Source organism: Clavibacter zhangzhiyongii (assembly GCF_014775655.1).
Lineage (GTDB): Bacteria > Actinomycetota > Actinomycetes > Actinomycetales > Microbacteriaceae > Clavibacter > Clavibacter zhangzhiyongii.
On sequence record NZ_CP061274.1, the window covers coordinates 1010808 to 1068067 of the forward strand.

Below are 57260 nucleotides of genomic sequence, written 5' to 3' on the forward strand. Positions count from 1 at the left end.
TCGGCGTCCTCGCTGCAGGAGATCGCCGACGCCGTGGGGATCAGCAAGGCCGGCGTCCTGCACTACTTCGACTCGCGCGAGGCGCTCATCGCGGCCGTGCTCGAGGAGCGCGACGCGCACTCCGCGGCCGACTACCGGCGGGCGCTGCCCGACGCGGATCCCGCCGACATGGTCGGCATGCTGCTGCGGGCGAGCGCGCACAACGCCGAGACGCCCGGCCTCGTCGCGCTCTACTCGCGCCTCGTGGTGGACGCTGCCGGCGCCGAGCACCCCGCGCACGCGTACATCGCCGGCCGCTACGCCCGCGTCGTCGGCGCGGTCGCCGACCAGGTGCGCGCGCTCGACGTGGAGCTGCCCGCGGGGCTCGATCCCGACGGCTTCGCGCGGCTCGCGGTCGCGGTGAGCGACGGCCTGCAGCTGCAGTGGAGCTACCGGCCGGAGATCGACATGCGCGACGCGCTGGAGCGGGCGCTCCGTGCCCTGAGCGGCGGGGTCCTGCCGCTGTCGACGCCGGATCCCGCGCGGCCGGCCGTCGCGCCCGCCTGACCTCGCGGGGCTTCGTCCTTCACGGGGCTCCCGCGGCGGCCGTGCGCAGGTCAGAGCCGGCCGGTGGCCTTCAGCCGGATGTACCGGTCGGCCAGCGCCGGCGGCAGGTCCGCGGGCGCGCCCGTGACGACGTCGGCGCCGAGCCGGCGCACGGCCGCCTCCACGCGGGCCACGTCGAGCAGCGCGCGCTCGGCGGCGGCGGCGCGGTAGACGGCCTGGCGCCCGGAGCGGTCGGCGGCGCGCTCGGCGAGGCCCGGATCCACCACCGCGGCCACGAGCACGTGGTGCGTCCGGGTGAGCTGCGGCAGCGCCTGCAGGAGCGCCCGCGCGCTGCCGGGGGAGTCGATGGCCGTGAGCAGCACCACGAGCGAGCGCTGCGAGACGATGCGGCGCACGAGCGCGGGCACGGCGGTCCAGTCGGTCTCGAGGAGCTCCGGATCCACGGGCGCGAGCGCGTCGACCATGCGCGCGACGACGTCGCCGCCGGATCCGGCCCGCACGCGCGCGCGGACGCGGCGGTCGTGCGCCACGAGGTCCACGCGGTCGCCCGCGCGCGTGGCCAGCGCGGCCAGCAGCAGCGACGCCTCGAACGCGGTGTCGAGGCGCGTCTCGTCGCGGATCCGGCCCGCGGCGGTGCGCCCGGTGTCGAGCACGAGCACCACGCGCCGGTCGCGCTCGGGCCGCCAGGTGCGCACGACCACGTCCTGCCGCCGGGCGGTCGCGCGCCAGTCGATGGAGCGCACGTCGTCGCCGCGCACGTAGTCGCGCAGGCTGTCGAACTCGGTGCCCTGGCCGCGGACCATCAGCGCGGTGCGCCCGTCGAGCTCGCGCAGGCGGGCGAGGCGCGAGGGCAGGTGGCGGCGGGAGCGGAACGGCGGGAGGACGCGGACGGCGCCGAGGGAGAGGAGCGTCGCCTGGCGCGCGGCGAGGCCGAGCGGGCCGCCCGAGCGGATGGTGACGCGCTCGGTGCGGCGCTCGCCGCGGCGCGTGGGCGTGAGGGTCAGGCGGATCGCGCGGCGCTCGCCCGTGGGGATCCGCACCCGGTCGCGGGTGGACGACGCGCCCGCCGACGGCTGCCAGGCGTCGCGGACCACGGCCCGCAGCGCGCGCCGCCCGCGGTTGGTGACGAGCAGGGTGCTCTCGCCGGTCTCGTCGAGGCGGATCCGCGCGGGCAGGACCCGCTCGAGGGCCACGGCCCGGGGGCTCGCGGCGAGCGCCAGGTCGAGCGCGACGAGGAGGGCGGCCAGGAGGATCCACCCCGCCAGGAGCGCGTACGCCGCGTCGGGCCCGTCGCCGAGCAGGACGACGGGCACGAGCCCCGCGAGGAGCAGCGCGACGGCGCGGCCGGTGAGGGCCATCTAGCGGCGCGCCACTAGATCGGCACCTGCACCTGCGACAGGACGCTCCGGAGGACCGCGTCGACGGAGACGCCCTCGAGCTCGGCCTCGGGCCGCAGCGCGATGCGGTGGCGGAGCACGGGCAGCACCATCTCCTGCACGTGGTCGGGGGTCACGGCGTCGAAGCCGCTCAGCCACGCCCACGCGCGGCTGGCGGCGAGCAGGCTCGTGGATCCGCGCGGCGAGACGCCGAGCTGCACCGACGGCGAGCGGCGGGTCGCCCGCGCCAGGTCGACCATGTACGCGAGCACGTCGGCGCCCACGCGCACCTCCCGGACGGCGGCCTGCGCGCGCCGGAGGCCGTCCGCGTCGAGCACCGGCTGCACGCCCGCGGCGCGGAGGTCGCGCGGGTCGAAGCCCTGCGAGTGGCGGCGGAGCACCTCGACCTCGGCGTCGCGCTCGGGCAGGTCGAGCACGAGCTTCAGCAGGAAGCGGTCGAGCTGCGCCTCGGGCAGCGTGTACGTGCCCTCGTACTCGACGGGGTTCTGAGTGGCGGCGACGAGGAAGGGGTCCGGCAGCGGGTGGCTCTCGCCGTCGACCGTGACCTGCCGCTCCTCCATCGCCTCGAGCAGCGCCGACTGCGTCTTCGGCGGCGTCCGGTTGATCTCGTCCGCCAGCAGGATGCTCGTGAACACGGGCCCCCGTCGGAACGAGAACGCGCCCTCGCGGGAGTCGTAGACGAGGGATCCGGTGATGTCGCCCGGCATGAGGTCGGGCGTGAACTGCACGCGCGCCGTGTCGAGGCGGAGGGCGTGGCTGAGCGAGCGGACGAGCAGCGTCTTCGCGACGCCGGGCACGCCCTCGAGGAGCACGTGGCCGCGGGCGAGGAGGGCGATGATCATGCCCGTCACGGCGCCGTCCTGCCCGACGACGGCCTTCCCGACCTCGGTCCGGACGGCGAGCAGGCTGGTGCGGAGGTCGTCGGTCATGGATCCATTCTCCTGGTGGGGTCGGCGGCCCGGGCGACCCGGCGCTCGAGCGCGGCGAGGCGCCCGGCGAGGTCGACGAGGTCGCGGTCGGTGCGGGGCACGTCGTCGAGGAGCAGGGCGCGGACGCCCGCGGGGTCCTCGCCGAGGGCGGCGGCGGACGCGGCGGCCACGTCGTCGACGGTCGCCAGGCGGCCGAGCGCGAGCGTCGTCGCCAGCCGGTCGACCGTGCCGACGCGCAGGGCGTCGAGCGCGTGGGAGCGGGCGTCCGCGCGCTGGTAGAGGCGGGCGCGGCCCTCGGCGGTCTCGTCGGCGCGCACCACCACGGGCAGCCGCTCCACCACGAGCGGGCCGAAGCGGCGTCCGCGCCAGACGGCGGCGGCGAGGGCGGCGGCGCCGAGGAGGAGGATCGCCGGGGTCACCCACCCGGGCGTCAGCTCGCCGAGCGTGGGTGGAGCGTCACCCGCGGCGTCGTCGGGGGAGGGCGAGTACCAGACGAGCCGCGGCCGCTCGCCGAGCACGCCGAGCGCGAGGGCGGCGGATCCCTGCTCCGCGATGCGGTCGTTCGTGAGGATCGGGTCGGCGCCCAGCACCGTCACCGTGCCGTCCGGCACGAGGGGCGCGGGCACGCGGAGGAGCGCGAAGGCGTCGCCGGTGTCGTCGGGGAAGCAGGCGAGCACGTCGGGGCCGTCGTCGCCGAGGTGGCGGAACGCGGGGGCGTCGTCGGGCACGGATCCCGCGGCGCGCGCCGCCGGCAGCGCGCACCCGGCGTCGAGCAAGCGGTCCGCGGACTCGGCGGCGCCGCCCGCCGCGACGTCGGGGGCGATCGCCTGCAGCGTCCGGAAGTCGGGCGCGAGCAGCACGAGCCGGTCGGAGAGGCGGCCGACCTCGGCCAGCCGCTCGTCGTCGAGCCGGTCCGAGGTGGCGCCGAGCACGAGGGTCGCGTCGTCGCCGTCCCCGACGGCCGCACGCGCCTCCGGGAGCGTCCGGGCCAGCGTGACCTCGACGCCCTGGGCGGCGAGGACGCGCGCGAGCGCCTGCGTGCCGCCGGGGGCGGGGCTGTCGGGGGCGAGCGGTTCCCCCTGGCGCGCGGCCCCGCCGACCCCGAGCGTGACGAGGGCGATGACGACGGCGAGCGCGGCCAGGGCGATCCACGTGCCCGCGCGGCGGAGCGCCTGCCCCGGCGTCCTCGTCTCGGACGGCGCCGCGGCGGTCGCGGACGTCGCGGCGCGCGCGTCGGCGGGGGCGGGGGCGCTCACGCGGATCCCGCGCCCACGGGCTCGCGCAGCACGGGCACGGCCGTCCGCAGGTCGCGGTCGAGCGCGGCGAGCCGGTCGAGCATGTCCTCGGTGCCGGCGCGGCCGAGGTAGCGCACCGCGTCGAAGTCGTCCGCGGCGCCGGCGAGGCGCGCGGCGTGGGCCGGGTGGGCGGATCCCGCGCGCCGGGCGAACCCGCGGGCGGTGGTGCCGGGGTCCACGGCCACGATCGTGCGCTCGGCCTGCTCGCGTGCGACGGCGCGGAAGAGGTCGGAGACCGCCGCATCGAGGTCGCCCGCCCGGCGGGCCGCCTCGGCCTGACGGCGCAGCTCCTCCGCGGAGCGCCGGTCGTCGGATCCGAACAGCCCGTCGCCGCGCTCGGCGGCGCGCCGCCGGTCGCGCCGCGGGGCGCCGAAGACGAGGAACGCCACGACGACGACCGCGAGGGCGAGCGCGCCGATCACCACGGGCGCGATGGACGCGAGCCCGCCGCCGGCCCCGCCGAGGAGCTCGGCCAGCCAGTCGCCCACGGCCTGCGCGGCGAGGTCCAGCGCGTTCGGCCGCGCGGCCTCGTACTCGGGCCTCCCGAGCTCGTCGAGGAGGAGGCGGCGCGCGTCGTCGGCGTCCGGATCCAGCGGCGCCGCGGCGACGCGCCCGAGGGCCGCCGCTGTCGTGCCGAGGACGGCGACGCCCACGGTCACGGGCGGTCCGGGCCGGCGGCGCCGGGTCCGGGCATGCCGCCGGGCGTCCCGGCGACCGGGGACGCGTACGGGTCGCGCGCGTCGGGTCCGGTCGCGGAGGCGGCGCCGGCCGCGCGCTCCTCGGCGAAGCGCGCGAGCTCGAGGTCGAGGCCCTCGCGCCGCATCCGGAGGTCGATGTAGAGGATGGCCGCGTTCGCGGACGTGACGACGCCGCCGACGCTCGCCACGACAACGCTGACCACGATGGTGAGCAGCTGCGAGCCGAGGTAGAACGCCGTCGAGGCGTCGAAGGACTGGAAGTCGGCCTCGCCGTTGGGGAAGAGCAGCGTCTGCAGGATGGTCGTCAGCAGCGTCAGCGGCACCGTGATGACGTTGGTGGCGGCGGACACGATGACCGACGTGAGCAGCAGGATCCCGAGCACCCGCCAGAACGAGCCGATCGTCAGCGACCAGGAGCGCCGGGCCGCCGCGAACGGCCGCAGCCGCTCGATGACGATGCCGCTCGGCACGAGCGCGAGCCGGGTGGAGACCCACGCGGCCACCACCACGAGGCCGAGGACGCCGAGCACGCCGACGATGATCCCGACCGCGATGCCCGCGCCGCCCGCGAGCACCAGGAGCGCGACGATCCCGGCGAGGACGGCGAGCACGAGCGTCCACGCGGCCGTCAGCGCGAGGCTCCACAGCACCAGCGGCCGGAGGCGGGGGAGCGCGACGCGCCAGAGCGCGCGCATCCGCAGCCGCTCGCCGAGCGTGCCGCGCGCGACCTCGCTCGCGACCACGCCCTGCAGGAACGCGGACGCGACGATGGAGAGCACGAGCGTCACGAGCGCGGCCACGACGACGGCCGCGACGCCGCCCGCGATGATCGGCCCCTGGTCGGCCTCCCGCGCCGACAGGATCCGGCTGACGACGAAGCCCGAGACGCCGCCGACGATGGCGAGCGTGAGGACGCTCACGAGCCCCTGGACGAGGAGGGCGCTGCCGACCGTGGCGCCGGGGTTCCGGCGGAGCGTCTGGAACGAGCCGGCGAGGATGGCGCCGAGCCCGAGCGGGCGCAGCGGCAGCAGGCCGGGCTTGGGCGGCGGGGTCCAGCCGGGGGCGGCGCCCCAGCCGAGCGGCGGCGGGTAGCCGGGGCCGGGGGCGTGTCCGTGCGCGGCCGGCGCGTACGCCGGTGCGGGCGGGCCGACCGGCCCGGGAGCGGCGGGCGGCGGGACGCCGGGACCGGCCGCGGGCTCCCGTCGATCCGGATCCGGGGATCCGCCCTGCCCGGACGGGGTGCCGCCCGGGGCCTGCCAGCTCTGGTCATCGGTCACAGTCGCCCAGCCTCCCACAGGCGCCCGGCGAAGTCACCGCGCCCACGGGTCCCCGCGTGGCCGGGCGATCCCGCGGATCCACCGGCTACCCTGGGGTTTCCGAGGACAGGGAACCCCGCTTCATGACAGCACGGATACTGGTGGTCGACGACGACACCGCGCTCGCCGAGATGATCGGCATCGTCCTGCGCACCGAGGGCTTCGAGCCCTCCTTCTGCGGCGACGGCGGTCAGGCGCTCGCCGCCTTCCACGAGGGCAAGCCCGACCTCGTCCTCCTCGACCTCATGCTGCCCGGGCTCGACGGCATCCAGGTGTGCGACCTCATCCGCGCCGAGTCGGGCGTCCCCATCATCATGCTCACGGCCAAGTCCGACACGGCCGACGTCGTCAAGGGCCTCGAGTCCGGCGCGGACGACTACATCGTCAAGCCCTTCAACCCGAAGGAGCTCGTCGCCCGCATCCGCACGCGCCTGCGCCCCGCGGCCGCCGCGTCGCCCGGCCTCCTCCAGGTCGGCGACCTCGTGGTCGACGTCGAGGGCCACGAGGTCCGGCGCGGCGACGTGCGCATCAACCTCACGCCCCTCGAGTTCGACCTGCTGCACGCGCTCGCCAGCCGGCCGCAGCAGGTGTTCACGCGCGAGATGCTGCTCGAGCAGGTCTGGGGCTACCAGTACAAGGCCGACACGCGCCTCGTCAACGTCCACGTGCAGCGCCTGCGCGCGAAGGTCGAGGACGACCCGGACAACCCGCGCATCGTCATGACCGTGCGCGGCGTCGGCTACCGCGCGGGGGCCGCGGCCTAGCCCCATGCGCCCCCTGCCCGCGTGGCTCGTCGACTGGAGGTCGTGGCCCCGCCGCCTCGTCCGGATCTGGGCGGTCTCCCTCCAGTTCCGCACCGTCCTCATCACGGTCGCGCTCTCGGGCGGCACGGTCCTCCTCATCGGCGTGCTCATGACGCAGAGCATCTCGAGCGACCTCTTCCGCCAGCGGCTCGACACCGTGCTCCAGCAGTCGAACAGCGCCACCGGCCGGATGCAGGAGCAGTTCACCTCCTCCGACGCGTCCGACCAGACGGAGCTCGAGCAGCTGCGCACGCAGGTCTTCGACGAGCTCCGCGGCAGCGCCATCAACCTCTCCGACTTCGCGTTCCGCCGCACCCCCGGCACGGAGGCGCGCAACGTGCTGCAGAACGCGTCCACCGCCGACTACGTCGACAGCCTCCTGAGCGCCGACCTCCGCCGCGCGGTCGGCGCGGGCTCGGGCACGCAGCAATGGCAGTCCGTGGCGATCCCGGTGGGCGAGCAGGGGGCGACGAGCCCCGGCATCGTCGTCGGCTCGAGCATCGACATCCCCTCGGCTGGCCGCTACGAGCTCTACCTCGTCTACGACCTCGGCGACATCCAGCAGACCCTCGACTTCGTGGCCGGCACGATCCTCCTCGCGTTCCTCCTCCTGGTCGTCCTCATCGGCGCGATCGCGTGGCTCGTCGTCCGCCTCGTCGTCGCGCCCATCCGCGTCGCGGCCGACACCAGCCAGAAGCTCGCGGCCGGGCAGCTGGAGGAGCGCCTGCCGGTCAAGGGCGAGGACGTCATCGCGACGCTCGCGCGCTCCTTCAACGGCATGGCCGACTCGCTGCAGTCGCAGATCACGCAGCTCGCCGACCTCTCGCAGCTGCAGCAGCGCTTCGTCTCGGACGTCTCGCACGAGCTGCGGACGCCGCTCACCACCATCCGGCTCGCGGGCGGCGTGCTCTACGACCTCCGCGAGGACTTCAGCCCGCCGGCCGCCCGCAGCGCCGAGCTGCTGCACACGCAGGTGGAGCGGTTCGAGACGCTGCTCGCCGACCTGCTGGAGATCAGCCGCTTCGACGCGGGCGCGGTCGACCTCGTCACCGAGCCGACGAACCTGGTGCGGCTCGTGGAGGACTCCATCGAGGAGTTCGAGGGGCTCGCCGCGCAGAAGGGCTCGGAGCTGCGGCTCGTCGCCCCCGGCGGCTACTTCGACGCCGAGATGGACGCGCGCCGGGTGCGCCGCATCGTCACGAACCTCGTCGGCAACGCCGTCGACCACGGCGAGGGCCGGCCCATCGTCATCACGGTCGACAGCGACCGCGACGCCGTCGCCCTGGCCGTCCGCGACTACGGCGTCGGCATGACGCACGAGGAGATGGGGCACGTCTTCGACCGCTTCTGGCGGGCGGATCCGTCGCGCCAGCGCACCACGGGAGGCACGGGCCTCGGCCTCGCCATCTCGCTGGAGGACGCGAACCTGCACCACGGCTGGCTGCAGCTGTGGTCGCGGCCGGGCGAGGGATCCTGCTTCCGCCTGACCCTGCCCCGACGGCCCGACGTGACCCTCGACGGCTCGCCCGTCGCCCTGCCGCCTGACGACCCCGCGGACGACCGCGCCGACGAGGAGGACGCCCGTGTCACCCGCACCTGATCCCCGCGAGCCCGCCGCCCCCGGGCCCCGCTCCCGCACGCGCACCCGACGCCGCATCCGCCGCCGCCCGTCGCGCGTCGCCGCCGTCGCGCTCGTCGCGGCCGCGGCCGTCCTCCTGGCCGGCTGCGTCTCCATCCCCTCGGGCGGCCCCGTCTCCGAGGGCGACCCCGCCACCGTCACCGACGAGTCCGGCGTCAGCTACCAGCCGGACGGCCCTCAGGCGGGCGACGGCCCGGACGCCGTCATCGCGGGCTTCGTCGACGCGGCGACGAGCTCCGCCGACCAGTACGGCGTCGCGCGCCAGTTCCTGTCCTCCGACTTCGCCTCGCGCTGGGACCCGTTCGCCAGCGTCGTCGTGTGGGAGGGCCAGGCCGAGACCTCGGAGGAGGTGGACGGCACCTACAGCTACTCCGTGACCACCATCGCCACGGTCGACGGGCAGGGCCACTACCGCGAGGTCGGCAGCGACCAGGAGACGCGCCTGTCCTTCCAGCTCGTGGAGGAGCGCGGGGAGTGGCGCATCACGAAGGCGCCCGACGGGATCGCGCTCCGCTCCACGTACTTCCGCGAGATCTTCAGCGCGCACGCCCTGTACTTCTTCGACCCCACCTTCACCTTCCTCGTGCCGGACCTCCGCTTCTTCGTCACGCGGGCGTCGCAGAGCGTCAGCACGCGCGTCGTGAAGGCGCTCCTCCAGGGGCCGTCGCCGTGGCTGTCCCAGCCCGCGGTCGTCACGGCCTTCCCGGAGGGCACGCGCCTCGCGTCGTCCGCCGTCACGGCCGCGGGCGGCACGCCGCAGGTCGACCTCACCACGGAGGCCCGCGCGGCCGACACCGTCACCCAGCAGCGGATGCAGCTGCAGCTGCGGCAGAGCCTGTCGGGCATCCCGTCCGTCCTCGACGTGCAGGTGCTCGTCGACGGCACGCCGCTCACGGTCCCGGATCCCGGCGGCCGCGGACCCGTCAAGGACCCGCAGGCGGAGTCCCGGCCCCTCGTGCTCGCCGAGGGCGCGTTCGGCTACCTCGGCGGGGGCGAGGTCGCCCCGCTCGGCACGCTCGGCACGCGGGTCGCCGCGCTCGCCGCCGACGCCGCCACCCTCAGCGCCGACGGGCAGCAGGCCGCGGTGCGCAACGCAGCCGGCGTGTGGACGGTGGGCGACGGCGACCGCGACTCGGTCCTCCTCGACACCCGACCCGGCCTCGTGGCCCCCTCGCTCGACGCGCAGGGCTACGTCTGGTCGACGCCCGCGTCGGATCCCCGCGGCCTCGTCGCCTGGGGCCCCGACGGCGTGGCCCACCCCGTCGCGGTGAGCTGGACCGCCACGGGCCGCGTCGTCTCCCTCGACGTCGCGCGCGACGGCGCCCGCGTGCTCGTGCAGCTCGAGACGGGGGCGGGGCCGCAGCTGCTCGTCGCGTCCATCGTGCGCGACGGCGGCGTCCCCGTCTCGCTCACCGCCACCCCGCTCGAGCTGGTCGCGACGCCCGGCACGCCCCTCGACGCCACCTGGGTCGACGAGCTCGACGTCGCCACCCTCACCCTCATGCCCGACGGGGAGCGCCAGGTGGACCTGCACCAGGTGGGCGGTCCGTCGAAGGACCTGGGATCCGCCGCCGACGGCGTCTCCATCACGGGAGCCAACGACGAGAGCGGCCTCCGGGTCCTCACGAGCGCGGGCGCCCTGCTCACGCCGCGGGGGAGCACGTGGCAGCAGACCGCCACCGGCGTCTCCTTCGTCGCGACCAAGCGCTGACGCCCTTCACGGATCCGCCCACGCGCGCCGCCCCGTGCGGCGCGCGTGCGACCCTCCGCGCATGGCACCCTCCTCCGTCCGGCTCGCGCCCCTCCACCCGGTCGTGCGCACCGCCCTGCTCGACGCCCTCGCGGTCGTCGCCCCCGTGTCCTGCGCCGGATGCGGCGCGCCCGACCGCGCCGTGTGCGCGGCGTGCGTCGCCGCGATCCGCACGCACCCGCGCGTCCGCACCCTGGCCCTCGCCGCCGTGGACGCGGGGCGGGGGCGGCGTCCGGCCGCCGTCGTCCCGGTCGGCTGCGGCAGCGCCTACGCGCCGCCATGGCCGGCGCTGCTCTCCGCGCTCAAGGAGGACGGGCGCACGGATGCGGCGCGCGCCATGTCCGGCGCCCTCCGCCGCGCCGTCCGGGCCGCCGCCGACGCGTCCGCCGACGCCCGCGGCCCGGTCGAGGTCCTCGCGGTCCCGTCGCCGGCCGCGTCCCTGCGCCGCCGTGGCTACGCACCCGTCGAGGTCCTGCTCGCCCGTGCCGGCCTCCGCTCCCTCCGCGCGCCGGGCCCGCCCGGCCTCCGCCGCCACCCGCTGCGCTTCACGCGCCGACCGGCCGACCAGGCCGGACTCGGCGTCGCCGCCCGCGCCGCCAACGTCGACGGCTGCCTCGTCGCGCGCATGGACCTCGCCGACCGCCGGATCCTCGTGGTCGACGACGTGCTCACCACCGGCGCCACCCTGCGCGAGACCTGCCGGGCCGTGCGCGCGGCGGGCGGCGTGGTGGTCGCGTGCGCCGTCGTCACGGCCGTCCCGGAGCGCGGGCGCCGTCGCCCGCCCCGGACGACATGACCCGTCCGTCGCTCCCTGTGCATGTCCGATGCCCCCTCGGTCCACCCGCCGGATGCCTCGCGCGGGGACGCGCCCGAGGTCTAGGCTCGCCCGAAAGGCGTGAAAGTGATCGCCCTCTTCCAGCGGGCGACGCGTCATGATCTGGAGGTACGTCATGGACATCAACATCACCGGCCGCAACGCGGAGATCACGGACCGGTTCCGCGTGTACGCCACCGAGAAGGCCGACAAGATCGCCCAGCTCGCCGAGAAGTCCATCTCGCTCGACATCAAGGTCTCGCGGCACAGCGAGAAGTCCGGCGGGTCCGCCGGAGACGACCGCGTGGAGATCACGCTCGTCGGTCCCGGCCCCGTCATCCGTGCGGAGAGCAGCGCCGCCGACAAGTTCGCGGCCTTCGACCTCGCCCTCGGGCGCATGCTCGAGCGCCTGCGCCGCGCGAAGGACAAGAAGAAGATCCACCGCGGCAACCACCGCCCCGTCTCCCTGCAGGAGGCGGCCACGGGCGGCTTCTCCCAGATCGACCTCGACCCGGCCGACGCCGAGCTCATCGAGCGCGTCAACGGGAAGAGCGTCGCTCCCGTCGACCAGCCCGTCGAGGAGGACGACTACTGCCCGGTGGTCATCCGCACCAAGGTCTTCCCCTCGCAGTCGATGACCGTCGACCAGGCGCTCGAGCACATGGAGCTGGTCGGCCACGACTTCTTCCTCTTCATCGACGCGGAGACCGACCGCCCGAGCGTCGTCTACCGCCGCAAGGGCTGGGACTACGGCGTCATCGGCCTCGCCGACGGCGAGCAGGAGCTCGCGGGAGCCGGCGCCGGCTCCCGGTCGCTCCGCCGCTGATCCGTCCCATCGGTCCCCGAGGCCCCGTGCGCTCCGGCGCGCGGGGCCTCGCGCGTCGCGCCGGGTCCACCGGTCAGGGCGCTCCCGGGAAGAGGGCCGGACGAGTCGGTACTATGGCGATGCTCGTCGGCGGCGACATCCGCGCGCCGTCACGGCGGTCGTCGTCACCCGGCGCCCGCCCATGAACGCAGGGAGACACCGATGGCCTCAGTACTCGAGAAGGTCCTTCGCGTCGGCGAGGGGCGCACGCTCCGCAAGCTGCAGAACTACGCGAAGGCGGTGAACCAGCTCGAGGAGGACTTCACGCACCTCACCGACGAGGAGCTCAAGAACGAGACCGTCGAGCTGCGCGAGCGCCACGCCAACGGCGAGTCCCTCGACGACCTGCTCCCCGAGGCCTTCGCGGCCGTCCGCGAGGCGTCCCGCCGCACCCTGGGCCTCCGCCACTTCGACGTGCAGATCATGGGCGGCGCGGCCCTCCACCTCGGCAACATCGCCGAGATGAAGACGGGCGAGGGCAAGACCCTCGTCGCCACGCTCCCCGCGTACCTCAACGCCATCGCCTCCCGCGGCGTGCACGTCATCACGGTCAACGACTACCTCGCCAGCTACCAGAGCGAGCTCATGGGCCGCGTGTTCCGCGCCCTCGGCATGACCACCGGCGTGATCCTCGCGGGCCAGACCCCGCAGCAGCGCCGCGAGCAGTACGCCGCCGACATCACCTACGGCACGAACAACGAGTTCGGGTTCGACTACCTGCGCGACAACATGGCGTGGCAGGCGGCCGACATGGTGCAGCGCGGCCACTTCTTCGCCGTGGTCGACGAGGTCGACTCCATCCTCATCGACGAGGCCCGCACGCCGCTCATCATCTCGGGGCCCTCCGCGGGCGACGCGAACCGCTGGTTCAGCGAGTTCGCCACCGTCGCGAAGCGCCTCATCCCCGAGGTCGACTACGAGGTCGACGAGAAGAAGCGCACCGTGGGCGTGCTCGAGGCGGGCATCGAGAAGGTGGAGGACCACCTCGGCATCGACAACCTGTACGAGTCCGCGAACACGCCGCTCATCTCGTTCCTCAACAACTCGATCAAGGCCAAGGCCCTGTTCAAGAAGGACAAGGACTACGTGGTCATGAACGGCGAGGTGCTCATCGTCGACGAGCACACGGGCCGCATCCTCATGGGCCGCCGTTACAACGAGGGCATCCACCAGGCCATCGAGGCCAAGGAGGGCGTCGCGGTCAAGGCCGAGAACCAGACCCTCGCCACCGTCACGCTGCAGAACTACTTCCGCCTCTACAAGAAGCTGTCGGGCATGACGGGAACGGCCGAGACCGAGGCCGCCGAGTTCATGAGCACCTACAAGCTCGGCGTGGTCCCGATCCCGACCAACCGGCCCATGCAGCGCAAGGACCAGTCCGACCTCATCTACAAGAATGAGAAGGCCAAGTTCGAGCAGGTCGTGGAGGACATCGCCGAGCGCAACGCCTCCGGCCAGCCCGTCCTCGTCGGCACCACGAGCGTCGAGAAGAGCGAGTACCTCTCGAAGCTGCTCGCCAAGAAGGGCGTCCGCCACGAGGTCCTCAACGCGAAGAACCACGCGCGCGAGGCTGCCATCGTCGCGCAGGCCGGTCGCCTCGGCTCGGTCACGGTGGCGACGAACATGGCCGGCCGCGGCACCGACATCATGCTCGGCGGCAACGCGGAGTTCCTCGCGGTCGCGGCCATGAACGCGCGCGGCCTCAGCCCCGTCGAGACGCCGGAGCAGTACGAGACCGAGTGGGACGACGTGTTCGCCCAGGTCAAGGCCGAGGTGGATGAGGAGGCCGCGAAGGTCATCGAGGCCGGCGGCCTGTACGTCCTCGGCACCGAGCGCCACGAGTCGCGCCGCATCGACAACCAGCTGCGCGGTCGCTCCGGACGCCAGGGCGACCCCGGCGAGAGCCGCTTCTACCTGTCGCTCACCGACGACCTCATGCGCCTGTTCAACAACGGCGCCGCCGCGAGCTTGATGGGACGCGACAGCGTGCCGGACGACGTGGCCATCGAGTCGAAGGTCGTCAGCCGGGCCATCCGCAGCGCGCAAGGCCAGGTGGAGGCGCGCAACGCCGAGATCCGCAAGAACGTCCTCAAGTACGACGACGTCCTCAACCGCCAGCGCGAGGCCATCTACGGCGACCGGCGCCACATCCTCGAGGGCGACGACCTGCAGGAGCGCTCGCAGCGCTTCCTCGAGGCCGTCATCGACGACGTGCTCGACTCCCACATCGGCGAGGGCAACGGCGACGACTGGGACTTCGACGCCCTCTGGACCGAGCTCAGGACGCTCTACCCGATCTCCATCACCATCGACGAGGTCATCACGGAGGCCGGCAGCAAGGGCCGGGTCAACCGCGACTTCGTCCGACGCGAGATCCTCTCCGACGCGAAGCTCGCCTACTCCAAGCGCGAGGAGCAGCTCGGCGAGGCCGCCATGCGGGAGCTCGAGCGCCGCGTGGTCCTCTCGGTCATCGACCGCCGCTGGCGTGAGCACCTCTACGAGATGGACTACCTCAAGGACGGCATCGGCCTCCGGGCCATGGCGCAGCGCGACCCCCTCGTCGAGTACCAGCGGGAGGGCTTCGCGCTCTTCCAGCAGATGATGGGCGCCATCCGCGAGGAGACCGTCGGCTTCCTCTTCAACCTGGAGGTTGAGGTGCAGGCTCCGGCCGACGCCGAGTCGGTCGGTCCCCGCATCCAGGCGAAGGGCCTCGCCGCCAACCAGGCGACCGCGGACAAGCTGCGGTACACGGCGCCGACGGACGACGGTGGTGTCGAGGTCCGCAACCAGCGCGGGCAGATCGAGAAGGCCGCCACCGCGAAGGCTCAGAAGGAGCAGCAGGCGGAGGATGCCGTGCTTATCGGCGAGGAGGAGCCCGAGGCGCCGCAGGGGCCGCCGGCCCGAGGCGCCTTCGGTCAGCGCACGGGCGATGCGCCCTCCGCTCCGACAAACCGCGAGGAGCGTCGCAAGGCAGACCGCCGCAAGTAGGGAGCGGGGCGGGACCTCCGGGTCCCGCCCTCGCCCCGACGCACGAGAAGGGCGCACCTCCCGCGGGAGGTGCGCCCTTCTCGTCCGTCCGGGTCTACAGGACGTTGATGGCCGTCGCGCGCCAGCGGCGGTCGAGGCCCTCGAGCCGGATGGCCACGGCACGGGCGCGAGCCCGTCCGTGGACGACGATGACCGCCTCGATGACGCCGTCCCGCGGCGAGAACGAGGTGACCGTGCCGATGGAGAAGACAGGTCGCGTGACCGACTGGCCCTTGGTGCGACGCGCACGGGCGCTGAGCACCACGCGCTTGAGGAGGTGGCGGTAGACGTCGTCGCTCACCCAGCGGGCGATCTGGTCGAGCTCGCGAGCGCCGGCGAGGATCTCGATGACGCAGCGCGTGAGGTTCTCCAGCAGCGGACCGGACGGGGGGAGGTCCTGGCTGCTGCAGGGCTGGCGCCCGAAGAAGTCGTCGACGTCGAAGCGCTTGCGGACGGTGCCTCGCACGGTGGCGGTGGCGGCGGGGGAGGCCGGGGTCGAGGCCCGGCTCGACGCCGCGCTTCCCGGGGCGGCTGCGGAGGCCGGCTGTCGGGCGCCGTTCCGTCGCGAGGACGCGCCGTCGGCGCTCCCGGTGGTGGCGCTCCGGCGGTCAGGGAGCTCCTCCCGTGGCACTGCTTCACTCATGCGTCACTCCCATCCCGGTGCGCCCCCCGATCGGGGGACCACGATGACTGGTCAACTGTGACAGTGCGAGAGGCGCGGCGCATCCTCAGGACACAAGATGTGGAGAACTGAGAGCGGATCTCAAGGAAGCGACCCAAGGTGACGGGGATGTCCGAGCCGTCCCCGCCGCCGCCCCGACCCCTCCGCACGTCGCGGACCCGCCTCCGATGAGGTGGGAGAACCTCTTCGACGACCTCGAGGGGCAGTGGGAGACGGCTCGGCTCGCGGAGGAGAGGGACCAGCGCGTCGAGGAGGAGCGCATGCGCCTCGCCCGCACCGTGGTGCGGGACCGCCTCCGGGCGCTCACGGCGTCCGATCCCGCAGGCTCCCTCCGGCTCTCCCTCTCCGACGGGACGTGGATCGACCTGCGCGCCAAGGTGCTGGGGCGCGACTGGCTCTCCGGCGACCTGCTGCTGCACGGGGAGGCCGCGCGGCCCGGCCAGGAGAGGGCGTGCATCCTGCCGCTGGCGTCGATCCACGCGCTCGCCCTCGACCGCGACCAGGTCCGGGCGAGCCTCGCGCCGGTCGCGGAGCTCCCGCCCGAGCGCGGCATCGTGGACCGCATCGGCCTGCCCTTCGTCCTCCGCGACCTCTGCCGTCGCCGAGCGCGGGTCGAGCTGCGGCTCCGGGACACGGTCGTCGCCGGCACCCTGGACCGCGTCGCGCGGGACCACGTCGACGTCGCGGTGCACGAGCTCGGGACGCCGCGCCGTGAGTCGGCCGTGTCGGGCTACCGCCTGGTCCCGCTCGCGGGGATCGTGCTCGTCCGGGTCTGAGGCCGGGATGTGGACAACGTGCGACGTCGCCCGGCTCCGTCCCCGACATTGACCCGCATGCCTCCCACCCCTCGTCCCGCGCGTCCTGCGCGCCGTCCCGTCTGGCTGGATCCCCGGTTCCTCGTGGGGCTCGTCCTCGTCCTCGTCTCGACGGGCGGCGTCGTGGCGCTGCTCCGCTCGGAGGACTCGTCCGTGGTGGTCATGGCCGCCGGCTCCTCCCTCGACGCCGGTCGCACCGTCCACGCCTCGGATCTGGTGCCCGTGCGGGTCCGCATGGACGCCGCTGACCTCTACGTCGCCCCGGACGCGGTGGACGGGCTCGTCGTGACGCGCTTCGTCGGGGCGGGCGAGCTGATCCCCCGGTCGTCCCTCGCCTCCGCGGACGCCCGGACCACCGCCGCCGTCGTGATCCTGACGGCGGCGGGCGCGGACCACCTGGTGGCGCCGGGGACCGTCGTGGACGTCTGGGCGGCCGCGCCGAAGGGCTCCGGCACGAACTCGTACGACGCGCCTCGCGTGATCGTCTCCGGCGCGACCGTGGCCCAGGTCATCCAGCCTCAGGGGTTCGTCGCCGACCAGGACCACACGCAGGTGCAGCTGACGGTCCCGCGCGAGGACGTCGCGGCCGTGATCGCGTCCACGGACGAGCGGGACCAGATCACGCTCGTGCCCGTGGGCGACGCGGGGGCCTGAGCGTGGCGTCGCTCGTGCTGGCGCTCCCGCCCCGAGCGGAGGACGCGCTCCTCCGCGAGATCGTCGAGGCGGGCCACACCGTCCTCGCGCGCGTGACGGGGGCGCGAGAGGTGATCGCCGCGGTGCGGGCGGCCGCGGCGGATCCCCTGCATCTCGTGATCTCGGCTGCCCCGTCCACCCTCGACCGCGAGGTGCTCGCGGTGCTCGACGAACGCGGGGCGCGGGCGGTCGCCATGGCCTCGAGCGAGGTCGACCGGCGCAACGCGCAGGCTCTCGGCCACCACGAGGTCGTGGACGAGGGGGCGACGTGGTCGGAGGTGGAGGCGCTGCTGCTCACCGTCCGTCCGCGCGGAGCGGGGGAGGGCGCTCCGACCGGGGTCCGGCGCGAGGACGCGGTGGCGGGGCATCTGGAGGACGCGGCCGTCGGCCATGGCGTCGACGGAGCCGGCCGGGACCGGGCCCGGCTCCCGGAGGCACGTCCGCGGCTCCGCACGCCGTCCCGCGGGGGCCGGGCGGACCGGGGCGCCCGCGGCGACGATCGCGCGGCCGCCGCCGTCGGACGCACGGCGCCTGCCGGTCCGGCCGCCCGGTCGGAGGCCGCCTGGCGCGGCCACGGCCGATCCCTGCGAGGGCGCCTCGGCCTGGCCCGCCGACCCCGCGTGCCCGATCCCGTCGTGCGCGGACGTGACGACCCCGCGGCGGAGCCCGGCGCCCCGACATGCGGGCGCATCATCGTCGTATGGGGACCGCAGGGCGCGCCCGGACGCACGACGACAGCTCTGGCCGTCGCCGGCGAGATCGCGGCCGCCGGGCACTCCACGGTGCTGGTCGACGCCGACGTGCACGGGGGCACCGTCGCCGCGACCCTCGGCCTGCTCGACGAGGCACCCGGGTTCGCCGCGGCGTGCCGGCTCGCGGCCGCGGACAGCCTCACCGTGGAGGAGCTGGACCGGGTCGCGCAGCACCACCCCTCCACGCGGGCGCCGGGCTTCTCCGTGCTCACGGGCATCTCCCGACCGGACAGGTGGCCGGAGCTCGCGGAGGGCCGGGTGTCGGCGGTGCTGCAGGCCTGTCGCGGCTGGCGCGAGTACACGGTGGTGGACGCGTCCTTCAACCTCGAGGACGACGAGGAGATCTCGAGCGACATGTTCGCGCCACGCCGCAACGCGGCGACGCTCGCGGCCCTGCGGGGTGCGGATCACGTCGTGGCGGTCGTGTCGGCGGACACGGTCGGCCTGTCGCGGTTCTTCCGCGCCTACGTCCAGCTCCTCGAGATCGTGGACCCGTCCCGGGTCTCCGTGCTCGTCAACAGGGTCCGTCCGAGCGCGGGCGGCTGGGACGCGGCCGGTCAGGTGCGCCGCACGCTCTTCCGCTTCGGGAGCGTGGAGGCGTCGGGCTTCGTCCCCGAGGACCGCGATGCGCTCGACGCGGCCGTGCTCGCCGGGGCCACGTTGCGGGACATCGCACCACGGTCGCCCGCGCTCGTGGAGTGGTCGCGATTCACGCGCACCACCCTCCTGCCGCCGGAGGACGCGCCTCGTCGGCTGCGCCGCGGCGGGCGGTCGGCGCCCCCGCTCCGCCGCGGCGCCGACGACACGGGGGAGGAGCGCGCGCAGCCCGCATAGGCTGTAGCCGTGTCCACGCTCAGCGATCTCGTGCATGCCCAGGGTCTGTCCTCCGACGCGGATGTCGAGTGGCTGCACCTCCTCGTCGGCGACTGGCAGCTCCTCGCCGACCTCGCCTTCGCGGACATCGTGCTGTGGGTCCCGACCGTCAGCGGCAGCTTCGTCGCCGTGGCGCACGCCCGGCCGTCGAGCTCGGCGACCCTCTTCTACCGCGACTTCGTGGGGCAGCCCATCAAGGCGGAGTGGCGCAAGCAGGTGACGGACGCGCACGAGAGCGCCCGCATCATCGACTCGTCCGCGCCGGACTGGTACGAGGAGACCCCGACGCGGGTGCGTGCGGTGCCCGTCCTCCGACGCCTCGCGCAAGGGAGCCCCGAGGTGACGGACACGCCCATCGCGGTCATCACCCGGCACACGAACCTCAGCGAGACGCGCACGCCGAGCCGGCAGGAGCTCACCTTCAACGAATGCGCCAACGACCTGTTCGCGATGATTGCGGACGGCGACTTCCCCGACCTGGGCTCGCCGACCGGCCCGCGCCGCGGCGCGCCCCGGGCATCCGACGGCCTCCTGCGTCTGGACGTCGACGGGATCACGACGTTCGCGAGCCCCAACGCGCTGAGCGCGTTCAACCGGATGGGCTTCTCGGAGGAGCTGGAGGGCGAGTCCCTCGCCGACGCCACGTCGAGCCTCCTGACGGGCAAGCGGCTGACCGTCGACGAGTCCCTGCCGCTCATCGTGGCGGGCCGTGCCCCGTGGCGCACCGACATCGAGTCCCGCGGCGTCACGGTGTCGCTCCGCGCGATCCCGATCCGCAGCCACGGCGAGCGGATCGGCGCCGTCGTGCTCTGCCGCGACGTGACGGAGCTGCGTCACCAGGAGCGCGAGCTCATCACCAAGGACGCGACGATCCGCGAGATCCACCACCGCGTGAAGAACAACCTCCAGACGGTCGCGAGCCTGCTGCGGATCCAGGCCAGACGGTCCCACACGGAGGAGGCGCGCGAGGCCCTCGGCCACGCGCAGCGACGGGTCGGCGCGATCGCGGTCGTCCACGACACGCTGAGCGAGGGGCTCAACCAGAACGTCGACTTCGACGCCGTGTTCGATCGCGTGCTGCTGCTCATCGCCGAGGTGGCGTCAGCGCACAACACCCGCGTGCACCCGAAGATCCTGGGCAAGTTCGGCGTGCTGCCGAGCGCCTACGCGACGCCGCTCGCCCTCGCGCTGACGGAGCTCGTGACGAACGCGGTGGAGCACGGGCTCGCGGGCCGCTCGGGCGAGGTGGCGATCGAGGCGGCCCGCACGGAGGAGACGCTCACGGTCAGCGTGCGCGACGACGGCGTGGGGCTCCCCGAGGGCAAGGTCGGCACGGGGCTCGGCACGCAGATCGTGCGGACGCTCATCCAGGGGGAGCTGGGCGGCACCATCGACTGGCACACGCTCATGGGCAGCGGCACCGAGGTGACCATCGAGGTCCCGCTGCGGTGGCTCGCCCCCGTCACCGCCTGAGCGGGCGCGTCCAGCGGAGCATGACGAGAGCCGGGCAGCCCCAGGGCTGCCCGGCTCTCGTCGGTGGTGCGTGTGCGGCCGGCGTCAGCTGGCGCGGCGGGCGCGAGCGGCGCGGCGCTTGAGCGCGCGGCGCTCATCCTCGCTCAGGCCGCCCCAGACGCCCGAGTCCTGACCGGTCTCGAGGGCGTACTGCAGGCACATCTCGGTGACGGAGCAGCGACCGCAGACGGCCTTGGCCTTGTCGATCTGGTCGACGGCCGGGCCGGTGTTCCCCACGGGGAAGAACAGCTCGGGATCCACAGTCAGGCAGGCTGCCTTGTCACGCCAGTCCATAGGGGTGCTCCTCAGGTCGTTACTCGTTGCTCGGCTGATCAGCCGCGGGATGGGGGATGGGGCGAGGCGTCCGGGAACGGCATCGGGACGGGGCGCGTGCCCCTCCTCGTGAGATGCTCAGCTTCAGGAATGCGTTCCTTGTAAGCTCGGTTCCGGATCTGCTCACCACCCTGTGAACGAACTCGACCTGGAATATCGTCGCATAGAGCCAACGATCAATCAATAGCTTTGTATGGGAACGTGCTGTGACCGGAACCGGTGATGCCCTCGATCCGCGTGACGTCCCCGCGGCCTCCAGTCGATCGCCCGCGGTCGTGCTCCTCACGGTCCTCGTCGGCCTCGAGGCCCTGGGCATGGCCGGGGTCACCGTCCTCCTGGTCGTCGACCTGCTGACGTCCACCGCGGCGTCGTTCGCCAGCGCCGTCGCGCTCATCGCCCTGTCCGCGCTCGCGACCGTCTTCCTCGGCGCCGTCGTGCGCGGGATCCTCCGAGGCCGCAGCTGGGTGCGGCCGGGCGCCGTCACCTGGCAGTTCCTGCAGATCGCCGTCGGCGTCGGCAGCCTCCAGGGCGCCGACGCCCGTCAGGACCTCGGGTGGGGGCTCATCGTCCCGTCGCTGGGCGTGCTCGTGCTGCTGTTCACCCGGTCCGTGCTGCTCGCGACCGCGCGCCGCGACTGAGCGCGGCGCGGCTCGGCGCGACGGCGGTCAGGCGTCGACGCCGAGCTTCCTGCGCAGCGACGCGACGTGACCGGTCGCCTTCACGTTGTAGAGCGGCAGGGTCACCGTGCCCTCCCCGTCCACGACGACGGTCGAGCGGATCACGCCCGTGACCTTCTTGCCGTAGAGCGACTTCTCGCCGTAGGCGGCGTACGCGCGGTGCACCTCGAGGTCCGGGTCCGACAGGAGCGTGAAGCTGAGGCTCTGCTCCTCGCGGAACCGGGCGAGGTCCTCCTGGGGGTCCTTCGAGATGCCGAGGACGCGGTACCCCGCTGCCTGGAGGGAGTCCATGCTGTCGCGGAAGTCGCACGCCTGCGTGGTGCAGCCGGGGGTGCCCGCGGCGGGGTAGAAGTACACGATCACGTCCTGGCCCCGGAGGTCGGACAGGGAGACGGGCGTGCCGTCCTGGTCGGGGAGGGTGAAGTCGGGGGCGGGCTGCCCCTTCTCGAGGCGGGCGGTCTCGGACATGGCGGAGCCTCTCGTTCGGGGGATCGATGTCCATGCTACGGCCGCCTCGCGAGGTCCGATCACGTCGTCCACGGCCTCGATTGGCGTCGGGCCGCGACGTGGTGCTAGTGTCATCTCTCGGTCCGGTACCCCGTTCGACAGGGTCCTCACCTGCACCTCTAGCTCAATTGGCAGAGCAACTGACTCTTAATCAGTGGGTTCTCGGTTCAAGTCCGAGGGGGTGCACCACACGCTCCGCATCAGGCGGAGCAGCCCGTCCGCGGTCGAGCCGCCTCCCATCGCCCCTCCCGCGGCTGCGTCGATGGGCGGGGGAGAACCGTGACAGAATACCGGACGGACCATCACCGCGGACGCGCCTAGCGGAGCGACGCGGCGGCCGGTGATCTCGGTGCACCGGCCACGCACCACGACGACGCCTCCTCGGCGGGCGTCGCGGCGCGGGACGTCGGCGCCCACGCGGCTGTGCATGCGCGTGCGCGACATCTCCGGCACACATCTCGAGGGATCGAAGGACAGCACTACATGATTTTCGAAGTAGGGGAGACCGTCGTGTACCCCCACCACGGCGCAGCCACGATCACCGCGGTCAAGACCCGCACCATCAAGGGGGTCGACAAGAAGTACATCACCCTCCAGATCCACCAGAGCGAGCTCGTCATCGACGTGCCCGTCGACAACGCCGAGCTCGTGGGGCTGCGTGACGTGATCGACAGCTCCGGCGTGGAAGCCGTGTTCGACGTGCTCCGCGGTGACGTCGAGGAGGAGGCCGGCAACTGGTCGCGCCGCTTCAAGGCCAACACCGAGAAGATGGGCTCCGGCGACGTCCGCCGCGTCAGCGAGGTCGTCCGCGACCTCTGGCGCCGCGACCAGGACTCGGGCGTCTCGGCCGGCGAGAAGCGGATGCTCGCCAAGGCCCGTCAGATCCTCGTCTCGGAGCTCGCGCTCGCGCAGAAGTCCACCGACGAGGAGGCGTCCGTCGTCCTCGACGGCGTCCTCGCGCAGAGCATCTCCGCCTGACCCTCGCGCGTTCGCGTGACGCGCTCCGCCGACGGGCGGTCCTCCGCATCGGGGGACCGCCCGTCGGCGCATCCGGCGCGCCCGCCGTCCGTCCCGCGACGAGGGACGCGAGCCCGTCGACCGGGCGAGCGACCGGCGTAGGGTGCGAGGCATGCGCGATCACCCGGAACGACCCGACCATGACGGCCCCCTCGAGCAGAACCCGCTGCAGCCCGCGCGCCGCGGCCTGCGCGTCTGGATCTACGTCATCGCGGCGGTCATCGTGATCGCCGTCGTCGCGTTCGCGCTCGTGCGCCTCGCGACGGCCGGGCAGAACACGCCGGGCCCGTCGTCCCTCGGGGTCGTCGCGCACGTGATCGCCGCGGCGCGCATCCTCCTCTGACCGGTCGCGCGCCTCGCGGCCGCTGACGCGGTGGGCGCCTCGACCGGGAGGGCTCCTCGGCCTCACGCGCTCGATGGTGCCTCCTCCCCAGGCGACCGCCCGGCCCTGGCTCGCACGCATCTGCTCGGCGCGAGATCCGCGGCGCGTCGACGACGCCATGGTGCACCTCGGGACGGGGGTGCGATGGGCGGCAGTGATCGAGGGCCAGCACGGCTGGGCAGACGACCGAGGCTCGAGGCGGTGCTGCGCCGGTGCCGCCGCGACCGGATCCGTCTCCTGCTGACGGGGGCGGCGACCGTCATCGTGCTCGTCGCGGTGATCGTCGGAGCGCGGGAAGCGGCACTCGGGCCCGACGGCGACGTCGGGCCGCTCTCCGCCGCGGTCGGCGGCGGCCCGGTCGTCTCCGCGCTGGAGCGCGCGGGTCTCGTGCACGGCGGGCGGATCGACGTCGCGGCCGCGCGGGAGCTGACGGATCGGCTGGCCCCGGACGGGCGCGAGCGGCGGCCGCGCTACGACCGGGACGCCTTCGGTCCGGCCTGGGCGGACACGGACGGCGACGGGTGCGACCAGCGCGACGACGTGCTCGCGCGCGACCTCGTCGACGTGGTCCTCTCCTCCTCCGGGGACGCGTGCACGGTCGTCGCCGGCCACCTGCAGGACGCGTACACGGGTCGCGGCATCGACTTCACGCGCGGCGCCCGCACGAGCGCGGCCGTGCAGATCGACCACCTCGTGCCCCTGTCCTGGGCGTGGCGGCACGGCGCCTGGGCATGGTCGGACGAGCGGCGCGAGCGCCTGGCCACCGACGTCGACGAGTTGCAGGCCGTGGACGGGCCCACCAACCAGGACAAGTCGGATCAGGGGCCGGCCACCTGGCTGCCGCCGGATCCCGCGTACCGCTGCCTCTACGTCACGCGGTACGCGTTCATCGTGAGCCGGTACCGGCTCGGGATCGACGACGCCGACCGGGCGGCCGTCGACCGCGTCCTCGGCACGTGCTCGTGATGCGCGGACGGCCGCGCTCTGGCGGACAGGCCGGCGTCGGTGCGCGCGCGTACGCTCGGACCGACGCGGCCGGGCGTCGCCGCGGGCACGGAGCTCGCGGCGGACGATCCCGAGGAGGACCGCATGTGGAGCAAGCAGAGCGGTGACGCGGCCGGGGCGATCAGCCCGGCGCCCGAGCATCCGCATGCGCGGCCCGTGCGCGGCGCGTGGCTCGTGCGCGTGGGCGAGGGCCCGGCGCTCGGCTGGGTCATGCGCCACCGGGCGGACCTCGCGGAGCCCTTCGCCTACGAGGTGTACGCCTGCGGCCTGGGCGCGGACGGGCGCCGGGTGTGGATCGCCCGGCGGGAGTCGCTCAACGCCGCGGTGGCGTGGATGGTGCAGCACGACCGGGAGCTGCTGGCATTCGCGCGGGGCCTGCGGCCGGATCCGGCGCAGCCGGGCGCCCCCGCCCCCGCGTCCGGAGACGAGGACGCCGCCGCCCCCGCAGCGGGGACGACGGCGTCGGGGCGGCCGGCGGACGGCGGGCCGGTCAGCGCTTCCGCTGGTCGGACGCATCCCGTCCCGTGACGGGGAACGGACCGGTGACGCCCTCGCGCACGCGGGCGATCTCGAGGATCCGGTCGCGCTGCAGGTACCAGCCCACGACGAGCAGGGGGATGATCACGACGAGCGACGCGACCGTCAGGGTGCCGATGGGCCAGTCGATCGCCATGAGGACGAGCACGCTGACGAGGAACGCGAGCGTCAGCCACGAGGTGACGGGGGCGCCGGGGAGGCGGAACGTGGGCTCCTTGGCCTTGCCCTGCTTCGCCCAGGTGCGCAGGCGCATCTGGCACAGGATGATGGTCGCCCAGCCGGCCACGATGCCGAGCGCCGCCACGTTGAGGACGATCTCGAAGGCCTGGTCGGGCACGACCGCGTTGAGGCCCACGCCGAGGAGCGTGATGGAGCCGGTGAGCAGGATCCCGCCGAACGGCACGCCGCCCTTCGACATGACGGTCGTGAACCGGGGCGCCGAGCCGTTCATGCCCATGGAGTGGAGCACGCGGCCGGTGCTGTAGAGGCCCGCGTTGAGGCTCGACATGGCGGCCGTGAGGACGACGAAGTTCATGACGGAACCGGCGATCGCGCCGACCTCGGGCGAGCCGAGGCTGGAGAAGAACGTGACGAACGGGCTCTGGTCCGCGCTGTACGCGGTGTAGGGGAGCAGCAGCGAGAGCAGCACGATGGAGCCGACGTAGAAGATCGCGATGCGGAAGACGACGGAGTTGATGGCGCGCGGGATGACCTTCTCCACGTCCTGGGTCTCGCCGCTCGCGGTGCCGACGAGCTCGATCGCGGCGTAGGCGAACACCACGCCCTGCACGACGAGCACGACGGGCACGAGGCCCTGCGGGAAGACGCCGCCGTTCTCCTGCAGCACCGTCCAGCCGGTCTGCACCTCGGCACCGCCGACCGTCACGGGGAAGCTCCATGCCAGCCACACGATGCCCACGATGAGGAAGACCACGAGGGCGGCCACCTTGACGAGCGCGAACCAGAACTCCATCTCGCCGAAGACCTTGACGGCCACGAGGTTGAGCGCGAGCACGATGGCGAGGGCGATGAGGGCGAGCAGCCACTGCGGGGCGGCGGTGAACGCCGACCAGTAGTGCATGTAGAGCGCGACGGCCGTCACGTCGACGATGGCGGTGGTCGCCCAGTTGAGGAAGTACATCCAGCCGGCGGCGTAGGCGAACTTCTCGCCGTAGAACTCGCGGGCGTAGGAGATGAAGGAGCCGGAGCTCGGGCGGTGCAGCACCAGCTCGCCGAGCGCGCGGAGGATGAAGAACGCGAAGACGCCGCAGACGAGGAACACGATCGCGAGCGCGGGGCCGGCCGAGGCGAGGCGACCGCCCGCGCCGAGGAAGAGCCCGGTGCCGATGGCGCCGCCGATCGCGATCATCTGCAGCTGCCGCGGCTTGAGCCCGTGCTGGTAGCCCTCCTGCTCGTGGCTGAAGTCCTGGGCCACGAAATCCGGGTCGGGCGGGACGGTGCTGCGGTCGCTCTCGCTTCGTGTCATCCGAATACGGTAGTGGCACGGGGCATTCGCCCCGACACCCGCGTCGACCGACTTCCGCGGGCAGGACCGCATGTGATAGGCGCCGAGGAGGCCCATGGCCCGCACGCACACGACGGCACCCCGGATCCGGTCGTGGGCGCCCGTCGCCGTCGCCGTCGCGGGGGCGCTCGTCCTCGCCGGGTGCACGTCGGATCCGGGGCAGCCCGATCCCGAGGTGACGACCCCCGCCGCCAGCGCGCCCGCCGACGCGGGCGGCACGGACGGCACGGCCGCTCCGGCCCCCGCGGTCACCCGCGCGCCCGGCCCGCCCACCCGGGACGAGCTCGCCACCTGCTCGACGCTCGCGCAGGTGCTGCCCGACTCCACCAAGCTCGTGCAGGCGCTCGGCGACGGCACCGGCGTGGATCCGGCGCTCCTCGACCGCGTGAAGCAGGGCGACGCGGCGCTCGCCGAGATGGCGCCGGCGAACATGGCGCCGCTCGTCGCGTCGTTCTCCGCCATCGTCGACGAGCTGGACGCGCTGCGCTCGGGCACCGACACGGACGGCGCGTCGCTCGACACCGGGCAGTACCTCCGGGCGACGAGCGCCTTCCTCGACTACTGCCTCGACGACGTGGGCTACGTGCCCCCGAGCACCGCCCCGACGCCCGCGCCCTGAGGGCGCGGCGGCCGAGCCGCCGCGCTCCGACGACGGCGCCCCGGGCGTCGGCGCCCCGGGCGTCGGCGCGCGTCAGGTGCGGCGGGCCACGGCCTCGTCGGCCTCGATGTCCTCGCGCGCGTCGTCCCGGCGGTCGCGGCCGTCCCCGTCGTGCGTGACGAGGAGGTGCGGCGTGCGGTGGATCCGGTACGAGATGCGCAGGTGCCGGTGCAGCACGAGCCAGGCGACGGCGATGAGCGCCGAGACGATGCCGCTCGCCGCGCCCACCATCACGGCGGCGCGCGGTCCCCAGGTGTTCGCGACCCAGCCGACGACGGGTGCGCCGAGCGGGGTCCCGCCCACGAAGATCGCCATGTAGACGGCCATGACCCGGCCGCGCATGCGGGGCTCGACGGTGAGCTGCACGGTGCTGTTGGCGCTCGTCATCAGCGTCTGCGAGACGACGCCCACGAGCACGAGGGCGCCCGCGAAGAGCAGGTAGCTGGGCGCGATCGCGGCGAGGGCCGTGGCGAGCCCGAAGAGCGCGGCGCCCACGAAGACGAGGCGGATGCGGGGGCGCTCCCGCCGGGCGGACAGGAGCGCGCCCGCCACGGATCCGACGGCGAGGCTCGACGACAGGAGGCCGAACTCGGTCGCGCCCTTGCCGAACTCGACGCTCGCCATGGTGGAGGTGAAGATCGGGAAGTTGTAGCCGAAGGCGCCGACGAGGAAGACGATGACGAGGATCACCATGATGTCCGGCCGCCCGCCGATGTAGCGGAACCCCTCGCGCAGCTGGCCCCGCGAGCGGGCGACGCGCTCCGGCCGGCGGAGCTCGCCCACGCGGAGCCGGGTGAGCGCCACGAGCACCGCGATGAAGCTCACCGCGTTGATGAGGAAGACCCAGCCCGTGCCGACGCCCGCGATCAGCACGCCGGCGACGGCCGGGCCGATCATGCGCGCGGCGCTGAAGGACGCCGAGTTGAGCGCGACCGCGTTGGAGAGGTCGTCGTCGGAGACGAGCTCGGAGACGAAGGACTGCCGGGCGGGCGCGTCCAGCGCCGAGGCGACGCCGAGCAGGAGCGCGAACGCGTAGACGTGCAACAGCTCGGCGCGGCCGGAGAGCACGACGAGGCCGAGGCCCAGCCCGAGGACCGCCATCGCGCCCTGCGTGACCATCAGCACGCGGCGCTTGTCGTACCGGTCGGCGATGAGGCCGGCGTAGGGGGAGAGCACGAGCATGGGGCCGAACTGGAGGGCCATGACGATGCCGACGGCGGTCGCGTCGTAGCGGGTGAGCTCGGTGAGGACGATCCAGTCCTGGGCCGTGCGCTGCATCCACGTGCCGACGTTGGAGACGAGGGCCCCGGCGAACCAGATGCGGTAGTTGGGGGCGCGGAGGCTGCGGAAGACGGCGCTCACGCGGAGGCCATCCGGCCGAGGAGGACGGCGGCCTCGGCGAGGGTGGTGCGCTCGGCGTCGGTGAGCTCGGCGAGGCGGAGGGAGAGCCAGGCGCTCCGCTGGCGGCGGGTCTCCTGCACGACCCGACGGCCGGACGCCGTGATCGTGACGGTGACGCGGCGGCCGTCGTCGGGCGCGGGGGATCGCTCGGCGTAGCCCGCGCCGACCAGGCAGTTGACCGTGCGGTTCATGCTCGGGGCGGTGACGCGCTCGGCCGCGGCGAGCGCGCCGGGGCTCGACGGCCCGTCGCGCAGGAGGAGGGCGAGCACGACGAACTGGCTGTCGCTCAGCTCGTGGTCGGCCTTCTCGGCGCGGAGGCGGCGCGCGAGGCGCATGACGCCGGCGCGCAGGCTCTGGCTGGGATCGGGGGAGTCGGGCACGTCATGAGGCTAGCTCATTAGACAGGCTAACGATCGGGCGGGCGGTGACGGGATCCTCCGAGACGGCCGGAACGGCCCTCGCCGTCGGAGGTCGCGGACAGGGGCGGCGGGCAGGATGGAGGGACACCGACGGCCGCGGTGCGCCCGCGACGACGCGGGCGCGCGGGCCGCGCGATCCAGGAGGCACGGACATGACGCACCACGACGGCACGGACCACGCGCACGACGACGAGGCGCTCGGCGGCGACGGCACGATCCCCGCGGGCGCCAGCGGCGTCGCGGCCGGCCACGACGGCGGGAGCGACCACTTCGAGCCCGAGGAGGACACCCCGCACCGCACGGACGAGGACGGCGCGGGCGAGGACGGCGCGGGCGACCCGGCCTAGCCCGACGCGGCCCGCGGCGGCGCGACGACCCGGCCGCGCGGGCCGGGTCGTCCGCGGCGGCGCGACGACCCGGCCGCGCGGGCCGGCCCCGCGGCGCGCGTAGCCTGGGTCCCCGTGGACACCGCGACCAACCCCCTCGACGGCACGCCCATCGCCTACCGTGCCTTCGGATGGCCGCCGGCCGACGCCGATACGCGCGACCCGGCCCGCGCCCCCGTGGTCCTCGTGCACGGCACGGCGCTGTCGCAGGCGATCTGGCGCGGCTTCGGCTGGGTGCGCGGCCTCGCGCCCGCGCGTCCCGTGATCACGCTCGACCTCCGCGGACACGGGCGCAGCGGCTCGCCGCACGAGCCCGCCGCCTACGCCATGGACCTCCTCGTCGCCGACGTCGTGGCCGTGCTCGACGCGGTCGGCGCGGAGGCGGTGCACCACGTGGGCTACAGCCTCGGCGCCCGCGTCGGCTTCTCGCTCGCGGCCGCGCACCCGGAGCGCCTGCTCTCGACCGCGAGCCTCGGCGGATCCCCCCGGAGCGGCGTGGGCGTCTTCGACCGCGTGTTCTTCCCGGGCTGCATCGCCGCCCTCGAGGCGGGCGGGATGCCCGGCTTCCTCGACGCGTGGGAGCGGCACAGCGGGCATCCGGTCGACGCGGCCACCCGCGGCGCCTTCCTCGCCGACGACGCCCGGGCGCTCGCCGCCTACATGCGCGAGTCGGAACGGGATCCGGGCGTGCCGGACGAGGTCGTCGCCGCGTCCGCGGTGCCGCTGCTCCTCGTGGCGGGCACGCAGGATCCGGAGCGGCTCCGGGCCGCGCACCACGTGGGGCGGCTCCGCCCGGACGCGTCCCTGGTCGAGCTCGACGGCGCCACGCATGCGGGCACGCCCCGGCACCCCGACGCGCTGCCGGCGGTGGAGCGCTTCCTGGCGTCCCTCTGACGGGCGTGCCCTGATCCCGCGCGCGGGTCAGACGACGGGGGAGCCGGCCGACGCGCGCGCGGCCGCCGCGTGCGCGAGCGCCGCGTTGCCCGGCTGGTGCGCGCGGTCGAGCTCGTCCGGGTGGACGGCGGCCGCGGCCTGGAGCGCGTCGGCCGCGCGCACGAGCGCGAGGTGGGAGAGCGCCTGCGGCACGTTGCCCGCCTGCCGCCGGCCGACCGGGTCGTACTCCTCCGAGAGGAGCCCCACGTCGTTGGCGAGGGCGACCAGCCGGTCCATCAACTCGCGGCCGTCCGCCTCGCGGCCGGATCGCGCGTACTGCTCGACGAGCCAGAACGAGCAGGCGAGGAACGGGTACTCGCCCGCGGGCAGGCCGTCGACGCCGGCGCTCGTGTCGTAGCGCAGCAGGAAGCCCTCGTGCATGAGGGTGCGCTCCATGACCTCGACGGTCACGAGCATGCGCGGGTCGTCGTAGGCGCAGAAGCCGGCCTGGGCGAGGATCAGCAGCGACGCGTCCACGTCGGTCGTGCCGTAGTGCTGGCGGAAGGCGCCGGTGGCGGGGTCGACGCCCTGGTCGAGGATCTCGTCGCGCACGCGGTCGCGCAGGTCCTTCCACTGCTCCACCGGCCCGTCGAGCCCGTGCCGCTCGACGCCCTGGACGGCCGCGTCGAGCGCCGCCCAGATCATCGCCCGCGAGTGCGTGAAGTGCTGCTCGGCCCCGCGGATCTCCCAGATGCCGCTGTCCTGCCGCTCCCAGTTCTCCTCGACGAAGCCGATGAGGGCGCGCTGCAGCGGCCAGGAGAACTCGGTCTCCCCGACGCCCGCGTCGCGCGCGGCCTGGAGCGCGAGCATCACCTCGCCGATGACGTCGGCCTGGTACTGCTCGAACGCGCCGTTGCCGACGCGCACCGGGCCCGACCCCTGGTAGCCGGGCAGGCTGTCGAGGTCGCGCTCCGGGAGGTGGCGCTCGCCGCTCAGCCCGTACATGATCTGCACGTCGCCCGGGTCGCCCGCGATCGCCCGCAGGAGCCAGGTGCGCCACTCGTCGGCCTCGTCGTCGAAGCCGTGCGCGAGGAGCACCTCGAGGGTGAGCGACGCGTCGCGGAGCCACACGTATCGGTAGTCCCAGTTGCGGGATCCGCCGAACTGCTCGGGCAGGCTCGTGGTCGCGGCGGCGACGATGCCGCCCGTGTCCTCGTGCGTGAGCGCGCGGAGCACGAGCAGCGACCGGCGGACGGCGGCCTGGTGCGGGCCGGAGTGCTCGATGGAGCTCGCCCAGCTCTCCCACCACTCGGTCGTGTGCTCGAGCGCCGCGTCCACGTCGAAGGCCGGCGGCTCGCTGCGGTGGGAGGGGTACCAGGTGAGGGCCGAGTCGACGGTCTCGCCCGCGGACACGTCGAACGCAACGCCGTGGTGGTGGTCCGTGGCGGTGAGCTCGGGGCCGCGGACCACGACGGCGTCGGGGCCGGCCACGGCGACGAGGCGCGGGTCGTCGCCGTCGAGCTTGCGGATCCAGGGCAGCGCGGTCGCGTAGCCGAAGCGCAGGCGGAGGTCGCCCTGCATCCGGACGGTGCCGCTGATCCCGCGCACGCGCCGCACGACGTCGGCCCGCCGGTCGCCCATGGACATGAAGTCGGTGACCTCGACGGCGCCCTCCGGCGTCTCCCACCGGGTCCAGAGGACGAACGTGTTGCCGAGGTAGGTGCGCATCGAGACGGTCGCCTCGGGAGAGGCGGGCGCGAGCTTCCACGCGCCGTGCTCCTCGGTGCCGAGGAGCGCGCCGAACATGGAGGCGGAGTCGAAGCGCGGCAGGCACAGCCAGTCGATGGAGCCGTCCCGCCCGACCAGCGCTCCCGTGTGGCAGTCCCCGATGAGTGCGTAGTCCTCGATGCGCATGGCCATGCGCCATGGTCCCACGGCCCGCCTGTCGATCCCCGCCACCGCGCGTAGCCTGGCCGCATGCCCGCCTCCTCCACGCTCCTGATCCTCGGCGCCAGCGGCGACCTCTCCGCGCGCCTCCTGCTCCCCGGCCTCGGCGGGCTCCTCGCCCACCGCCCCGACCTCGACCTCCAGCTGGTGGGCGCGGGGACGGAGGAGTGGGACGACGAGCGGTGGCGCGAGGTGGTCCGCACCTCGTTCGCCTCGCTCGGCGCGGAGGGCCCCGCGGTCGACCGCGTCATCGCGGGCACCACCTACCTCCCGGCCGACGTCACGGCCGAGACCGACCTCGAGCGCCTGCTCGCCGCGTGCGAGGCCGCGCCCGCCGTGTACTTCGCGCTGCCGCCCGCGGTGACGGAGCGGGCGTGCGAGGCGATGACCCGGATCACGCTGCCCGAGGGCACCTCGCTCTCGCTCGAGAAGCCGTTCGGCACCGACCTCGCGAGCGCCCGCTCGCTCAACCGCCTGCTCGCCACGCTCGTCCCCGAGGAGCGCACCCACCGGGTCGACCACTTCCTCGGCCGCTCCACCGTGCGGAACCTCCTCGGCCTCCGCTTCGCGAACCGGATGCTCGAGCCGGTCTGGAACGCCCAGCACATCGCGAGCGTCGAGGTCGTCTACGACGAGCAGCTCGCGCTGGAGGGCCGCGCCCGCTACTACGACAGGGCGGGGGCGCTCGCCGACATGATCCAGAGCCACCTGCTGCAGGTGATGGCGGTGTTCGCGATGGAGCCGCCCGCCACGACCGATGCGCGCGACATCCGCGACCAGAAGGCCCTCGTGCTGCGCGCGACCCGGCCATGGGGCGGCGACCCGGTCGCGTCCTCGCGCCGCGCCCGCTACACCGCGGGCGACGTCGAGGGACGCGAGCTGCCGGCCTACGCCGACGAGGAGGGCGTGGATGCCGCGCGCGGCACGGAGACCCTCGCCGAGATGACGGTGGAGATCGCCAACTGGCGCTGGGCGGGCGTGCCCTTCCGGCTGCGCTCGGGCAAGGCCATGGCGGACCACCGGCGCGAGATCGTCGTCACCTTCCAGCCGGCGCCGCACGTGCCCACCGGGCTGTCGAGGGCGCAGGAGCCGGACCGGATCCGCATCCTCATCGCGCCCGACGAGCTGCACCTGGAGCTGAACGTCAACGGGCCGGCCGACCCCGACGTCATCGACCGCACGGAGCTCGTCACGACGTTCGACGCGGGCGACCTGCCGCCGTACGGGCAGGTCATCGACGGGATCATCTCGGAGGACGAGAGCCTCTCCGTCCGCGGCGACACGGCCGAGGAGTGCTGGCGCATCGTCGAGCCGGTCATCGCCGCGTGGCGCGCGGGCGACGTGCCGCTCGAGGAGTACCCGGCCGGATCCGCGGGGCCCTGGGACGGGCCGCAGGTCGCGCCGAAGGGCTGACCCGGAGCGGGCCGGGCGGGCCAGGGCGGGCTAGGCGCTGCGCACGGCGCGGAGCACCGCGGGCGCCCGGCGGGGGTCGCCGGCGAGCTCCGCGATGGAGCCGTCGAGCGGATCCGCGTCGAACACGGCGAGCTCGCGCGCGACCGCATCGCGACGCGCGGCCACGTCGTCGTCGGCGCGCCCCGACGCGCGGGCGTCCTCCAGCGGGAGGCCGGCCGTGGCGGGGGAGGCGCCGAGCGCGAGGGCGACGTCGCGCGCGATGTGCGCCGTCATCATCTCGTCGAAGAAGCCCGCGGTCGTGTCGGGCGTGCGGCGCACGAGCGCCCATGCGCCCTCGGGGCCGAAGTGGTGCGCGAGCGCGGCCTGGACGACGAGGGCGAGCGGCCGCAGGTCGGGCTCGGGAGCGGTGACCGCGCCCGCCTCGTCGTCACGGGACGGGGGAGCGCCGGCGTCCGTCGGCTCGAGCTTGTGCGCGGCGACGTGCGCCGGACGGACGGGACCGCCGTGCAGGCGGGCGGCGATGGCGGCGAGCTCACCGGTGGCGAGCGAGACGGCGGGGGCGGGCGCGTGGGCCGCGTCGGGCGGGACCGCCCGCCGGTCGGCGGGATCCGACACGGACGCGGCGGGCGCGGCCTCGGTCGGGACGGACTTGCCTCTGCGCCACCGGAACATGATCCACGGCCTCCCCGATCGCACCGCCGCGATCGGGTCCATGATCGTGCGCGACACGCCCGGGCGAGACGGCGACACGCCGGGGACGGCGGGCATCGGTCAGCTGAGGGACGCCGAGACGGCGTGACGGACGCGCGCGCCCGGCGGGCGCGCGCGTCACGTGGGGGAGCGGCTAGTTGCCGAGCTGCCCGTCGCGCGAGTCCTCGACGACGGTGCCGATCGCGATCGCCATGGTGATGCCCCAGCTCAGCCACATGAGGCCGAGCTTCCAGTCGCGCGGGCCCCGGCGGGTGGTCTGCAGGGTGCTCCAGCCGCCGATGAGGGCGCTGAGGACGCTGCCGTTCAGGATGTACTTGCGCATGACACCTCCCAGTGTGCTTCCACGGTACCGGGAACCGGCCGCCGTGACCGCCGGGCGGCGGGCCGACCGGCCGCGGCCCGGCGCCCCGTCCCGTTTCCGCAGGCGGCGCGGGCTCCCGGCGGCCCATGAGTACAGTGATCGCGGATCAGACAGGAGGCGCCCGTGCGCACAGCCCTCATCGGGGTGGTGCTCCTCGTCGTCGGCGCCGTCGCCGTGGCCACCGGAGCCCTCCCGCTCGACGCCCTCGGCGTCCTCGCCGAGCGGGTCTGGCCGATCCTCCTCTTCGTCGTGGCCATCACGGTGGTCACGGAGCTCGCGAGCGAGGCGGGCCTCTTCACCTGGATCGCCGAGCGCGCGGCCGGCCTCGGCCGCGGCCGCACCTGGGCGCTGTGGCTCGCGACCGTCGTGCTCGCGTGCCTCTGCACGATCTTCCTGTCGCTCGACACGACCGCGGTGCTCCTCACGCCCGTGGTGGTCGTGCTCGCGCGGCACTGCGGGCTGCCGCCGCTGCCGTTCGCGCTGACCACCGTCTGGCTCGCGAACACGGCGTCGCTGCTCCTCCCCGTCTCGAACCTCACCAACCTGCTCGCGGAGCACGAGCTCGGCGGGCTCGGACCGGCGGGCTTCGCGGCGCTCACGGTCGCGCCGGCGCTCGTCGCCATCGCCGTGCCCGTGCTGGCGATCCTCGTGATCCACCGGAAGGACCTCCTCACGCGCTACGAGGTCGGGCAGCCGACCGCGCGGACCGACCGGGTCCTGCTCGTGGGCAGCGCCGTGGTGGTGGGTCTGCTGGTGCCGGCGCTCGTCTCGGGGGTCGAGGTGTGGATCCCCGCGCTCGCCGCGGCCGTCGTCCTCGCGGTCCTCACGGCCGTGCGCCGCCCGAGCGCGCTCCGACCGGGCCTCCTGCCGTGGCAGCTCGTGGTGTTCGCGTCGGGGCTCTTCGTCGTGATGGAGGCGGCGCAGTCCCTCGGGCTCACCGCGGTGATGGCCGCGGTCTCCGGGCAGGGCCAGGACGCCGCCTCGCTGTTCCGCCTGGCCGGCGTCGCGACGCTGAGCGCCAACGCGGTCGACAACCTGCCCGCGTACCTGGCGCTCGAGCCGGTGGCCGGTTCGCCGGAGCGGCTCGTCGCGATCCTCGTGGGCGTCAACGCCGGCCCGCTCATCACGCCGTGGGCCTCGCTCGCGACGCTGCTCTGGCACGAGCGGCTGGTGAGCATGGGCGTGCACATCCGGTGGTCGCGCTACGTGCTGCTCGGCCTCGTGGTGGCCCCGCTCACCGTCGGGCTCGCCATGCTCGCCTTCGTGCTCACGCGGTGACCGCTGGCGCCCTGCCTGTCAACCGCCCGAGGATCTGACCGATCAGTCAGGTACTGACCGCTCGGTCAGCGTAGGCTCCACGGGTGACCAGGACCCCCCGCGCCTCCGCCGGCGACGAGCTGCGACCCATCGCGGCGGCCCGCTTCGCCCGCGACGGATTCCAGGCGACCTCGCTCCAGCAGATCGCGGACGAGGCCGGGTACTCGAAGTCGAGCGTGCTGTACCACTTCGCCTCCAAGGAGGCGCTGCTCGACGCCCTGCTCGAGCCGACGATCGATGCGCTCGCCGAGGTCATCGACCGCGCCGACTCCATCCGCGGCGACGCGGACGCCCGGCGCCTGTTCGTCGAGCGCTTCATCGACTTCCTCCTGCTGCACCGGCACGAGGTGGCGCTGTTCATCACGCAGGGGCGCTCGCTCGGGCACCTCGCCGTGATCGAGCGCGCGAACGACCTCGTGCGCACGCTCGGCGAGACCGCCGGCGCGCTCGACAGCACCCTCGACCAGCTGCGCTTCGGTGTGGCGCTCGGCGGCGCGGCGTACATCCTCGCCGCGAGCGACGACTGGTCGACGAACGAACCGCTTCCCGACGACGAGATCAGGGCCGCTCTCGTCGTGGTCGTGGGGGAGCTCCTCGCCCCCCTCGGCTCCCGCACCGCCTGATCCCCGCACCCGCGATCCCCCACGCAAGGAGAGCCACCCGCCCATGGCCACGCTTCTGTACCGGCTCGGCCGGACCTCGTTCCTGCACCCGTGGCGCGTCGTCGCCGCGTGGATCCTCGTCCTCGGCATCCTGCTCGGCGGCGGGCTCGCGCTCGGCGGCGCGACCGAGGAGTCGTTCGCGATCCCGGGCACGGAGTCGCAGGAGGCCATCGACCGCCTCGCCGCCGTGTTCCCGCAGGCCGCGGGCGCCAGCGCGCAGATCGTGACCGAGGCGCCCGAGGGCGCGAAGGTCACCGACGACGCCGACAAGGCCGCCATCGAGGCGACCGCGACGGCCGCGGCGGATGTCCCGGGCGTCGAGACGGCGCTCTCGCCGTTCTCCGAGTACGCCACCGACGCGGTCTCCGAGGACGGCACCGTGGCGATCACGACCGTGCAGTTCTCCGGGCAGAGCGACCAGGTGACCGAGGCGACGCTCGACGCGCTGAAGGAGTCCGCGCAGGCCGCCTCCGACGCGGGGCTCCGGGTCTCGTTCGGCGGGCAGGTGTTCCAGGACGTCCACTACGGCGTGACGGTGACCGAGGCGTTCGGCGTGCTCTTCGCCGGTCTCGTGCTCGTGATCACCTTCGGGTCGATGCTCGCGGCGGGGCTGCCGCTCATCGGCGCCCTGGTCGGCGTGGCCGCCTCCTCCGGCGCGCTGCTGGCCGCCGCGCGGTTCGTCACCGTGTCGAGCGCGTCGCCGCTGCTCGCCGTGATGATCGGGCTGGCCGTGGGCATCGACTACGCCCTCTTCATCCTCATGCGGCACCGCACGCAGCTCGCGAACGGCATGCCCGTCGAGCGCTCGGCGGCCACCGCGGTCGCCACCGCCGGCAGCGCCGTGATCTTCGCGGGCGTGACGGTGATCATCGCGCTGCTGGGCCTCCTCGTGGTGCAGATCCCGTTCCTCACGGTCATGGGCCTCGGCGCCGCGTTCGCGGTGCTGCTCGCGATGGGCGTCGCGACGACGCTGCTGCCGGCGATGCTCGGCTTCGCGGGCGAGCGGCTCCGGCCGAAGGAGGGCTCGCGGGCCGCGCGTCGCGCGACCGCGCAGGCCGCGGGGACGCAGCGCACGCTCGGCGCCCGGTGGGTGGCGATCGTCACGAAGGTGCCGATCATCCCCGTGGTCATCGTCATCGGCATCGCGGGCCTCCTCGCCGTGCCCGCCTCGCAGCTGCAGCTCGGGCTGCCGAGCGGCGCCACCGAGCCCGCCGGATCCACCAGCCGCGTCGCGTACGACACCGTCTCCGACGCCTTCGGCCCCGGCCACAACGGGCCGCTCGTCGTGCTCGTCGACATCACGCAGACCACCGACCCGATCGGGGTGCTGGGCGAGATCGGCGACGAGATCCGCGGCCTCGACGACGTGGCGTTCGTCGGCACCGGCACGCCGAACCCGTCGGTCGACACCGCGATCATCCAGGTCGTGCCCGACAGCGCGCCCGAGTCGGCGGAGACGACGGCGCTCATGCAGTCGATCCGCGACCTCGCGCCCGGGCTCCAGGACCGTTACGACACACGCGTCTCGGTCACCGGCACGACCGCCGTGCAGAACGACATCTCGCAGCGGCTCGACCAGGCGCTCGTGCCGTTCGGCGTCGTCGTGGTGGGCCTCTCGATCGTCCTGCTGATGATCGTGTTCCGCTCGATCTTCGTGCCGGTCAAGGCCGCCGTCGGGTTCCTGCTGAGCGTCGTCGTGTCGTTCGGGACGGTCGTCGCGATCTTCCAGAACGGCCTGTTCGCCGACGCCCTCGGGGTGACGCCGGGTCCGATCCTCAGCTTCATGCCGATCCTGCTGATGGCCATCCTGTTCGGGCTCGCCATGGACTACGAGGTGTTCCTCGTCTCCGGCATGCGCGAGGACTTCGTGCACCACGGCGACGCGAGGCGGGCCATCGTCACGGGCTTCTCGGGTGCCGCCCGGGTCGTCACGGCCGCCGCCCTCATCATGTTCTTCGTCTTCGCGGCCTTCGTGCCGGAGGGCGCGGGCGTCATCAAGACCATCGCGCTCGGCCTCGCGGTCGGCATCTTCTTCGACGCCTTCCTCGTGCGCATGACGCTCGTGCCCGCCGCCATGGCGCTCCTCGGGAAGCACGCGTGGTGGATCCCGCGCTGGCTCGACCGGATCCTCCCCGACGTCGACATCGAGGGCGAGGGGCTCCGCGAGCACCAGGACGACGTGGACTGGGCGCGCGCGTCCGGCGCCGCCGTCGCGGCCGAGCGCCTCGTGGTCGGCGTGCCCGGCCGCCGGCTCGCGCCGGTCGACTTCAGCGCGCCGGCCGGATCCCTCGTGCTCGTCGAGGGCGACGTCGCCGACCGCCGGCTCCTCGGCGCCACGCTCGGGGCCCGGCTGGCGCCGGTCTCCGGCCGCGCGCAGGTCGCGGGCCACCCGCTCGCGTCCGAGTCCGGCCGCGTGCTCACGAGCGCCGCCATGGCGGACCTCGGCCGGGTCGACCGCGTCGACTCGGGGGTCACCGTCGGCGACCTCCTCGCCGAGCGCATCGCCCTGTCCGAGCCGATGGGCCGCCGACGCGGCGCCCGCGCCCGGCAGGCCGAGTGGCTCGCGCGCATCGACCAGGCGGCGGACGCGGCGGGCGCCCGGCGCATCGGCGCCGACGACCCCGTCGGGTCCCTGCTCCCGCTCGAGCGCGCCATCGCCCTCACCGCCGTCGCGGCCTCGGGTCGCGCGCCCGTCCTCGTGCTCGACGTGGTGGATCCCTTCCCGGACGCCGCCGCCGAGCGCGCGTTCCTCGCCGCGCTGCCCGCGCTCGTGCACGAGAGCACGACCGTGCTGCTCGGCGCGCCGTGGTTCCCCGACGACCACGGCATCCCCGGGCGGCCCACCGTCCGCCTCCGGCTCGGCGCGGACGACGGCACCGTCGCCCCCGCCTCCGACCAGCCCGTCACGACCGTCGAGGAGACCCGCCGATGACCACCCGCTCCGCACGCCGACGCCTCGCCGTCGCCCTCGTCGCGATCGTGCCCCTCGCGGTCGCCGGCCTCTTCATCGGCTCGCTCTCCGACGTCACGCAGGGCGTCGAGCGCGTGCCCGCCGCGATCGTCAACCAGGACGAGATGGTGCAGCAGACGGCGCCCGACGGCACCGAGTCGCCGGTGCTCGCCGGCCGCCTGCTCGTCACGCAGCTCACCTCGGACGACAACCAGGCCTTCGACTGGACCATCACCAACGCCGACGAGGCCGAGCGGATGCTCGACGACGGCGAGGTCTACGCGGTGCTCACGGTGCCCGAGGACTTCTCGAGGTCGATCGTGTCGCTCTCCTCGGAGGCGCCGCAGCGGGCGCAGATCAGCGTGCGGACCGACGACGCGCACGGCTACCTGACCGGCGCGGCCACGCAGGCGGTCGGCGTCGGCATGACGAGCGTGTTCGGCAACGCCATCACCTCGCAGTTCGTCTCCGGGATCTACACGACCTTCGACGGCCTCAAGGGCTCGCTCACCGAGGCCGGCTCGGGCGCCGACCAGCTCGCGGACGGCGCCACGCAGCTCTCCTCGGGCGCGACGACGCTCGGCGACGGGATCACGCAGCTCGGCGACGGCATCGGGCAGTCCGAGCGCGGCGCGTCCCAGCTCGCGGACGGCCTCGGCACGTACACGGGCGGCGTCTCGCAGCTCTCCTCGGGGCTCGACCAGCTCCAGTCGGGGGCCGCGGGCCTCTCGCAGGTGTCCGACGGCGTCGGGCAGTACGCGGGCGGCGCCGGGCAGATCGCGCAGCAGGTCGCGGGCATCCGGCAGCAGCTGGAGGCCAGCCCGCAGACGGCGCCGCTCGCCGCGCAGCTCCAGCCGCTCGAGCAGGGCCTCGACCAGTACGCGGCGCAGGGGCGCACGCTGGCGACGCAGGCGGCCGCCGGGATCCAGGGCGTGCAGCAGGGCATCGGCCAGAGCGCGTCCGGCGCGTCGCGGCTCGCGGCGAACGGCGGCGCGCTCGTCTCCGGGGCGCGTCAGCTGAGCGACGGCCTCGGCCAGCTCCGCGCGGGCACGACCTCCGCGGCCACGGGCGCGGGCGACCTCGCGACCGGCGCCACCTCGCTCTCGTCGGGCGCCACCGAGCTCGGCCAGGGGCTCACGCAGGGCGCCGAGCAGATCCCGTCGCTCGACGCCGACCAGGCGTCCTCCGCCTCGGGCGTCGTCGCGGATCCGGTGGGCCTCACCGTCGAGCGCGAGAACGAGATCGGCAGCCCGGGCGACGCGATCGCGGCGATCTTCGTGCCGATCGGCCTCTGGCTCGGCGCCTTCGCGACCTTCCTCGTGCTGCGGCCGGCCGCGCGCCGCGTGCTCGCGTCGTCGGCCGCGACCGGCCGCGTGATGGGGCGCGTGCTCGCCCGCGCCGCGCTCATCGCCCTGGCGCAGGTCGTGCTGCTCGTGGCGCTCGTGCACGCGGCGCTCGGCCTGTCGCTCGCGCTGCTGCCCGCGACCCTCGGGTTCGCGGCGGTCACGGCGGCGGCCTTCACGGCGATCCACTACCTCCTCCGCCAGGCGCTCGGCCGCACCGGCATGGTCGTCTCGCTCATCCTGCTGGCCGTGCAGGCGGCGGCGATGGGCGGTGTCATCCCGCTGCAGCTCGTCGCGGAGCCGTTCCAGGCGATCAGCCCCTTCCTGCCGCTGACCTACGCGGCGTCGGGCATGCAGGCGATCATCGCCGGGGGAGCGCCCGCGGTGGCGTGGGGATCCGCGGGCACGCTGGCGGTGTTCCTGCTGCTGAGCCTCGCCGTCTCCTACCTCGTGACGCGCCGGTCGCGCCGGGCCCGGAGCCTCGGCCTCCTGCCGGGGAGCGCCCCGGCGTCGGCGGCCGTCGCCGTCTGACGCCGGCCGCACGATCCGATGCCGGGCGCCCCACGGGGCGCCCGGCATCCGTCGTCGTGGACCCTCGCGAGCGCGCGTCCGCCGGATCGCCTATCTTGTGAGAACCATTCTCGACAAGGAAGGCGCCCATGCGCACCCCCTCCCTCCTCGGCGTCGGCCTCGTGGTCGTCGGCCTGCTCGCCGGCGGCGTCGGATCCGTCGCCGCCCCGCCCGCCTCCGCGTCCGCCGCCGGCCGCGCCTCCTGGCTGCTCGTCGCCGATCCGGCCGCGCACGCCGTCTCGATCGTCGACTCGGCGACCGGCCGCGCCACCGGCTCCCTGCCCGGCGCGACGCTGGGCGCGCACGCCGGCGTCGTGCAGCTCGGCCACGGCCGCATCGCCTTCGTCGACGAGGGCGGCCCCCGGCTCGACGTGGTCGACGTGTCCTCCTCAGGCATCCCGCGCCTCGCGTCGGCCACGCCGATCCCGTCGACCGCCGGCACGTGGACCCGTGCGGGCTGGATCTCGGACGACGCCGGCCACCGCTACGTGGCGGTCGGGTCGGACCTGGACGGATCCACCACGCAGCAGGTCACGCTCGTCGACACCCGCACGGGCCGCGCGAGCACCGCATCCATCCGCACGAGCGAGGTCACCCTCGCGACCACGGGCGAGCGCGGCACCGAGGAGATGGAGACGTTCCTCGTGGGATCCCCGCTGCGCCTCGTCGTGAGCGCGGGCGGGCACCTCGACGCCTACGACGCCGCCGCCATCCTCCGGGGAGACGCGCACCCGGCACCGGTCGCCTCGACGCCGCTCGGCGCGTACCCGCACGGGCCGATCGCCGACGCCCGCGGCACGGTCGTCGGCTCGACCCTGCACGACGGCGTCGAGACGGTGCCGCTGACCCGTGACGGCTTCGGCCCGGCGACCACGCGCCCCTACCCGGAGCGCGCGCAGCAGAGCTACCGACCGCGCATGGCACCCGACGGCGCGACCGCCGTGGGCGCGCAGGCGGGCGCCACGGCGGGCGACCCGGCCGTGCTGACCTCGTCGTCGATGCGCGGCGCGGGCATCGCGAGCGTCGCCCTCGGCGCGGGGACGCCGACGCGGGCGGTCGTCGCGCCGTCCTACGCCGCCGCGGTGGTGACCGCGGATGGCGTCGACACGCTCGACCTCGTCGCCCGCGGTGCCGACGGCCTCTACGACGGGGCCGTGACGCGCGTGCGGCTCCCGGGGCTCGGGCAGGCGACGGGCACGGGATCCGCGGCGCGCTTCCTCGCGGCGTCCGCGGACGGGTCGGAGCTGTTCCTCTCGCGGGCGGGCACGGGATCCGTGCTGGAGATCGACGTGCGCGGCACGACGGTGGCGGTCCGCGGCACGATCGCCGTGCCGTCGGCCCTGGCGGACGGCGGCTACCTCGCCACCGTGGACCAGCACCAGCGGCCGTACGACCTCAGCGGGCGCTGACGCGGATCACGCGGCACGCCCGCGGCACGACGACGGCCGCCCGGTGATCCGGGCGGCCGTCGTCGTGATCGCGGCGCGGGCTAGAGCGCCAGCGCGATGCGCCCGCTGAACACGCGGGTCACGGGCGGGGCGGCGAGCACCTCGCCGAGGCGCGCGGCGCCCTCGGGGGTGGCGCGCCAGGCGACGTAGGCGTCGTGGTCGGCGGTCGAGGCCCACTGCTCGACCACGATCATGCGGGCGGGGTCGGCGTCGTCGACGAGGACCTCGAGGCCCTCGTTGCCGGCGAAGGCGCGCGTGGCCTGCAGGGTCTCGGCGAGGACGTCGGCGACGTCGCCGAGGCGCGTCTCGTCGACCTGGATCTCGAGGTGCACGGTGGTGCTCATGGTGTCTCCGGTCCTGACGCCGGGCCGGCGGGAGGCCGCGCGACGTCGCTCATGTGCGGGGGCGTTCCCCTGCCCCATCCAACCGAGCGCACCTGGACGGGCTTCCCGGGCGGTCGGCTCGGGCGCGTCGGTCGCGCCCCGCGGCATCGGGACCGGTGGCGGGGGAGCGGCGCGCGGGCCGGATCAGCGGTCGCGGCGGAGCGCGGTGCGGAGCCGCTGGTACCCGGACAGCGTGGGCGGTGCGACGGGCGTGGTCTCGGGCGCCGTGTCGAGGCGCAGCTGCCGCTGCGCGAACTCGCGCGTCTCGACGAGCATGGCGAGCCGCTGCTCCTCGTCCTTGGCCTTGCGGGTGTTGACCTCGGCGACGACGCCGCCCTGCCAGCCCTGCTCGGCGAGCCAGCGCAGCGTCTCCGCGACGGGCTGCGTGCCGCGGCCGGGGAGGAGGTGCTCGTCGAAGATGCGGCCGTCGTCCTGCGAGCCGGATCCGTCGCACAGGTGCACGTGGCGCAGGCGCGGGCCGAGGGCCTTGGCCATCTCGAGCGCGTCCTGCCCGGAGAGCGACGCGTGCGAGAAGTCGAGTGTGGTGGCGTCGCAGTCCATGACGGTGGGATCCCAGCCGGGCGCGTACGCCTTCATGCTGCGGCCGGCGACCTGCCACGGGAACATGTTCTCGACGGCGATCTCGACGCCGGTGCGCTCCTGCGTGGCGCGCACGATGTCGAGGAAGGACTCGGCGTAGCCGGCCTGCCAGCGGAACGGCGGGTGCACCACGACGGCCGGGGCGCCGACCGCGCGGGCGAGCTCCGCGGACCTCTCCAGCTTCACCTTCGGGTCCCGGCCCCACACGAAGTGCGTGAGCAGGAGGACGGGCGCGTGGATGGAGAGGATCGGCAGCGCGTGCTTCTCCGACAGCGCACGGAGGGCCGCGGCGTCCTGGGTGACCTCGTCGTTCGTCACCATGATCTCCACCCCGTCGAAGCCCGCGCGCTTCGCCATGACGAAGGCGTTCTCGACGGGCTGGGGGTACACGCAGGTCGTGCTCATTCCGACACGGATCACGTCGGCGACCATACCCGGCGACGCTGTGCGCCCGGGGTACGCGGGGGGTCCGGCGCGTGTCGGGTGCGCGACGGGGACAGGCGGGGCGGGCAGGCTGGACGGGAGATCCGGGCGGACAGCGCGCCGCCCGCAACGGGAGGGACGGCATGGCGGCGGCGACGGACGGGCACGACGGGCAGGACGGCGGGACGTACCGCAAGGAGCGGGCCGACGCGCCGGCCGGGTTCTTCGAGGCGGAGGCGGCCGGGCTCCGGTGGCTCGCCGAGGCGGAGGCCGACGGGGGAGCGCGCGTCGTGCGCGTGCGCGACGTGCGGTCCGGCCGGATCGACCTCGAGCGGCTCCGTCCGGCGCGGCCGACCCGGGCGGCGGCGCGCGCGTTCGGGTCGGCGCTCGCGATCACCCACGGCGCCGGGGCGCCCGGGTTCGGTGCGCCGCCACCCGGCCACGACGGGCCCGCCTTCATCGGGCGGCAGGGGCTGTCCGTGCGTCGCGACGGGGCGGGCGGCGGCGGATGGGGCGCGTGGTACGCCCGTGAGCGCGTGCTCCCGTACCTCCGCCGGGCCGTCGACGCGGGCCACGTCACGGCGACGCAGGCGGCCGACGTCGAGCGGGCGTGCGCCGCCGCCGCCGACGGCCGGTTCGACGACGGGCGGCCGGCGGCCAGGATCCACGGCGACCTCTGGTCCGGCAACGTGCAGTGGACCGCGGAGGGCACCGTCCTCATCGACCCGGCGGCGCACGGCGGCCACCGCGAGACCGACCTCGCCATGCTCGCCCTGTTCGGCTGCCCCGGGCTCGACGACGTCCTCGGCGCCTACGCGGACGGCGGATCCCTCGTCGCGGGCTGGCGCGTGCGCGTCCCGCTGCACCAGCTCCACCCGCTCGCCGTGCACGCCGCGTCGCACGGCCCCTCCTACGGCGACGCCCTGCACGACGCCGCGCGGGCGGTGCTCCGGATGTAGGGGAGGGCGCCCTGCTGCCGCCGTCACGGGCGGACCCGACCCGGTCGCCGGGCGGGCGCACTGGTAGCCTCGGACCCACCGAGCAGGCACGACAGACCTCTGCGCGAACGAGACGGGAACCGTGACTCCGCCACCCTCATCCACGCCCTCCGCGACCGAGCCGACGCCGACGGGCGGGCCCGCGGCCGACGCCGACCAGGCCGACGCCCCCGAGGTCGAGCCCGGCGCGTACGACCTCGTGGTCGTCTCCAACCGCCTCCCCGTCGACCGCGTCGTCGCCGCCGACGGGACGACCTCCTGGCGGCACTCGCCCGGCGGCCTCGTCACGGCCCTCGAGCCCGTCATGCGCGCCAACGAGGGCGCGTGGGTCGGCTGGCCGGGCATCGCCGACCACGACGTGGAGCCGTTCGTCGACGCGGGCATCTCGATCATCCCCGTCACGCTCTCCGAGCAGGACCTCGCCGAGTACTACGAGGGCTTCTCCAACGACACCCTCTGGCCGCTCTACCACGACGTCATCGCCCAGCCGAGCTACCACCGCGAGTGGTGGGACACGTACGTGAAGGTCAACCAGCGCTTCGCCGACGCCGCGGCGAGGGCCGCCGCGCCGGGCGCCACCGTGTGGGTGCAGGACTACCAGCTGCAGCTCGTGCCGAAGATGCTCCGCGAGCAGCGGCCCGACCTCACCATCGGATTCTTCAACCACATCCCGTTCCCGCCCTACGGCATCTACTCGCAGCTGCCGTGGCGCACGCAGATCATCGAGGGGCTCCTCGGCGCCGACGTCATCGGCTTCCAGCGCGTCGCCGACGCGGGCAACTTCACGCGCGCGGTCCGGCGGCTGTTCGGGTACACGACCCGGGGATCCACCGTGGACGTGCCCGTACGCGGCGGCATCCCGCTCACCGTCCCCGGCACCAAGCCGTCGAAGCCCGTCCGCGAGCTCCGCACGCGCCAGGTCGTGGCGAAGCACTACCCGATCTCCATCGACGCGCGCAGCTACGAGGAGATGGCCAAGGACCCGGCCATCCAGGAGCGCGCCCGTCAGATCCGCGCCGACCTGGGCGACCCGAGGACGATCCTCCTGGGCGTCGACCGGCTCGACTACACGAAGGGCATCGGCCACCGCCTGAAGGCCTTCGGCGAGCTGCTCGCCGAGGGGCGCGTGACGGTGGAGGACGCCACGCTCGTCCAGGTCGCGAGCCCCAGCCGCGAGCGCGTGGAGACGTACCGGCAGCTGCGCGACGAGATCGAGCTCACGGTCGGCCGCATCAACGGCGACTACGGCTCTATCAGCCACACCGCCATCAGCTACCTGCACCACGGCTACCCGCGCGAGGAGATGGTGGCGCTCTGCCTCGCCGCCGACGTGATGCTCGTCACCGCCCTCCGCGACGGGATGAACCTCGTCGCCAAGGAGTACGTGGCGACCAAGCACTCCAACGAGGGCGTGCTCGTGCTGAGCGAGTTCGCAGGCGCCGCGGACGAGCTGAAGGCCGCGCTCCTCGTGAACCCGCACGACATCGAGGGCCTCAAGGAGGCGATCCTCCGCGCCATCGAGATGCCCAAGGCCGAGCAGCGCAAGCGCATGCGTTCGCTCCGCAAGCGCGTCTTCGAGAACGACGTCGCCGCGTGGTCGAGCTCCTTCCTCGCCGACCTCGGGCGCACGCACGCCGCCGCGATCCACGAGGGGCCCGACGAAGAGGTCGTCGAGCCGCTCATGGACGAGGGCTGGTAGACCGCGTGGCCGAGCTGACCACCGACATCCAGGCGAAGGGCGGCCGCGGCTTCCCGGGCCGGCTCTTCGAGGCGCTCACCGAGCTCGCGCGCACGCGGCGCCTGCTCGTCGCGCTCGACTTCGACGGCACGCTCGCCCCCGAGGTCGACGACCCCGAGAAGGCGCGCGCGGTGCCCGAGGCCCGCGCGGCCGTGCTCGCGCTGCTGGCGCTGCCGGACACGCGCGTCGCGCTCGTCTCGGGACGCGCGCTGCGCAGCCTCGAGGCTGTGGCCGACCTGCCGGACGAGGTGCTCCTCGTCGGGTCCCACGGCGTGGAGATCCGCCTCGACAGCGACGACATCGAGCTCGTGCTCGACGAGGGCGAGCTGGAGCAGCGCGGCGTGCTCTCCGACGTGCTCGGCCAGGTCGCCGACTCGCTCGACGAGGTGTGGATCGAGGAGAAGCCCGCGGGCTTCGCCCTGCACACGCGCCTCGCCACCGAGAAGCACAGCCGCATCGCGCACCTCGTCGCCACCCAGGAGGCGCAGGCCGAGGTCGACGGCCTCAAGGTGCGCTCCGGCAAGGACGTGCTCGAGTTCAGCATCCGCCAGGCCACGAAGGGGGAGGCCGTCGAGCACCTCCGCCGCTACGCCGACGCCGACGCCGTGCTCTACGCGGGCGACGACGTCACCGACGAGGACGCGTTCGCCGCCCTCCGCGCCGGCGACCTGGGTCTGAAGAGCGGCTCCGGCGCGACCGCCGCCGACTTCCGCGTCGACGGCCCGCACGACGTGGCGCGCGTGCTGCAGGTGCTCGCGGACCTGCGCGGGGAGCCGGCCGTCCGCCCCGACTGACCGCTCGGGTCGATCCGCCCCGGTCTCCCAGGCAGGGCCCAGGTAGACTGGGGAAATAGCCGACTCGCGAGAGGAGACCGCAGTTGCTCGTCCTCCTCTCGGCGTTCCTGATCGCGTCGATCCTCGTCCCGCTGCTGGGCCGGATCGCCGGCGTGCGCGCCTTCCTCGTCGCCGCCCTCGTGCCCGCGGCCGCGTTCGCCTTCACGGTCGCGCAGGCGCCCGCCGTGCTGCCGGACGGCGAGGTCGTCGAGCGGCTCGAGTGGATCCCGTCGCTCGGCATCGTGCTCGACATGCGGATGGACGCGCTGTCCTGGCTCCTGTCGCTCGTGGTCACGGGGGTGGGATCGCTCGTCCTCCTCTACTGCGCGCGCTACTTCCGCTCGGACGAGGAGGGCCTCGGCCGCTTCGCGGGCCTGCTGCTCGCCTTCGCCGGGGTGATGTACGGCCTCGTCCTCGCCGACGACGTGTTCGTGCTCTTCACGTTCTGGGAGGCGACGAGCGTCCTCTCGTACCTCCTCATCGGCCACTACACGGGCAAGAAGGCGAGCCGCGGCGCCGCGCTGCAGGCGCTCCTCGTGACGACGGCGGGCGGGCTCGCGATGCTCGTCGGCCTCGTGATCCTCTCGGTCGCGGGCGGCACCACGAGCCTCGCGCAGCTCGTGGCCGACCCGCCCGGCGGCCCGCTCATCCCGGTGGCCGTCGTCCTCATCCTCCTCGGCGCCCTCTCCAAGTCGGCGCTCGTGCCGTTCCACTTCTGGCTGCCCGCCGCGATGGCCGCGCCCACCCCGGTGAGCGCCTACCTGCACGCGGCCGCCATGGTGAAGGCGGGCATCTACCTCGTCGCCCGGCTCGCCCCCGGCTACGCGGACGTGCCCGGCTGGCGCGTGCTGCTCGTCTCCCTGGGCGTCGCGACGATGCTCGTCGGCGGCTGGCGGGCCCTCAAGCAGATGGACCTCAAGCTCGTCCTCGCCTACGGCACCGTGAGCCAGCTCGGCTTCCTCACCGTGGTGGTCGGCTACGGCACGCGCGACGCGGCCCTCGCGGGAGTCGCCCTCCTCCTCGCGCACGCGCTCTTCAAGGCGACGCTCTTCCTCGTCGTGGGCGTGGTGGACCACCGGGCCGGCACGCGCGACCTCCGCAAGATCAGCGGGCTCGGCCGCAAGGCGCCGGTGCTCGCCGTGATCACCGCGCTCGCCCTCGCCTCGATGGCGGGCCTGCCGCCGTTCCTCGGCTTCGTCGCCAAGGAGGCCGTGCTCTCCGCGCTGCTGCTCGACGCGGAGCTCGGCGGCGGCCTCGGCTGGGTCGCGCTCGTCGGCGTCTCGGTCGGCTCCTGCCTCACGGTCGCGTACAGCGCCCGCTTCCTCTGGGGCGCGTTCGCCCGGAAGCGCGGGGTGGACGAGGTCCAGCCGGTGCACGAGCACCTCGACTTCCTCGTGCCGCCCGCCGTTCTCGCGGTCGCGGGCCTCGTGCTCGGCTTCCTCGCATCGTCCGTGGACGGCTGGATCGCCGGCTACGCCGACACGCTGCCGGCGGTGAGCGCGGGCGCGTCCGGCGAGCCCGACCACACGTACCACCTGGCGCTCTGGCACGGCATCGAGCCGGCGCTCCTCATCTCCGCGGGCACGCTCGTCGTGGGCCTCGCCATGTTCCGCCTCCGCGACGGCGTCTTCGCGCTGCAGTCGCGGGTGCCGGCGTGGATCGACGCGGCCCGCATGTACTGGGCCTCGATGCGCCTCATCGACCGGGTCGCCGCGCGCACCACGGCCACCACGCAGCGCGGCTCGCTGCCCTTCTACCTCGGCGTGATCCTGCTCGTGCTCATCGGCTCCGTGGGATCCGCGCTCGCGCTCAACCGCTCCTGGCCCTCCACCGCGGTGCCGTTCGACCACCCGGCCCAGCCCGTCATCGGCGTCGTGATGATCGTGGCCGCCGTCGCCGCCGCCCGCGCCGGGAAGCGCTTCCAGGCCGTCGTGCTCGTGGGCGTCACGGGCTACGGCATGGCCGCGCTCTTCGCGCTGCACGGCGCCCCGGACCTCGCGCTCACGCAGGTGCTCATCGAGACGATCACGCTCGTCGCCTTCGTGCTGGTGCTCCGCCGCCTGCCCGTGCGCCTGGGGGAGCGCAACCGGTCGGTGCACCCGATCTGGCGCGCCTCCATCGGCATCGCCGTCGCGGCCCTCATGTCGACGGTCGCCGTCGTCGCGCTCGGCGCGCGGGTCGCGACGCCCATCTCGCGGGAGTTCCCGAAGCTGGCCTACGAGCAGGGTCACGGCAGCAACGTCGTCAACGTCACGCTCGTGGACCTCCGCGGCTGGGACACGATGGGCGAGATCTCGGTGCTCATCGTGGCCGCCACCGGCGTCGCGAGCCTCATCTTCCTCAACCGCCGCACCGACACCCTCCCGCGCCTCACCGCGCCCTCGCGCCGCGGCCTCATCGCGCGCCTCACCGGCCGGCACGACCCGGCGTCCGACGCGCCCCTCGAGGTCCAGCACGGCGCCGACGGCCCGCGGATGGAGGCCACGAAGGCCATCAAGGACCAGCGCCGCACCGAGCGGAGCCCCTGGCTCCTCGCCGGCCGCACGCTCGCCCCGCAGAACCGGTCGATCCTCCTCGAGGTCGTCGTGCGGCTCCTGTTCCACAGCCTCATCGTCGTGTCGGTCTACCTGCTGTTCGCCGGCCACAACCTGCCGGGCGGCGGGTTCGCGGGCGGGCTCCTCGCCGGCATGGCCCTCGTGGCGCGCTACCTCGCGGGCGGCCGCTACGAGCTCGGCGCCGCCGCGCCCGTCGACGCCGGACGCGTGCTCGGCACCGGCCTCGTCTTCGCGGTCGGCACCGCCGCGCTCCCGCTGGTCTTCGGCGCCGACGCCCTCACCTCCACCTGGATCGACACCGAGGTGCCGTTCGTCGGCCACGTCGAGTTCGTCACCAGCACCTTCTTCGACGTCGGCGTCTACCTCGTCGTCGTCGGCCTCACGCTCGACGTGCTCCGCAGCCTCGGCGCGGAGGTCGACCGCCAGGAGGAGAGCGACCGGACGGTCGAGCAGGGAGCGGACGGCATGGAGACCGAGCAGGGGGTGAGCGTGTGAGCGTCTCCGTCACCCTCATCGTGATCATGGCCTCGCTGTACGCGACCGGCATCTACCTCATGCTCGAGCGCAGCATGACGCGCGTGCTCCTCGGGTTCCTGCTCGTGGGCAACGCGACCAACATCCTCATCCTCATCATGTCGGGCCGGGTCGGCCTCGCCCCCATCTACGATCCCGACGTGGATCCGTCGGAGTACGCCGACCCGCTGCCGCAGGCGCTCATCCTCACGGCCATCGTCATCACCTTCGGCGTCTCGGCCTTCCTCATGGCGCTCATCTACCGCTCCTGGCGCCTGGCGAACGCCGACGTCGTGACGGACGACGAGGACGACCTCGCGATGCGCGGCCCCCGCACGGGCCTCGGCGAGGAGCCCACCGTGCCCGACGACGACGACACCGAGTTCGGCACCAACGCCGAGGCCGCCATCGCCTCCGCCCGGAAGCTCCGCGGCAACCGATCGGACCTGGAGGAGGCCATCGACGACTCCGCCGACGACGACGACGACCGCGACTTCCGCACGAGGCGCGCCGAGAAGAAGGGGGAGGAGGGACGATGACGATCTTCCAGACCCTCATCCCGCTCGTCGTGCTCGTGCCGCTCCTCGGCGCGGCCGCGGCCCTCGTGGCCGCGCGCCAGCGCCGGCTGCAGGTCGCCGTCTCGGTGCTCGCGCTCGTCGTCGTGGTCGCGATCAGCGGCGCGCTGCTCGTGCTGGTGGACCAGCAGGGCGGCCAGTCCGTCGAGGTCGGCGGGTGGGCGGCGCCGTTCGGCATCGTGCTCGTGGTCGACCGGCTGTCGGCGCTCATGCTGCTGATCTCGTCGATCGTGCTGCTCGCGGTCCTCATGTTCTCGATCGGCCAGGGCCTCGAGGACGGCGACGGCGAGACGCCCGTGTCGATCTTCAACCCGACCTACCTGATCCTCGCGGCCGGCGTCTTCAACGCCTTCGTCGCGGGCGACCTCTTCAACCTCTACGTCGGCTTCGAGATCCTGCTCGTGGCGAGCTACGTGCTGCTCACCCTCGGCGGCACCGAGGCGCGCATCCGGGCGGGCGTCACGTACATCGTCGTGAGCCTCGTCTCGTCGATGCTGTTCCTCGCCTCCATCGCCATGATCTACGGCGCCCTCGGCACGGTGAACATCGCGCAGATCTCGGTTCGGCTCGACGAGATCCCGCCGGACGTGCAGCTGATCCTGCACATCATGCTGCTGGTGGCCTTCGGCATCAAGGCGGCGGTCTTCCCGCTGTCGTTCTGGCTGCCGGACTCCTACCCCACGGCACCGGCTCCCGTCACGGCGGTCTTCGCCGGGCTCCTCACCAAGGTCGGCGTCTACGCGATCCTCCGCACCGAGACGGTCATGTTCCCGACCGACCAGCTCTCCACGGCGCTCATGGTGGTCGCGGCGCTGACCATGGTGATCGGCATCCTCGGCGCGGTCGCGCAGGCCGACATCAAGCGGCTGCTCTCATTCACGCTCGTCAGCCACATCGGCTACATGATCTTCGGCATCGCGCTCAACACCGTGGCCGGCATGACGGCGACCATCTACTACGTGATCCACCACATCGTCGTGCAGACGACGCTGTTCCTCGCCTCCGGGCTCATCGAGCGCACGGGCGGCAGCACGTCGATCAACCGGCTCGGCGGCCTGCTCAAGGCGGCGCCGGTCATGGCGATCCTGTTCTTCATCCCCGCGCTCAACCTCGGCGGCATACCGCCGTTCTCGGGCTTCATCGGCAAGGTGGCGCTCTTCGACTCCGGCGCCGAGGTGGGCGGCTGGCTCACCTACGCGGTCATCGCCGCCGGCGCCGCCACGAGCCTCCTCACCCTGTACGCCCTCGCCCGCGTCTGGAACATGGCGTTCTGGCGCGGCGCCGAGGAGGTCGAGGACTACGAGTCGCCCCTGCTCGACCAGCTCTCCGAGCGCCCGGGCGGCGAGGCCACGACCACCGTGCGGAAGACGCCCGTGCTCATGACGGGCGCGACGGCCGGCATGGTCGTCGTCAGCGTCGCGCTGACGGTGTTCGCGGGTCCCGTCTACGCCCTCTCGGAGCGCGCGGGCGAGAGCCTCACGGGCCCCGGGTCCGGCGTCGGCTCCGGCGAGCAGGGCTACGTCGAGACCGTGTTCCCGGGAGGCGTCCGATGAGCCCGCGCCGCGCCCGCGCCCGCGCCGAGCGGCTCACCCTCCTGGTGCAGCTGCCGCTCCTCGTCTGGCTCGTGATCCTCTGGCTCCTCCTCTGGGGTCACGTCACCGTCATCTCCGTGGTCACGGGCGTCGTCCTGGCGCTCCTCGTGACGCGCGTCTTCTACCTCCCGCCCGTGGAGCTGTCCGGCCGCTTCGACGTGCGCTGGGCGGCGATCCTGCTCGGGCACTTCGCGGTGGACCTCGTGCGCGCGTCGTTCCAGGTCGCGGCGCAGGCCTTCGACTGGCGGAGCGTGCCCGTGAACTCGGTCATCGCCGTGCACCTGCACACCCGCAGCGACTTCGTCATGACGCTCACGGCCGAGGTCGTCTCCCTCGTCCCCGGCTCGATCGTGGTGGAGGCCGATCGCGAGCGCTCGATCCTCTACCTGCACGCGCTCGGCACGCCGACCCCCGAGGACGTGGAGCGCGTGCGGCGCACGACGCTCGACGTCGAGAGCCGCATCGTCTTCACCCTCGGCACGGCCGACGACATCTGGCGCGTCAACCGCGAGCGCCGCGAGTCGGGCCGCGAGCCGCTGCTGCAGACGAGGAGGCAGCGCGCGCACGAGCTGGTGCGCGACCGGGACCTCGAGGCGGGGCTCATCACGACCACGGGGGAGGAGCTCTCATGAGCGTCGTCATGCAGGTCGGCTACGTCGTCGTCGGCGCGCTGTTCTTCTCGGCCGCCGCGATGGCGCTCGTGCGCATCGTCCGCGGGCCCAGCATCCTCGACCGGATCATCGCGTCCGACGTCCTGCTCACGACGCTCATCTGCGTGCTGGGCGCCGAGATGATCCACAACGGCCACACCCGCACGGTCCCGGTGATGCTCGTGCTCGCGATGACGGCGTTCCTCGCCACGGTCGCGGTGGCGCGCTACGTCTCGAAGCAGGACCCGTCGTGAGCGGCATCCTCGAGTCCGGCCCGCTCGCCGACGCCCTCGACCTCGTGAGCCTCGCGCTCCTGATCCTCGGCGGCGTGCTGTCGGTCGCCGCCGGCGTCGGCCTCCTGCGCTTCCCGGATCCGCTCGCGCGCATGCACGCGGCGACCAAGCCGCAGATCCTCGGCGTGATCCTCGTGCTGCTGGCGCTCGCCCTCCAGTCGCAGAGCCTCAGCGCGGTCGTGATGCTCGTGCCCGTCCTCCTCTTCCAGATGCTCACGGCGCCGATCTCCGCGCACATGGTCGGCCGCGCGGGCTACCGGCTCCGCCACTTCCTGCGCGAGGACCTCCTCGTCGACGAGCTGGAGGAGGCGATCGACCGCGCCCACGAGGAGCTCCGCGCGGCCGACGAGGTGGACGCGTCGACGCTGCCGGTCGGATCCGCCGAGAACATCGCCGCGGAGGAGGCCGGCCACGTCGCCGGGGGAGCGGGCAACCGCGACGGCGAGCAGCTCGTCGCCGATCCGCCGCCGGGCGGGGTCGAGCCCGACGCCGACGACGACGCTCCCGCCCCGCGCGCCGGCTGACGCGGGCGCATCCCCGCTGCCGCGGGCCGCGCGCCCCTCCCCACGCGCCGGGACTGCTCCGCCCGAGGACCTAAACTCGATCCATGCCAGAGATCGACATGAAGCCCCGGAGCCGCGACGTCACCGACGGGATCGAGGCCACCGCGGCCCGCGGCATGCTCCGCGCCGTCGGGATGGGCGACGAGGACTGGGTAAAGCCCCAGATCGGCGTTGCCAGCTCCTGGAGCGAGATCACCCCCTGCAACCTCAGCCTCGACCGCCTCGCGCAGGCCTCGAAGGAGGGCGTGCACGCGGGCGGCGGCTACCCGCTCCAGTTCGGCACCATCTCCGTCAGCGACGGCATCTCCATGGGCCACGAGGGCATGCACTTCTCGCTCGTCTCCCGCGAGGTCATCGCCGACAGCGTCGAGACGGTCATGATGGCCGAGCGCCTCGACGGCTCGGTCCTCCTGGCCGGCTGCGACAAGTCGCTCCCCGGCATGCTCATGGCCGCGGCCCGCCTCGACCTCTCCTCCGTCTTCCTCTACGCGGGGTCCATCGCCCCCGGCTGGGTGAAGCTCTCCGACGGCACCGAGAAGGACGTCACGATCATCGACGCCTTCGAGGCCGTCGGCGCGTGCAAGGCCGGCACGATGAGCCAGGAGGACCTGACGCGCATCGAGAAGGCCATCTGCCCGGGCGAGGGCGCCTGCGGCGGCATGTACACGGCGAACACCATGGCGAGCGTCGCCGAGGCCCTCGGCATGAGCCTCCCGGGATCCGCGGCCCCGCCGAGCGCCGACCGTCGCCGCGACTACTTCGCCCACCGCTCCGGCGAGGCCGTCGTCAACCTCATCGCGAAGGGCATCACCGCCCGCGACATCATGACCAAGGAGGCGTTCGAGAACGCCATCTCCGTGGTCATGGCGTTCGGCGGATCCACGAACGCGGTCCTCCACCTCCTCGCCATCGCGCGCGAGGCCGAGGTCGACCTCCAGCTCTCCGACTTCAACCGCATCGCCGACCGCGTGCCGCACCTCGGCGACCTCAAGCCGTTCGGCCGCTTCGTCATGAACGACGTCGACCGCGTCGGCGGCGTCCCCGTGGTCATGAAGGCCCTGCTCGACGCGGGCCTCCTCCACGGCGACGTCATGACGGTCACCGGCCGCACCATGCGCGAGAACCTCGAGTCGATGGACCTCGCGGAGCTCGACGGCACGGTCATCCGGAAGATCGACGACCCCATCCACGCGACCGGCGGCATCAGCGTCCTGCACGGCTCGCTCGCCCCCGAGGGCGCGGTCGTCAAGACCGCCGGCTTCGACCTCGAGGTGTTCGAGGGCCCGGCCCGCGTCTTCGAGCGAGAGCGCGCCGCGATGGACGCGCTCACCGAGGGCCGCATCTCCGCGGGCGACGTGGTCGTCATCCGCTACGAGGGCCCCAAGGGCGGCCCCGGCATGCGCGAGATGCTGGCCATCACGGGCGCCATCAAGGGCGCCGGCCTCGGCAAGGATGTACTACTCTTGACGGACGGTCGATTCTCAGGCGGCACAACCGGACTGTGCATCGGCCACATGGCTCCCGAAGCGGTGGACGCAGGTCCCGTCGCCTTCGTGCGCGATGGAGACCGGATCCGCGTCGACATCGCCGCTCGCACGCTCGACCTACTGGTCGACGAGGCCGAGCTCGCCGCCCGCCGTGAGGGGTGGGCACCTCTCCCGCCGCGCTACACGCGCGGAGTCCTCGCCAAGTACGCCAAGCTCGTGCACTCGGCCGCCGAGGGCGCGATCACGGGATGACCCCCTCCTCACCTTCCGCTCCCTCTGCCAGGAATCGCGCACCCATGCCAGCTCTGCCCACCCCGCCCCCCACGCCGCAGGCGCCGACCGCCCATCAGGGCGACGAGATCCTCACGGGGGCCCAGGCCGTCGTCCGGACCCTCGAGCTCCTCGGCGTCGACGACATCTTCGGCCTGCCGGGCGGCGCCATCCTCCCGACCTACGACCCGCTCATGGACTCGACGAAGCTGCGCCACATCCTCGTCCGCCACGAGCAGGGCGCCGGCCACGCCGCCGAGGGCTACGCGTCCTCGAGCGGACGCACCGGCGTCTGCATCGCCACGTCCGGGCCGGGCGCCACCAACCTCGTGACCGCCATCGCGGACGCCTACATGGACTCGGTGCCGCTCCTCGCGATCACCGGCCAGGTGTTCTCGACGCTCATGGGCACGGACGCCTTCCAGGAGGCCGACATCGTCGGCATCACGATGCCCATCACGAAGCACTCCTTCCTGGTCACCAAGCCCGAGGACATCCCGTCGACCATCGCGGCGGCGTACCACATCGCCTCCACCGGCCGTCCCGGCCCCGTCCTCGTGGACATTACGAAGGACGCGCAGCAGCTCGAGGCGCCGTTCCACTGGCCGCCGAAGATCGACCTTCCCGGCTACCGCCCCGTCGTCAAGGCGCACGGCAAGCAGATCCAGGCCGCCGCGCAGCTGCTCGTCGAGGCGAAGAAGCCCGTGCTCTACGTGGGCGGCGGCGTGATCCGCGCCAAGGCGCACGAGGAGCTCCTCGCGCTGGCCGAGGCGGTCGGCGCGCCCGTCGTCACGACGCTCATGGCCCGGGGCGCGTTCCCCGACTCGCACCCGCAGCAGCTCGGCATGCCCGGGATGCACGGCACGGTCCCCGCGGTGCTCGCGCTGCAGGAGTCCGACCTGCTCGTCTCGCTCGGCGCGCGGTTCGACGACCGCGTGA

Annotated in this window: 52 protein-coding genes and 1 tRNA gene (2 of these 53 cut by a window edge); 37 read left to right on the plus strand and 16 right to left on the minus strand. The window is 74.0% G+C overall.

The window, feature by feature from the left end; translation table 11 throughout:
* Nucleotides 1–546, plus strand: partial view of a TetR/AcrR family transcriptional regulator gene (locus tag H9X71_RS04840; protein ID WP_191148575.1) — the 3' portion only. Its footprint begins 99 nt before the window's first position; the window shows 546 of its 645 coding nt (coding positions 100–645); its start codon lies off the left edge, out of view; the stop codon is at nt 544–546.
* A 50-nt stretch (nt 547–596) separates the two neighbouring features.
* Here H9X71_RS04840 and H9X71_RS04845 read toward each other — a convergent pair whose 3' ends face one another.
* From H9X71_RS04845 to H9X71_RS04865, 5 genes are read right to left on the minus strand one after another with little or no spacing between them, the layout of a single operon-like run.
* Nucleotides 597–1904 (minus strand): DUF58 domain-containing protein, encoded by a 1308-nt coding sequence (locus tag H9X71_RS04845; protein WP_191148576.1) that lies wholly within the window; start codon nt 1902–1904, stop codon nt 597–599.
* 14 nt (nt 1905–1918) lie between these two features.
* Nucleotides 1919–2872: an AAA family ATPase gene (locus H9X71_RS04850; RefSeq protein WP_191148577.1), complete on the minus strand. Its 954-nt coding sequence runs from the start codon at nt 2870–2872 to the stop codon at nt 1919–1921.
* Entirely contained in the window at nt 2869–4128 is a 1260-nt protein-coding gene (locus tag H9X71_RS04855; protein WP_191148578.1) for a DUF4350 domain-containing protein, read from the minus strand. Before H9X71_RS04855 ends, H9X71_RS04850 begins: the two co-directional genes overlap by 4 nt.
* Nucleotides 4125–4826 carry a DUF4129 domain-containing protein gene (locus H9X71_RS04860; protein WP_244961807.1) on the minus strand — a complete coding sequence of 234 codons (702 nt, stop codon included), beginning with the start codon at nt 4824–4826 and terminating at the stop codon, nt 4125–4127. Before H9X71_RS04860 ends, H9X71_RS04855 begins: the two co-directional genes overlap by 4 nt.
* The gene (locus H9X71_RS04865; RefSeq protein WP_191148579.1) at nt 4823–6142 is read right to left on the minus strand and encodes a hypothetical protein; all 1320 of its coding nucleotides are present in this window, start codon (nt 6140–6142) and stop codon (nt 4823–4825) included. The genes H9X71_RS04860 and H9X71_RS04865 overlap by 4 nt, the downstream gene beginning before the upstream one ends.
* Nucleotides 6143–6264: 122 nt before the next feature.
* Here H9X71_RS04865 and mtrA point away from each other — a divergent pair, with 122 nt between their 5' ends.
* From mtrA to secA, 6 genes are all read left to right on the plus strand, one after another.
* Nucleotides 6265–6945 carry an MtrAB system response regulator MtrA gene (gene mtrA / locus H9X71_RS04870; RefSeq protein ID WP_086527181.1) on the plus strand — a complete coding sequence of 227 codons (681 nt, stop codon included), beginning with the start codon at nt 6265–6267 and terminating at the stop codon, nt 6943–6945.
* Nucleotides 6946–6949: 4 nt separating this feature from the next.
* Nucleotides 6950–8584 (plus strand): MtrAB system histidine kinase MtrB, encoded by a 1635-nt coding sequence (gene mtrB, locus H9X71_RS04875; protein WP_191148580.1) that lies wholly within the window; start codon nt 6950–6952, stop codon nt 8582–8584.
* Nucleotides 8568–10334, plus strand: coding sequence for a lipoprotein LpqB (gene lpqB, locus H9X71_RS04880; protein WP_244961809.1), 1767 nt, complete (start codon nt 8568–8570; stop codon nt 10332–10334). Before mtrB ends, lpqB begins: the two co-directional genes overlap by 17 nt.
* 61 nt (nt 10335–10395) lie before the next feature.
* Nucleotides 10396–11169, plus strand: a complete 774-nt coding sequence (locus H9X71_RS04885; protein ID WP_191148581.1) for a ComF family protein — start codon at nt 10396–10398, stop codon at nt 11167–11169.
* Nucleotides 11170–11323: 154 nt separating this feature from the next.
* Nucleotides 11324–12013 carry a ribosome hibernation-promoting factor, HPF/YfiA family gene (hpf, locus tag H9X71_RS04890; RefSeq protein WP_191148582.1) on the plus strand — a complete coding sequence of 230 codons (690 nt, stop codon included), beginning with the start codon at nt 11324–11326 and terminating at the stop codon, nt 12011–12013.
* A gap of 201 nt (nt 12014–12214) precedes the next feature.
* Nucleotides 12215–15040 (plus strand): preprotein translocase subunit SecA, encoded by a 2826-nt coding sequence (gene secA, locus H9X71_RS04895; protein WP_191148583.1) that lies wholly within the window; start codon nt 12215–12217, stop codon nt 15038–15040.
* Nucleotides 15041–15134: 94 nt separating this feature from the next.
* Here secA and H9X71_RS04900 read toward each other — a convergent pair whose 3' ends face one another.
* Nucleotides 15135–15545 (minus strand): Rv3235 family protein, encoded by a 411-nt coding sequence (locus H9X71_RS04900; RefSeq protein ID WP_204570782.1) that lies wholly within the window; start codon nt 15543–15545, stop codon nt 15135–15137.
* Nucleotides 15546–15928: 383 nt separating this feature from the next.
* Here H9X71_RS04900 and H9X71_RS04905 point away from each other — a divergent pair, with 383 nt between their 5' ends.
* From H9X71_RS04905 to H9X71_RS04920, 4 genes are read left to right on the plus strand one after another with little or no spacing between them, the layout of a single operon-like run.
* Nucleotides 15929–16537 carry a hypothetical protein gene (locus tag H9X71_RS04905; RefSeq protein ID WP_191148585.1) on the plus strand — a complete coding sequence of 203 codons (609 nt, stop codon included), beginning with the start codon at nt 15929–15931 and terminating at the stop codon, nt 16535–16537.
* 57 nt (nt 16538–16594) lie between these two features.
* Nucleotides 16595–17230 (plus strand): hypothetical protein, encoded by a 636-nt coding sequence (locus H9X71_RS04910; protein ID WP_191148586.1) that lies wholly within the window; start codon nt 16595–16597, stop codon nt 17228–17230.
* Between the two features lie 2 nt (nt 17231–17232).
* On the plus strand, nt 17233–18855 hold the full coding sequence (locus H9X71_RS04915) for a CpaE/TadZ family protein (protein WP_191148587.1): 1623 nt from the start codon (nt 17233–17235) through the stop codon (nt 18853–18855).
* 9 nt (nt 18856–18864) lie between these two features.
* A complete protein-coding gene (locus tag H9X71_RS04920; protein WP_191148588.1) occupies nt 18865–20367 on the plus strand; it encodes a sensor histidine kinase in 1503 nt (500 codons plus the stop codon).
* A gap of 84 nt (nt 20368–20451) precedes the next feature.
* Here H9X71_RS04920 and H9X71_RS04925 read toward each other — a convergent pair whose 3' ends face one another.
* The gene (locus H9X71_RS04925; protein ID WP_012037746.1) at nt 20452–20700 is read right to left on the minus strand and encodes a WhiB family transcriptional regulator; all 249 of its coding nucleotides are present in this window, start codon (nt 20698–20700) and stop codon (nt 20452–20454) included.
* Between the two features lie 245 nt (nt 20701–20945).
* Here H9X71_RS04925 and H9X71_RS04930 point away from each other — a divergent pair, with 245 nt between their 5' ends.
* Nucleotides 20946–21377: a hypothetical protein gene (locus H9X71_RS04930; protein ID WP_191148589.1), complete on the plus strand. Its 432-nt coding sequence runs from the start codon at nt 20946–20948 to the stop codon at nt 21375–21377.
* Nucleotides 21378–21404: 27 nt separating this feature from the next.
* Here H9X71_RS04930 and bcp read toward each other — a convergent pair whose 3' ends face one another.
* Entirely contained in the window at nt 21405–21884 is a 480-nt protein-coding gene (bcp, locus tag H9X71_RS04935) for a thioredoxin-dependent thiol peroxidase (protein WP_191148590.1), read from the minus strand.
* A gap of 152 nt (nt 21885–22036) precedes the next feature.
* Here bcp and H9X71_RS04940 point away from each other — a divergent pair.
* From H9X71_RS04940 to H9X71_RS04960, 5 genes are all read left to right on the plus strand, one after another.
* Nucleotides 22037–22112, plus strand: a tRNA-Lys gene (locus H9X71_RS04940).
* A 294-nt stretch (nt 22113–22406) separates the two neighbouring features.
* Nucleotides 22407–22901: a CarD family transcriptional regulator gene (locus H9X71_RS04945; RefSeq protein WP_012298114.1), complete on the plus strand. Its 495-nt coding sequence runs from the start codon at nt 22407–22409 to the stop codon at nt 22899–22901.
* Between the two features lie 151 nt (nt 22902–23052).
* Nucleotides 23053–23283: a hypothetical protein gene (locus H9X71_RS04950; RefSeq protein ID WP_191148591.1), complete on the plus strand. Its 231-nt coding sequence runs from the start codon at nt 23053–23055 to the stop codon at nt 23281–23283.
* A 240-nt stretch (nt 23284–23523) separates the two neighbouring features.
* Complete coding sequence (locus H9X71_RS04955) at nt 23524–24288, plus strand: HNH endonuclease family protein (RefSeq protein ID WP_244961810.1); 765 nt, start codon at nt 23524–23526, stop codon at nt 24286–24288.
* A gap of 123 nt (nt 24289–24411) precedes the next feature.
* Complete coding sequence (locus H9X71_RS04960) at nt 24412–24855, plus strand: hypothetical protein (protein ID WP_236006591.1); 444 nt, start codon at nt 24412–24414, stop codon at nt 24853–24855.
* Here H9X71_RS04960 and H9X71_RS04965 read toward each other — a convergent pair.
* Nucleotides 24818–26350: an amino acid permease gene (locus H9X71_RS04965; protein ID WP_191148593.1), complete on the minus strand. Its 1533-nt coding sequence runs from the start codon at nt 26348–26350 to the stop codon at nt 24818–24820. The genes H9X71_RS04960 and H9X71_RS04965 overlap by 38 nt on opposite strands.
* A 94-nt stretch (nt 26351–26444) precedes the next feature.
* On the opposite strand from H9X71_RS04965, the gene H9X71_RS04970 reads away from it, so the two are divergent.
* Entirely contained in the window at nt 26445–27008 is a 564-nt protein-coding gene (locus tag H9X71_RS04970; RefSeq protein ID WP_191148594.1) for a hypothetical protein, read from the plus strand.
* A gap of 72 nt (nt 27009–27080) precedes the next feature.
* Here the strand turns inward: H9X71_RS04970 and H9X71_RS04975 are convergent, their stop codons facing one another.
* Nucleotides 27081–28409 (minus strand): MFS transporter, encoded by a 1329-nt coding sequence (locus H9X71_RS04975; RefSeq protein WP_191148595.1) that lies wholly within the window; start codon nt 28407–28409, stop codon nt 27081–27083.
* Nucleotides 28406–28828, minus strand: a complete 423-nt coding sequence (locus H9X71_RS04980; RefSeq protein ID WP_191148596.1) for a MarR family winged helix-turn-helix transcriptional regulator — start codon at nt 28826–28828, stop codon at nt 28406–28408. The genes H9X71_RS04975 and H9X71_RS04980 overlap by 4 nt, the downstream gene beginning before the upstream one ends.
* Nucleotides 28829–29019: 191 nt before the next feature.
* Here H9X71_RS04980 and H9X71_RS04985 point away from each other — a divergent pair, with 191 nt between their 5' ends.
* Both H9X71_RS04985 and H9X71_RS04990 read left to right on the plus strand, forming a co-directional pair.
* Nucleotides 29020–29214 (plus strand): hypothetical protein, encoded by a 195-nt coding sequence (locus H9X71_RS04985; protein ID WP_191148597.1) that lies wholly within the window; start codon nt 29020–29022, stop codon nt 29212–29214.
* Nucleotides 29215–29328: 114 nt separating this feature from the next.
* Nucleotides 29329–30147 (plus strand): alpha/beta fold hydrolase, encoded by an 819-nt coding sequence (locus H9X71_RS04990; protein ID WP_191148598.1) that lies wholly within the window; start codon nt 29329–29331, stop codon nt 30145–30147.
* A 27-nt stretch (nt 30148–30174) separates the two neighbouring features.
* On the opposite strand, the gene H9X71_RS04995 is transcribed toward H9X71_RS04990, so the two are convergent.
* Entirely contained in the window at nt 30175–32046 is a 1872-nt protein-coding gene (locus H9X71_RS04995) for a glycoside hydrolase family 15 protein (protein WP_191148599.1), read from the minus strand.
* A gap of 57 nt (nt 32047–32103) precedes the next feature.
* Between H9X71_RS04995 and H9X71_RS05000 the strand changes: the two genes are divergently transcribed.
* Nucleotides 32104–33486: a glucose-6-phosphate dehydrogenase gene (locus tag H9X71_RS05000; RefSeq protein WP_191148600.1), complete on the plus strand. Its 1383-nt coding sequence runs from the start codon at nt 32104–32106 to the stop codon at nt 33484–33486.
* 30 nt (nt 33487–33516) lie between these two features.
* Here H9X71_RS05000 and H9X71_RS05005 read toward each other — a convergent pair whose 3' ends face one another.
* Both H9X71_RS05005 and H9X71_RS05010 read right to left on the minus strand, forming a co-directional pair.
* Nucleotides 33517–34158: a hypothetical protein gene (locus H9X71_RS05005; RefSeq protein WP_244961813.1), complete on the minus strand. Its 642-nt coding sequence runs from the start codon at nt 34156–34158 to the stop codon at nt 33517–33519.
* Between the two features lie 172 nt (nt 34159–34330).
* On the minus strand, nt 34331–34519 hold the full coding sequence (locus H9X71_RS05010; RefSeq protein WP_191148601.1) for a hypothetical protein: 189 nt from the start codon (nt 34517–34519) through the stop codon (nt 34331–34333).
* 162 nt (nt 34520–34681) lie between these two features.
* Here H9X71_RS05010 and H9X71_RS05015 point away from each other — a divergent pair, with 162 nt between their 5' ends.
* The 5 genes from H9X71_RS05015 to H9X71_RS05035 all read left to right on the plus strand — a co-directional run bounded on the left by H9X71_RS05015 (nt 34682) and on the right by H9X71_RS05035 (nt 42809).
* A complete protein-coding gene (locus H9X71_RS05015; RefSeq protein WP_191148602.1) occupies nt 34682–35836 on the plus strand; it encodes an SLC13 family permease in 1155 nt (384 codons plus the stop codon).
* Nucleotides 35837–35919: 83 nt separating this feature from the next.
* Nucleotides 35920–36498 (plus strand): TetR/AcrR family transcriptional regulator, encoded by a 579-nt coding sequence (locus H9X71_RS05020; protein WP_191148603.1) that lies wholly within the window; start codon nt 35920–35922, stop codon nt 36496–36498.
* A gap of 43 nt (nt 36499–36541) precedes the next feature.
* Nucleotides 36542–39469: an MMPL family transporter gene (locus H9X71_RS05025; protein ID WP_191148604.1), complete on the plus strand. Its 2928-nt coding sequence runs from the start codon at nt 36542–36544 to the stop codon at nt 39467–39469.
* Nucleotides 39466–41361 carry a YhgE/Pip domain-containing protein gene (locus H9X71_RS05030; protein WP_191148605.1) on the plus strand — a complete coding sequence of 632 codons (1896 nt, stop codon included), beginning with the start codon at nt 39466–39468 and terminating at the stop codon, nt 41359–41361. Before H9X71_RS05025 ends, H9X71_RS05030 begins: the two co-directional genes overlap by 4 nt.
* Before the next feature lie 128 nt (nt 41362–41489).
* Nucleotides 41490–42809 (plus strand): hypothetical protein, encoded by a 1320-nt coding sequence (locus H9X71_RS05035; RefSeq protein WP_191148606.1) that lies wholly within the window; start codon nt 41490–41492, stop codon nt 42807–42809.
* An 80-nt stretch (nt 42810–42889) separates the two neighbouring features.
* On the opposite strand, the gene H9X71_RS05040 is transcribed toward H9X71_RS05035, so the two are convergent.
* Both H9X71_RS05040 and H9X71_RS05045 read right to left on the minus strand, forming a co-directional pair.
* Nucleotides 42890–43192 (minus strand): putative quinol monooxygenase, encoded by a 303-nt coding sequence (locus tag H9X71_RS05040; RefSeq protein WP_191148607.1) that lies wholly within the window; start codon nt 43190–43192, stop codon nt 42890–42892.
* 183 nt (nt 43193–43375) lie between these two features.
* Nucleotides 43376–44251, minus strand: coding sequence for a sugar phosphate isomerase/epimerase family protein (locus tag H9X71_RS05045; protein WP_191148608.1), 876 nt, complete (start codon nt 44249–44251; stop codon nt 43376–43378).
* Nucleotides 44252–44397: 146 nt separating this feature from the next.
* Here H9X71_RS05045 and H9X71_RS05050 point away from each other — a divergent pair, with 146 nt between their 5' ends.
* The 11 genes from H9X71_RS05050 to H9X71_RS05100 all read left to right on the plus strand — a co-directional run.
* Nucleotides 44398–45213: a fructosamine kinase family protein gene (locus H9X71_RS05050; RefSeq protein ID WP_191148609.1), complete on the plus strand. Its 816-nt coding sequence runs from the start codon at nt 44398–44400 to the stop codon at nt 45211–45213.
* Between the two features lie 121 nt (nt 45214–45334).
* Nucleotides 45335–46951, plus strand: coding sequence for an alpha,alpha-trehalose-phosphate synthase (UDP-forming) (otsA, locus tag H9X71_RS05055; protein WP_191148610.1), 1617 nt, complete (start codon nt 45335–45337; stop codon nt 46949–46951).
* Between the two features lie 5 nt (nt 46952–46956).
* On the plus strand, nt 46957–47784 hold the full coding sequence (gene otsB, locus H9X71_RS05060; protein ID WP_191148611.1) for a trehalose-phosphatase: 828 nt from the start codon (nt 46957–46959) through the stop codon (nt 47782–47784).
* A gap of 83 nt (nt 47785–47867) precedes the next feature.
* Nucleotides 47868–50873, plus strand: a complete 3006-nt coding sequence (locus tag H9X71_RS05065; RefSeq protein ID WP_191148612.1) for a Na+/H+ antiporter subunit A — start codon at nt 47868–47870, stop codon at nt 50871–50873.
* Nucleotides 50870–51430 carry a Na(+)/H(+) antiporter subunit C gene (locus H9X71_RS05070; protein ID WP_191148613.1) on the plus strand — a complete coding sequence of 187 codons (561 nt, stop codon included), beginning with the start codon at nt 50870–50872 and terminating at the stop codon, nt 51428–51430. Before H9X71_RS05065 ends, H9X71_RS05070 begins: the two co-directional genes overlap by 4 nt.
* Nucleotides 51427–53019, plus strand: a complete 1593-nt coding sequence (locus tag H9X71_RS05075; RefSeq protein WP_191148614.1) for a Na+/H+ antiporter subunit D — start codon at nt 51427–51429, stop codon at nt 53017–53019. The genes H9X71_RS05070 and H9X71_RS05075 overlap by 4 nt, the downstream gene beginning before the upstream one ends.
* Entirely contained in the window at nt 53016–53690 is a 675-nt protein-coding gene (locus H9X71_RS05080; RefSeq protein ID WP_191148615.1) for a Na+/H+ antiporter subunit E, read from the plus strand. Before H9X71_RS05075 ends, H9X71_RS05080 begins: the two co-directional genes overlap by 4 nt.
* Nucleotides 53687–53962: an MrpF/PhaF family protein gene (locus H9X71_RS05085; RefSeq protein ID WP_191148616.1), complete on the plus strand. Its 276-nt coding sequence runs from the start codon at nt 53687–53689 to the stop codon at nt 53960–53962. The genes H9X71_RS05080 and H9X71_RS05085 overlap by 4 nt, the downstream gene beginning before the upstream one ends.
* Nucleotides 53959–54525, plus strand: coding sequence for a monovalent cation/H(+) antiporter subunit G (mnhG, locus tag H9X71_RS05090; protein WP_244961815.1), 567 nt, complete (start codon nt 53959–53961; stop codon nt 54523–54525). The genes H9X71_RS05085 and mnhG overlap by 4 nt, the downstream gene beginning before the upstream one ends.
* Nucleotides 54526–54608: 83 nt before the next feature.
* Complete coding sequence (gene ilvD / locus H9X71_RS05095) at nt 54609–56303, plus strand: dihydroxy-acid dehydratase (RefSeq protein ID WP_191148617.1); 1695 nt, start codon at nt 54609–54611, stop codon at nt 56301–56303.
* A 44-nt stretch (nt 56304–56347) separates the two neighbouring features.
* Nucleotides 56348–57260, plus strand: partial view of an acetolactate synthase large subunit gene (locus H9X71_RS05100; RefSeq protein WP_191148618.1) — the 5' portion only. It continues 923 nt past the right edge of the window; the window shows 913 of its 1836 coding nt (coding positions 1–913); its start codon is at nt 56348–56350; its stop codon lies beyond the right edge, outside the window.

Bases quoted from the DNA above. Each gene is read 5' to 3' on its own strand.
- H9X71_RS04845 (WP_191148576.1), bottom strand. From the start codon at position 1,904: ATGGCCCTCACCGGCCGCGCCGTCGCGCTGCTCCTCGCGGGGCTCGTG.
- H9X71_RS04850 (WP_191148577.1), bottom strand. From the start codon at position 2,872: ATGACCGACGACCTCCGCACCAGCCTGCTCGCCGTCCGGACCGAGGTC.
- mtrA (WP_086527181.1), top strand. From the start codon at position 6,265: ATGACAGCACGGATACTGGTGGTCGACGACGACACCGCGCTCGCCGAG.
- mtrB (WP_191148580.1), top strand. From the start codon at position 6,950: ATGCGCCCCCTGCCCGCGTGGCTCGTCGACTGGAGGTCGTGGCCCCGC.
- H9X71_RS04885 (WP_191148581.1), top strand. From the start codon at position 10,396: ATGGCACCCTCCTCCGTCCGGCTCGCGCCCCTCCACCCGGTCGTGCGC.
- hpf (WP_191148582.1), top strand. From the start codon at position 11,324: ATGGACATCAACATCACCGGCCGCAACGCGGAGATCACGGACCGGTTC.
- secA (WP_191148583.1), top strand. From the start codon at position 12,215: ATGGCCTCAGTACTCGAGAAGGTCCTTCGCGTCGGCGAGGGGCGCACG.
- H9X71_RS04905 (WP_191148585.1), top strand. From the start codon at position 15,929: ATGAGGTGGGAGAACCTCTTCGACGACCTCGAGGGGCAGTGGGAGACG.
- H9X71_RS04910 (WP_191148586.1), top strand. From the start codon at position 16,595: ATGCCTCCCACCCCTCGTCCCGCGCGTCCTGCGCGCCGTCCCGTCTGG.
- H9X71_RS04925 (WP_012037746.1), bottom strand. From the start codon at position 20,700: ATGGACTGGCGTGACAAGGCAGCCTGCCTGACTGTGGATCCCGAGCTG.
- bcp (WP_191148590.1), bottom strand. From the start codon at position 21,884: ATGTCCGAGACCGCCCGCCTCGAGAAGGGGCAGCCCGCCCCCGACTTC.
- H9X71_RS04945 (WP_012298114.1), top strand. From the start codon at position 22,407: ATGATTTTCGAAGTAGGGGAGACCGTCGTGTACCCCCACCACGGCGCA.
- H9X71_RS04950 (WP_191148591.1), top strand. From the start codon at position 23,053: ATGCGCGATCACCCGGAACGACCCGACCATGACGGCCCCCTCGAGCAG.
- H9X71_RS04960 (WP_236006591.1), top strand. From the start codon at position 24,412: ATGTGGAGCAAGCAGAGCGGTGACGCGGCCGGGGCGATCAGCCCGGCG.
- H9X71_RS04965 (WP_191148593.1), bottom strand. From the start codon at position 26,350: ATGACACGAAGCGAGAGCGACCGCAGCACCGTCCCGCCCGACCCGGAT.
- H9X71_RS04970 (WP_191148594.1), top strand. From the start codon at position 26,445: ATGGCCCGCACGCACACGACGGCACCCCGGATCCGGTCGTGGGCGCCC.
- H9X71_RS04985 (WP_191148597.1), top strand. From the start codon at position 29,020: ATGACGCACCACGACGGCACGGACCACGCGCACGACGACGAGGCGCTC.
- H9X71_RS04995 (WP_191148599.1), bottom strand. From the start codon at position 32,046: ATGGCCATGCGCATCGAGGACTACGCACTCATCGGGGACTGCCACACG.
- H9X71_RS05000 (WP_191148600.1), top strand. From the start codon at position 32,104: ATGCCCGCCTCCTCCACGCTCCTGATCCTCGGCGCCAGCGGCGACCTC.
- H9X71_RS05005 (WP_244961813.1), bottom strand. From the start codon at position 34,158: ATGTTCCGGTGGCGCAGAGGCAAGTCCGTCCCGACCGAGGCCGCGCCC.
- H9X71_RS05010 (WP_191148601.1), bottom strand. From the start codon at position 34,519: ATGCGCAAGTACATCCTGAACGGCAGCGTCCTCAGCGCCCTCATCGGC.
- H9X71_RS05025 (WP_191148604.1), top strand. From the start codon at position 36,542: ATGGCCACGCTTCTGTACCGGCTCGGCCGGACCTCGTTCCTGCACCCG.
- H9X71_RS05030 (WP_191148605.1), top strand. From the start codon at position 39,466: ATGACCACCCGCTCCGCACGCCGACGCCTCGCCGTCGCCCTCGTCGCG.
- H9X71_RS05035 (WP_191148606.1), top strand. From the start codon at position 41,490: ATGCGCACCCCCTCCCTCCTCGGCGTCGGCCTCGTGGTCGTCGGCCTG.
- H9X71_RS05040 (WP_191148607.1), bottom strand. From the start codon at position 43,192: ATGAGCACCACCGTGCACCTCGAGATCCAGGTCGACGAGACGCGCCTC.
- H9X71_RS05050 (WP_191148609.1), top strand. From the start codon at position 44,398: ATGGCGGCGGCGACGGACGGGCACGACGGGCAGGACGGCGGGACGTAC.
- H9X71_RS05075 (WP_191148614.1), top strand. From the start codon at position 51,427: ATGACGATCTTCCAGACCCTCATCCCGCTCGTCGTGCTCGTGCCGCTC.
- H9X71_RS05080 (WP_191148615.1), top strand. From the start codon at position 53,016: ATGAGCCCGCGCCGCGCCCGCGCCCGCGCCGAGCGGCTCACCCTCCTG.
- H9X71_RS05085 (WP_191148616.1), top strand. From the start codon at position 53,687: ATGAGCGTCGTCATGCAGGTCGGCTACGTCGTCGTCGGCGCGCTGTTC.
- ilvD (WP_191148617.1), top strand. From the start codon at position 54,609: ATGCCAGAGATCGACATGAAGCCCCGGAGCCGCGACGTCACCGACGGG.